Origin of the sequence: Rhodococcus sp. MS13 (genome assembly GCF_013277835.1) — a bacterium.
In the GTDB taxonomy this organism is placed as follows: Bacteria; Actinomycetota; Actinomycetes; order Mycobacteriales; family Mycobacteriaceae; genus Rhodococcus_F; species Rhodococcus_F erythropolis.
In genome coordinates, this window is the sequence record NZ_VBTL01000007.1 from 343,790 (window position 1) to 401,460 (window position 57,671).

Sequence of the window (57,671 nt, forward strand, 5' to 3'; positions counted from 1 at the left end):
TCCCGAGGTATCCCCGAGTCACCTGGTCACCGGCGACGTACATTTCGCCGACAACACCTGGTGGCACCAGGTTCAGTCGCCGATCGAGTACGTAGACGGACAATCCTGGTACTGCTCGCCCGATGATGCTCGCCGACGCGTGCTCGCTGTCGTTGCGGTCGAGTGCGATTCGACTGACGTGCACTGTCGTCTCGGTGATCCCGTACATGTTGACCAGCGTCGGCGCCGTGTCCGCACGACGGTCGTACCACTTGCGCAATTGCCCGAGATCGAGCGCTTCTCCACCGAAGACGACGTAACGCAGTGCAAGGTCGGGGTCCGTGCCGTTCGGTGAGTACGCACGGTCGGCTTCGGCGAGTTGGTAGAAGGCGGTGGGTGTTTGGTTCAGCACCGTCACTCGCTCACGGCGGAGCAGTTCGTGGAACATGTCCGGCGATCTGGTCGTGTAGTAGTCGACGACGACCAGCCGGCCACCGTGCAGCAACGGCCCCCACAGCTCCCAGACGGAGAAGTCGAATGCGTACGAGTGGAACATCGTCCACACGTCCGTGTTGTCGAACCCGAATGTCGGGGAGGTGTTGTCCATCAGAGTCAGAACGTTTCGGTGGCTGACCTGGACACCTTTGGGGCGCCCTGTGGATCCGGAGGTGTAGATGATGTACGCGATCGCGTCGGGCAGAAGTGGTGTCGTCCGGTCCGCGTCGGTGATGCGATGTGGCGCGGAGTGATCGAGGCGTACCGCGATCTCCGGCGATCCGAGTTCGACGATGTCGATGCCGGATTCGATGATCTCCGAAGGTAGGTCGCTTCGGAAGTCTCCGGTCGTGACCAGGCATACCGGCCGCGCGTCGTCGAAGAGGAATCGCATGCGCTCGGCCGGGTAGGTGATGTCGACCGGCAGGTATGCCGCCCCGGTTTTGATGACGGCGACGAGGGCGAGCACGAGATCGGTGGTTCTGGGCATCGCAACGGCAACCACGGATTCCGGACCGATACCGCGGCCGATCAGGAGCCGCGCCAGGCGGTTCGCGCGCCCGTCCAGTTCGGCGTACGTCATGGCGCCGTCGCTGTCGTTGACCGCGGTCGACGACGGATGTGCTGCAACAGCTTCGAAGAATCGGTCCGCGATGTTGTCGGCCGGAGCCGGTTCGGCGTGAGTGTTCCACTCGGTCAGCATCTGTCGACGCTCGCCGGCGCCCACGACGTCGATGTCACCGGTAGGAGTCGACGGGTCTCGGGAGACCGCCTCGAGGAGGGTGAGCAGTCTGCGCGAGAACGACTCGATCAATCCATCGTCGAACAGGTCTGTGGCGTAGATGAATTCGGCGTCGATTCCATCCGTTCCGCCATCCGCGTCGTAACGCTCGGTGACCGAGAGTTGCAGATCGAACTTGGCGACGGGTAGGTCGAACTCGACTCCCGAGACCGACAGACCTGGCAGTTCGAGTTGCGGTAGCGCGTTGTTACGGAACTCGATGAGGATCTGGAACAACGGAGTGTGCGACGTCGAGCGTTCCGGGGCGAGTGCGTCGACCAACCTTTCGAAGGGCAAGTCGGTGTGTTGGAACGCGCCGAGGTCGCCTTCGCGAACCTGGGCGAGTACGTCCTCGAACGACGCGTCGGGCGTGATCTGTGTCCGCAGCACAAGAGTGTTGACGAACATTCCGACCAGGTGATCGAGTTCGGCCTCGCCGCGCCCGGCGACAGGTGTACCGATGGCGATGTCCTCGGTACCGGCCAGGCGTGCCGCAAGTACCGCCAGTGCTGCGTGCACGACCATGAACATGGTGCTGCCGTGCTCGCGGGCCAGATCGGTCAGCGCCCGATGGGTCTGCGGCGATACCGCGAACCGGTGAACAGAGCCGACCATGGACGGCTTTGCCGGACGTGGGAACGACGTCGGCAGGGCGATCGGCTCGCCCAGTCCCGCGAGTCGGTCCTTCCAATAATCGAGCTGACGGGTCAGAGCCGAGTCCGGATCTTCCTCGGAGCCGAGCACTTCGTGCTGCCACACAGCGAAGTCGCCGTACTGCACGGCCAGTTCCGACCAGCTCGGCGCACTGCCGGCGCTGCGGGCCGCATATGCCGCTGCCACGTCCGCTGCCAGGGGGTTCATCGAGAACCCGTCGGCGACGATGTGGTGGACGACGATCACGAGTACGTGCCTGCGCTCGTCCCCGTCGACGCGCAGGACCGCGCAGCGGATCGGAACTTCGGCCGAGGCGTCGAAGCCTGCCGAGGCCAGCTCGAGGATTCGATCGGACACTCTGGCAGCAGTGACGATTTCCGGCTCCAGGATCGGCATGACCTCGTCGCTGGACATCACCTGCTGCACAGGCTGTCCGTCGATCGAGGGGAACTTCGTCCGCAAGCTCTCGTGGCGACCCAATACGTCCGCTACCGCGGCCTGCAATGCGGCGAAGTCCAGATCGCCGTCGAGGCGCACTGCCAGGGGAATGTTGTAGGCCGGCGAGGTCACGTCGAACTGGTTGAGGAACCACATCCGCTTCTGTGCCAATGACACGGGCAGTGGATCCGGGCGAGATCGCCGAGTCAACGGTGGTCGGGGGTTCTCGCCGCGGCCGACACTCTCCGCCAGACGAGACAGCTGCCGAACTGTCGGAGACTCGAACAATCCTCGAACGCCGATGTCGGTGCCGAGAAGTGCGTTGACGCGGGCGATGACGCGGGTCGCGGTCAGTGAGTTTCCGCCGATGTCGAAGAAGTGAGTGTCGACACCGATCGGGGACACTCCGAGCACGTCCTCGAAAACGCCCACCACCAGCCGTTCGAGCTCGGTCGCCGGTGCAGCGAGTGTTTCGGGATCGGTGTCGAAGCGAGGCGCAGGAAGAGCAGCTCGATCGACCTTGCCGACGCCGGTCAGTGGTAGCTCGTCGAGCACGACGACGCTCGCGGGCACCATGTGTGCCGGCAGTAGCTCCCGTGCCGCCGCCCGGATGTCCTCGGCGCTCACCGGGCGTTCGTCGTCGCAGACGACATATGCCGCCAAGGCCTGCTCGTCGAAGGGTCCGCGCACCGCCAATGTGACCGCGTACTCCACACCGGGCAGCTGACCCAACGCCGTGTCGACCTCGCCTAGTTCGATACGGAACCCGCGGATCTTGACCTGGAAGTCGCTGCGTCCGAGGTACTCGATGGTGCGGTCACTGCGCCAGCGCACCACGTCTCCGGTGCGGTACATCCGCTCCCCCGGCTCGCCGTACGGGTTGGCGACAAATCGTTCGCTCGTCAGCGATGAACGCCCGTGATAGCCGCGCGCGAGTCCAACTCCGGCGACATACAGTTCGCCGGGAACTCCGACGGACACCGGTTGAAGTCTGCGATCGAGGACGACCTCGCTGAAGCCGCGGTTCGGCGGCCCGAGATAGACCTTCTCACCGGCTGGGATGGGGTCACTGAGGTTGCAGGAGATGGTGGTTTCGGTGGGTCCGTAGACGTTGACGAACGATCTTCCCGGCGCCCAGGTGCGCACCAGGTCCGCCGAGGGCGCCTCGCCACCGACCGTGATGGTGGTCAGTTCGTCGAGTCCCTCGGGATCCACCGACGTCAGCGCTGCGGGCGTGATGAACGCGTGCGTGACATGTCCCTCTCGGAGAACGTCGGCCAGTTCGGCCCCTCCGTAGACGGTGGTGGGAGCTACGACCAGTTCGCCGCCGACGGCGAAGGCGAGCAGATACTCGAGAACGGAGGCGTCGAAACTCGGCGAGGCGAAATGCAGTGCGCGTGAATTCTCCGTGAGACCGTAGCGATGACGCTGTTCGTCGGCGAAGTTCTCGAGACCGGTGTGCGTGACGACGACACCCTTGGGCCGGCCGGTCGAGCCCGAGGTGTAGATGAGGTAGGCAGTGTTCTCCAGCCGCGGGGTTCCCCGGCGCTCGTCTTCGCGTAGCGGTGACGTGGACACTCCGGAGAGCCGAGTGGCGTTCTCCGGGTCGTCGAGTTCGAGCCACTTCGTTGCGCCACCGCCGGCCGGTGCGTGTGCAGCCGTGGTCATTCCGAGCGATGATGCCGAGTCCTCGAGCATGAACGAGATCCGGTCACTCGGGTAGCGAGGATCGATCGGCACGAAGGCGGCGCCGGTCTTGGTGATCGCCCAGACCGCTGCGACGGATTCGAAGGACCGTTCCACACAGATCGCCACCCGTGAGTCCGGGCCCGCGCCTTCCGAGATGAGCACGCGCGCCCACTGATTCGACGCCTCGTCCAGCTCTCGATAGGTCATCTTTCTGTCACCACAGGACAGTGCGACCCGTTCGGGGAATCTGCTCGCGGTGTCCGAAAAGATGCGATCGAGTGTCCTTACCGAGCGGCCTTGCCGGCCGCGCGCGGGAACCAATTGCTGCACTTGCGAATCCGGCATCAAACGCAGTTTCGCCAGCGGAAGATCCGGTTGTGCGGTGATCAGTTCGAGGGTGCGGAGCAGCCGGTCCGCGATCGCGTCGATGTCGTGATCGCCCAGGACTCCCGGGAAATACTCGAATTTGAGCCGTAGTCGCCCGTCTGCCGCAGAGGCAACGATCGCGAGTGGATAGTGCGCGGCATCCTCGGCGTCGTGGACGTCGAGAACGTGCATTCCGGCGATGTCGGTGCCCGAGGAGAGTCCACCGCGGTCAACGGGATACGACTCGAACACAGTCAGCGTGTCGAACGATGCAGCGGCCCCCACTGCCGAAGTGATGTGCGAAAGCCCCACATGATGGTGATCGGACAACCGCGCCTGTTCCGCTTGGACACGAACGCACAGCGCTGCCAGTGACTCTCGCGGGTCGAGGCGAACTCGGACGGGGACAGTGTTGATGAACAAACCCACCATCGACTCGACGCCGGACACCTGGGGTGGTCGGCCGGAGACGGTTCCACCGAAGACGACGTCGTCGCGGCCGAGGAGTTCGGCGAGCACGATTCCCCAAGCCACCTGGATCAAGGAGGCTGTCGTCAGGCCACGGGAGCGGACGAATCCACGCAGAAGTTCCGTCTCACGTTCTCCGAGGGCTGTGGTGGTCGAGCGTGAGGTCGCGCCGTCCTCGTCGACGGCGTGAGTTCCGGTCAGCAGCGTCGGGTCGTCGAGTCCGCGGAGTGCTTCGCCCCAGGCTTCGATCGACACGCTGTCGTCGCGAGTGCTGATCCAGCTCAGATAGTCCCGGTAGGGGTGCACGCGTGGGATGGCACTGTGATCACTGTCGGTGGCGTAGAGCGTCAGTAGGTCACGGACCAGCAGCGGCATCGACCATCCGTCGAGGAGGATGTGGTGGTTGGTCAGGATCAACCGATACGCGTCGTCTCCGGTTCGCAGAAGCAGGAACCGCAGCAGGGGCGGCGTGGCCATGTCGAAGCCTCGCACCCGATCCGCATGGAGGAGCTCGCGTATCTCGGTTGCCTGTTCGGTGGGGGCCAACGGAGAGATGTCGATCTCGGTCCACGGCACGTCAACGTCGGCGCTGATCACCTGCACCGATCGCCCACCGGTGTCGGTCGTGAACGCAGCGCGCAGGTTCTCATGACGGTCGAGCAACGCCTGTGCGGCGCGGTGCAACCGGGACGCGTCGACGCCGTCGAGTTCGAGTGCGAGTTGGACGGTGTACGCGTCGACTGTGTGTTCGGCGTAGCGGGCGTGGAAGAGCAGTCCGGATTGCAGCGGTGAAAGGGACCAGACGTCGGTCAGTGTCGGGAACTCGCGCTCGAGGTGGTCGATGGACTCCTGGTCCAGTTCGATCAGGTCGATGTCCGACGGTGTGAGTCCCCCGCGTTCGCTGTGTTCGGCGTAGGTGGCCAGAGCGCGCAACGACTGCACCCAGAGTTCGGCGATGGCGCGAGCATCGCGCTCTGCCAGCACGCCGGTGGGATAGGCGATAGTGGCACCGATGTGCGGTGCACCCGAGATTTCGGTGGTGACGACATTGACGTCCAGGACCGAACCCACGGGCATCTCGGACCGAGCTGCCGCTTCCAGATCGACGTCGCGGGCCAGCGCCCAGTCCCCCAGCGACTCTCCTGCCTCGGTGCCGGAAAAACGACCGAGATAGTTGAACGAGATCTGCGGTTGACGGAGATCTTCCAGTTCCGCTCGGCCCACCTCGTCGAGATAACGCAGAACTCCGTACCCGATGCCACTGTCCGGAACTCCCAACAGTTCTTCCTTGACCCGCTTGAGAACCACCGCTGCCTCGGGGCCGCTGCTCATCACGTTCGCGATGTCGATGTCGGCGAGGTCGATTCGCATCGGGAAGACACTGGTGAACCAGCCGACGGTGTGCAGGACGTCCGCACCGGGCACCACGTGAGCCTCGCGTCCGTGACCTTCCATCGAGACGAGCACGTTGTCGGTTCGTATGCCCTGTGCCTGCCTCCACTGCGTCAGTGCCAGCGCGAGAGCAGCAACGAGACCGTCGTTGACGGATCCACCGAAGAGCGCGGGAAGCGTGGTCAGGACTGTGTCGGACAGTTCGACGGGCACGTCGGCGACAACTCGGCCGACCGAATCGAACGTGTCGAGCCGCGGGTCCAGCGGCCGGGTTCCGATCAGGGGGTCGTCACCTTCGAGGATCGAACGCCACCGCGGCAATTCGACTCTTCGATCGGGCGCGATGTCACGGAGCGCATGCGACCAACGACGAACCGACGTGCCCGAATACGACGGCTCCGGCTCCTCGCCGGCGTCGATCCGGTGGAAAGCGGACGCAAGTTCCGGTACGAGCACGCGCCAGGACACACCGTCCACCGCGAGGTGGTGGATCACCAGGAGCAACCGGCCGGTGTTGCGTACGCCGGACAACCAGACGACCCGCACCATCTCGCCCCGGACGGGGTCGAGTTCTCGACGTGCATCACCCAGGGCAGCGACGATCGCCGCGTCGAACACTGCGGAGCCCGGCTCGGCCTCGACCTCGACGACCCGGCAGATGTCCTCGGCTGCAACAGATCCCGGATCGTCGACAACGAGCCCGCGCTCGCCGTCGAGTTCGAGACGCGCGCGAAGGATGTCATGACGATCGAGAACAACTTGAAGCCCTGCGGTCAACTGCTCCACACTGCGAAGCCCGTGCGGCGCATTGAGAAGGGTCGCTTGGGAGAACGAATCGAGCCCCTGCAGATCGGAGCCGAGCCGGTCGAGCCACCACTGTGCCACCGGCAACAACGGCACGTGGCCAACGCCGCCTCCGGGAAGTTCCTCGAGCACCTCGGGTTCGTCGTCCTTGGTCGATGCCAGCAAAACCGCAAGACCGGCGACCGATTTCACCTCGAAGACGTCACGCGGGGTGAACACGAGCCCGGCGTCGCGGGCACGGGCGACGAGCTGAATCGACATGATCGAATCGCCGCCCATCGAGAAGAACGAGTCGTCGACGCCCACCGATTCGACACCGAGGACATCGACGAACAAGGCGGCCAGAGTGCGCTCGGTATCGGATTCGGCAGCCCGCGAGCGCGCTTGGGTTGCTCGCAGGTCGGGAACCGGCAGGGCTCGGCGGTCGAGCTTTCCGTTGGCAGTCATCGGCAGTTCGTCGAGAACGACCACCGCCGCAGGAACCATGTACGGGGCCAGAGCCGAGCCCGCGAACGCGATGACGGCCTCGGGATCCACAGTCTGAGCATCGTTGGCGGGCACGACGTATCCGACGATTCGCGCGGCGCCTCCGTCACGTTCGAGCGTGGTCACCACGGAATGCGCGACCCCGGGGTAACGAGCCAGAACTGCTTCGATCTCGCCGAGTTCGATACGGAATCCACGAATCTTGACCTGGAAATCACCTCGGCCCTGGTACTCGAGTTCGCCGTTCTTGTTCCACCTGGCGAGGTCGCCGGTGCGGTACATCCGTGTACCCGCACTGCCCGCAGGATTGGGCACGAAACGTTCGGCGGTGGTGCCGGCGCGGTTGCGGTAACCGCGGGCGAGTCCGTCGCCACTGACGTACAGCTCCCCCGTCACTCCGACCGGGACGCGGTGCAGGCGATTGTCGAGGACCCACGCAGTGATGCCCGTCGACGGGCGACCGATCGTCACTCGATCGGCCGGGGACATCGGCTCGGTGATGCTGGCGACGACCGTCGATTCGGTCGGTCCGTAGGCATTGATCATGATCCGGTGATCACTGACCCAGGCGGCGACGAGATCGGGCGGGCAGACGTCGCCACCGGTTCCGATGCAAACCAGCTCGTTCAGTTCGCTCGGATCGACCGTGGCCAGAGCGGCCGGGGTGATGAAGGCGTGCGTGACGTGCTGATCGGCGATCAGGCTCGTCAGTTCGGTTCCGCCGATGATGCTCGGTGGAGCGATGACCATCGTGGCCCCGGCACCAACAGCCATCAGGAGTTCGAGAATCGAGGCGTCGAAGCTCGGTGAGCTGAAATGCAGCGTGCGCGAAGTCGATTCCACCCCGAATCGAGTACGTTCCTGTTCGGCGAGTGCCGAAAGCCCACGGTGAGTGACCATGACACCTTTGGGGACGCCGGTGGAACCGGAGGTGTAGATGACATAGGCGGGATTGTCCAGAGACACCGTCCCCGCCAGTTCCGAGGCCTCCAGCCGCTGATCTCCGAACTGTTCGAGGGTTGCCAGTGTCTCGGCCTGATCGAGCAGAACTGCGTCTGCCTCGTCGGGGACGACACCCACATGCTCGGCGGTGGTGAGGACGACGCCCGCTCCCGAGTCGTTGATCATGTGATGTACGCGGTCGACGGGGTACGCCGGGTCGACGGGTACGAATGCGGCGCCGGTCCGAGCAACCGCCCAGATCGCGACCACGGATTCCAGTGAGCGTGGCAATGCCAGGGCGACAACGGATTCCGGACCTGCCCCGCGGCCGATCAACAGTCGTGCAAGCCGATTGGCCCGGCGGTCCAGATCGGAGTACGTCAGATGTCGGTCGCCGAAAATCAGTGCAGTTCTCTGCGGTTCGTCGACGTACTTCCGCTCGAGCAACGTCGAGAAGTGAACCTGGCCGGGAAGTTCCGGTGCAGACACGACGCTCATCGTGTCGGTGTCGACCACGAGATCGATGTCGCCGACCGGCGTGTGCGGTGATTCGGTCACCGCACCAAGGATCCGAACAAGATATCGAGCGAAGCCTTCGACCGTCGACTCGTCGAACAGGGCGCTCGCGTAGGTGAACCCGGCCTCGATTCCCGCCGGCCGGCCGTCGTCGTCGAATGTCTCGGCAAGCGTGAGTTGCAGATCGAAATTCGAAACGGCGGATTCGAGTTCGAGGACCTCGACCTCGAGGTCCGTCAGACGAACTGCTGGTCGACTGGTGTTCTTGAACTCCAGCATCACCTGGAACAACGGTGAATGCGAAGTCGACCGCTCCGGAGCGAGCGCATCGACGACGCGCTCGAAGGGGACGTCTGCGTGAGCGAAGGCGTCGAGGTCGGTGCTGCGAACTCTGGCCAACAGATCGGTGAACGAGGCTGCGGGGTCGACATCGGCGCGCAGCACCAACGTTCCGACGAACATACCGACCATCGGATCCAGGAGGGCATTTCCGCGTCCGGCGATCGGTGAGCCGATCGTGATGTCTTCCATGCCGGACAATCTGGCCACGAGCACCGCGTACGCGGCGTGTGTCGCCATGAACATACTGCTTCGGTGTTCGATCGCGGTTTCGCTCAGACGACGATGAATGCCGGCATCGATGTCGAATCGAACGACGCCGCCCGAGAGATCCTGTACGCGCGGCCGCGGGCGATCTGCGGGGAGCGCGAGAAGCTCGGGCACACTTGCCAGCTGACGTGTCCAGTACTCGAGCTGGCCGGCGAGGGTGCTCTCCGCTTCGTCTATCCGTCCGAGAGCCCTTTCCTGCCAGATCGCGAAGTCCGCGTACTGGACCGGGAGAGGAGACCAGTCGGGTGCCTCACCTCGATGCCGTGCCGAGTACGCGCTCATCACGTCGAACGCCAACGGTGCCATCGAGAATCCGTCGGCGCAGATGTGATGGACGACTACAGCCAGGACGTGATCTTCTGCGTCGACCTCGATCAGTTCCGCCCTGATCGGTGGAGCCTGCGTCACGTCGAAGCCCCTCGAGGTGACGCGTTCGATCTCCCCGAGTACCGCTTCGGTGCTCGCGCCGACAATCGGTAGCGACCCCAACGCTTCACCGGGTTCCACGATTACCTGCGCCGGCACTCCCTCGATCATGGGAAACAGCGTGCGCAGCGATTCGTGGCGATCGAGCACATCGGTGATCGCGCCTTCCAAGGCCGCAACGTCCAACCGGCCTCTCAGCCTGATCGCTATGGCCACGTTGTACGCCGCGGAGGTGACGTCGAATTGATTGACGAACCACATGCGCTTCTGGGCCAGCGACAGCGGAATCGACTGCGGCCGCGGCAACGCCTCGAGCGGAAGAACGGCTGCTCCCCCTCGCGCCGTGGCGCACTCGACCGCCAACTGCGCAACGGTCGGCGCGTCGAACAACTCTCTGATCGACAGGTTCAACGAGAGTGAATCGTTCACGCGCGCCACGGCTCGGGCAGCGACGAGACTGTTTCCGCCGATCTCGAAGAAGTTGTCGTGAACACCGACTGCCCCGGATTCCAGAAGCTCCTCGAAGATCGCCGCCAACTGTGCTTCGAGCGGTGTTCTCGGCGCCAGATACGTCTGCGAGCTGTCGAAGCTGGGCGCGGGCAGAGCTTTCCGATCGAGCTTGCCGGTCGAGCCGAGCGGAAACACGTCGAGGGCGATGACCACTGCGGGAACCATGTAGGCGGGAAGGAGACCTCTCAACTCGGCGCGCATGCCGTCCGTGTCGATCGAGGTGCCGGTCTCGGCGATGACGTAGCCGACCAAGCTGTCACCGACCACGTCGTCGTGATGGACGAGAGCAGCAGCTTGCGTGACACCGGGCAGCCTGAGCAACGCTGCTTCGACCTCGGCGAGTTCGATGCGCTGGCCGCGGATCTTGACCTGGAAATCGCGTCGACCGACGTAGTCGAGCAGCCCGTCGGCGCGCCACCGGACGACATCACCGGTTCGGTACATCCGGGTGCCAGCCGGGCTGTACGGATCGGCCACGAATCTGTCGGCGGTGAGATCGCTGCGCCCGAGGTATCCACGCGCCAGTTGCACTCCCGCCAGGTACAGCTCGCCGTGAACGCCGACCGGAACGGGATGCAGCCGCCCGTCGAGGACATAGAGCTGGGTGTTCCACACAGGCGCACCGATGGGAACGGTGACGGTCATGTCTGGGGTGAATTCGGCGGCGCTCACGTCGACGGCAGCCTCCGTGGGTCCGTACAGGTTGAACAATCCTGCAGAACTCAGACGGGTGAACGCCTCCGCGGTGGTGGGAGCGAGAGCTTCACCGCTGCAGAACACCTGACGCAGGCTTGCGCACTGCCCGGCAGTCGCGACCGCGACGAATTCCGCGAGCATCGACGGAACGAAGTGCGCCGTCGTGACGCCTTTTTCGGCCATCAACGCCGACAGGTACCCGGGATCATGGTGCCCCTCCGGTTCCGCGATCACCAACTGCGCACCAGTCTGCAGGGGCCAGAACAGTTCCCACACCGAGACGTCGAAGGTCACCGGAGTCTTGTGCAGCACCACGTCCGACGCGTGAAGTGGGTACGCGTCTTGCATCCACAGAAGGCGATTGACGATCGAACGGTGTGATACTGCAACGCCTTTCGGCCGACCGGTCGATCCGGACGTGAAGATCACGTATGCACCATTGTCCGGGAGGAGGGGTCGGATCCGATCAGCGTCGGTGATCGGCACCGTCGTGGACACGGGACGATCGAGATCGACGTCGACGATCGGGACTCGCGCGGGAAGTGCGCCGTGGTCCTGGGGCCGGCTCAGCACACAGATCGGTGCGGCGATGTCGAAGACGTACGCGATACGTTCGGCCGGATGGTCGGGGTCCACCGGGACATACGCCGCACCGGCACGGATCACGGCGTGGACCGCGACGAGTAGTTCGGGTGACCGGCGAATCGACACCGCGACGCGCATGTCCGGGCCGACACCGTGGGCGATGAGGGTTCTGGCAAGTTCACTGACCCTCGCGTCGAACTCCGCATACGTCAGTGTCCGCTCGCCGTAGATGAGCGCGGCCCCCTCGGGCGTCCGGGCTGCCTGCTCCGCCACCAGGTCGGAGAGGGTGGTGATCGGTACGGCGTGTTCGGTGGCATTCCAGCGCTCGAGGACCAGTTCCGCCTCGCCCACAGCTGTGAGATCGACGTCGCCGACGATTGATTCGGGGTCGGCCGCTACCGCGTCGAGGAGCATCGTGAAGCGATCAGCGAGGCCCGACATGGTGTCCGAGTCGAAAAGTTGGCTGGCATAGTTCAACTGGCCGTCGAGATGGTCGCCGCGGTCGGTGAGAATGACCTGAAGATCGAACTTCGCTGCACCCGTGGACAGTTCGTCAACAGTGACGTCGAGCTCGGGCAAGGTGACCTCGGCGGGAGCAGCGCCTTGCATCACCAACATGACCTGGAACAGCGGTGCCTGGCGCTCTGCGAGGGATTCGACGAGTACGTCGTACGGCACTTCGGTGTGCTGCAAGGCCGCCACGTCGACGTCCCGGACGCGGGTGAGAACTTCACCGAAGGTGAGTCCCCCGTCGAGAACCGTCCTCAGCACCACCGTGTTGACGAACATTCCGACGACGTCGTCGAGGGCGCGCTCGCTACGCCCGGCCACCGGGGTGCCGATCGTGATGTCGTTCGCTCCACATTCTCGACTGAGCAGGACGGCCAGCGCTGCGTGGATCACCATGAACACGCTGACGTCGCATCGCGCCGCGATCTCGCCGACCCGGCGGTACGTCGCGGAGTCGATCCGGAAATCGAGATCGCCACCGCGCAGCGAGACACCTGCAGGCCGCGGGTGATCCATCGGCAGTTCCGCGAGCTCACCGCGTTCGGCGAGCGTGTGCGACCAGAACCGCAACTGCTCGGCGAGAATCGAATCCGGGTCGGACGCTTCGCCGAGCGCTCCTCGTTGCCATTCGCTGAAATCGCCGTACTGCACTTCGAGCGGCAACCACGCCGGTACACGCCCGCTCGCCCTCGACGCGTAAGCGACCATCACGTCACGAGCCAGCGGCGCCATCGACAGGCCGTCCGCTGCAATGTGGTGAACGACGAGGACCAGCGTGTGCTCGCGTTCGTTCACCTCGAGCAGAGTGGCGCGGATCGGCACCGATTCGCTGACGTCGAATCCCGTTCGTGCCAGTTCGCTCGCCCGCGCTGCGGCCGCTGCGGCAGGCACCGTTTCCACCTCGAGATGATCGAACATCTCGTCCACACCGAGAACGTGCTGGACCGGACCACGGGCGCTCTCGGGGAAAACGGTCCGCAAGACCTCGTGCCGAACGATCACGTCCCGCAGTGCGGTGAACAGTGCGTCGACGTCGAGATCGCCGGTCATCGAAACCGCGATCGGAATGTTGTACGCCGGCGAACTCGGATCGAGTTGATTGGTCAGCCACATACGTTGCTGAGCCAGAGATACCGGTATCCGGTCAGGGCGATCGATACGCGTCAGTGCTGGGGCGCGCGTGTTCCGCGAGTCCGCGAGGTCTGCGCGAGCAGCCAGAGCGGAGACGGTCGGCGCCTCGAAGAGGTCGAGAACGCTCAGCGTCGTCCCGAGTGCTCCGTTGACCCTCGACACGACTCGGGTCGCGATCAGCGAGTCACCGCCGAGGTCGAAGAAACTGTCGTCTGCTCCCGCCCTGGTGATGCCGAGCAGATCGCAGAACACCGCAGAAATTCGCTTCTCGGTCGAGGTCTCGGGGGCACGGTATTCGGCCGTGCCGCCAGCCGAATCGATGTCCGGTAATGCTTTCCTGTCGATCTTTCCGGCGGGAGTCAGTGGAATGGAATCGAGTACGACGATCCGCGACGGAACCATGTGCGCCGCCAACGAGGATCCGGCGTGGGCGATCAATTCGGAGTTGTCGATGTGCGTGCCCTCAGCCGCCGTGACGTACGCCGCCAACAGTGTTTCCCCACTCGGGCCCGAAACTCCGGCGGTGACAGCCTGCGCGACGCTCGGATGGCGGCGCAGTACGTCGTCGATCTCGCCGAGTTCGACGCGGAAACCGCGGATCTTGATCTGGAAGTCGCTCCGTCCGAGGTACTCCAGCTCACCCGCGCCGTTCCACCGCGCGAGGTCACCCGTGCGGTACATGCGCTCTCCCGCAACGCCGTTGGGGTCGGCGACGAATCGTTCGGCCGTGATCGTGGCTCGCGCGTGGTATCCACGCGCCAAACCGATACCGCTCACATAGAGTTCGCCGGCGACACCGATCGGCACCGGTTGAAGCCGCGAATCCAGGAGGACGGCCGCGGCGCCGCGCATCGGCTTTCCGATCGTGACGGGAACATCGCTGCTCAGCGGTCCGGTCAGGGTGGCGACGACGGTGGTTTCGGTCGGTCCGTACGCGTTGAACATCGAGCGTCCGTGTGACCACTGATCTACCAGCGCGGGCGAGCAGGCGTCGCCGCCGGTCACGACCACTCGTAGATCCGGTAGGCCGGCGGGATCAACAGTTGCCAGCGCGGCCGGGGTGACGAAAGCGTGTGTCACCCGGCCGACGCGCATCACCTGGGCCAGTTCGTCGCCGCCGTACACGGTGGGCGGCGCTATCACCATCGTCGCCGCGCCGCCGAAGGCAAGGAGAAGTTCGAGTACCGAAGCGTCGAAGCTCGGCGACGAGAAATGCAGGGTGCGGTCGCCTGGTTCGACTCCGAACCTGATTCGTTCTTCGTCGGCGAAGCTGCTCAGCCCGCGGTGACTGACCACGACGCCTTTGGGGACGCCGGTAGATCCCGAGGTGTAGATCAGGTAAGCCGGGTCGTCGTAGCGAACGCGTGAGCGACGTTCGCCATCGTCGAGCGGTGCGTCCGAGCGGTACGCGTTCGGTTCGTCGGTGCTGAATTCGTCCAGAAGCAGCCAGTCCACCGAATCGGCGAGCCCGGCATGGTGCTCCCCCACGCTGATTCCGACAACAGCTCCCGAATCGGTGAGCATGTGCCGAATACGATCCTCGGGGTAGTGCGGATCGATCGGAAGGAAGGCGCCGCCGGTCTTGGCCACTGCCCACGTCGCGGTCACCGATTCGATCGACCTCGACAGTGCAAGGGCGACGTAGGTACCTGGGCCGACTCCCCTGTTGATCAGTTCGCGGGCGAGTGTGTTCGACTCGGCGTCGAGTTCCCGGTAGCTCACCTCACGATCACCGAAAACGAGCGCCGGGGCATCGGGGTTCACAGCCGCGGCCCGCCGGAGGATATCGGGCAGGGTCAACGGCGCGGACGCGGTCGCTCCCCGTGCCGGCATAAGGAACTCACGCTCGAACTCGTCGAGAAGATCGAGATCTCCGACCGACGTTCGCGGGGCTGCCGCTGCGCCCGCAAGGATCCGCACCAGTCGCGAGAGGAAGGCTTGGACCGTGGATTCGGCGTAGTGCTGCGTGGAGTACGCCACCTCGAGGGCGCCGGTATCCGCGTGGACGTCGATCGCCACATCGAGGCCGGCAATCGTGGTCTCCTGCGAGCCGTCGTTGAGATGGACGTGCAACTCGGGCAGCTCGGGGATACCTGCCGCCGATCGAACCAACAACGTGTCGCGTTCTCGAGCAAGAAAACTCACGAACTCGTCGAACGGCGCCGCCGGATCGACCTCGCAGCGCAGCGGCGAAGTCCCCCACTCGGTCCTCGTTCCGATCAACACGTCACGGCGCTCGGTCGATCTCGACAACAATGCCGCAAATGCCGCGTGGACAACGGCAAAGAGTGAGACATCTTCCGTACGTGCAAGTTCGGCGACCGCGGGATCGAGCGGGAAGCTGAGCCGATTCGTAGTGGTCGGCTCCGATTCTGCGTCGATTCGCTCGAGCCCCAGCGCCGAACCCTCGTCGGAGTCCCCCAGATATCCAGCCCAGAACCTTTCGGTTTCCCTCCGCTGCGCACTGCGTGCCCCGGCCTCGGCGCTTGCCGGATGAATCCGGTTCATCGGCGTACCGGCCGGTGCTGCTGTCAGTTCTGCGACCAACTCGGTGAACGCCCGGTGGTGTTCAACCAGTTCGTCGTGACCGTAGCGATTGGGGTTGCCACGAAAGTCGATCAACGTCTGAGCTGGGTCGCCACTCTGGTACACGTTGACCAGGAGATCCTCGACGGGCCCCGACGTGACGATGTGAAACTCGCCGGTCAGTGATCCCAGTGTTATCTCCTGCCGGAAGAGCATCACATTCATCATCGGACCGGACAGTCGTGCATCGCCGACCGCCAAGCCCGCATCGCGCCTGATGTCTTCGAGACTGCATCGCTGATGACGAAGCGCGCCGAGGAGTTCGAGTTGGACCCGCCCGACCAGATCGTCCACGCTTTCGTCGGGGTCGACGTGGATGTGAAGGGGCGCGACGTTGACCAGCATTCCGCCGGAGCGTTGCAGCGGTGCCGTGGTCCTCGCCGAGACCGGCAGATTTATCAGAACGTCGTCGTAGCCGGTGTTGCGAGACAAATAGCACGCCAGTGCCGAAATCAGCACCGCCGCCGCAGTGGCACCGGAACGCGAATTCCACTCGTCCAAGGCAGCAAGGCTGTTCGCCGACATCGCGGCACTGACGAGTTCGCTACGCGCAGTCGGAGGTCCCTCACGCGTCGCCAACGTAGAACCGTGCTCGACGCCGGACACTCGCTGGGCCCAGTATTCGCGGTCGGCCTCGAACCGACTCGATTCGCGGTACTTCTGATCGAGTTCGGACAGCGTCGTGACGTCGAGCGCCTTGTTTACCGCAGGCTCCCGGCCCTCGACTGCTGCGGTGTAGATCGCGGCAATGCGATTCACTATCGTCATTCCGCTGTATCCGTCGAGAGCAACGTGGTGAATCCTGGTGTACCACAAGTAGTCTCGATCGCCAGTTTGGAGAATTGTCATCTCGACGAGACGATCACGCGTCAAGTCGAGCGTCGTCGCGTAATCGTTGTCCATCCACTCCGACGCAGCCTGCCGAGGGTTCTCACGCTCGCGGAAGTCGAAGTAGTCGATACCCGGATCGATCGTGAAGTCCACGATCTGGCACGGCTCACCATCGGGGTACATCAACCGCAGAAATGGCGACTCGAACTCGTGGGCGGCCTCCACTGCAGCGCGGCTGAGCAGTTGCATGTCCAGGTCGCCGTGGAACTCGATGTACTGCGCAATGAAATACGGCACCGTCGGGTGAAGTTGCTGCGCAAACCACATACTGCGCTGCACCGCTGACAGGGGAAACGCCCCTGCCGGCAGGCTTCGCGATCCGGTCAGCGGATCGATCCTCTTGTCGGTATCCATCACGACCACCCCCACACAGCGTTGTGACGATCAGCACCGGGAACTGTGGCTCGGGGATTGAAGAGAAACATCGCACCGCCTCGATATCGAGTGGAAACCATGTGGCGATCCTGCGAGAGCGCAGCCGAAGGTCATCGACCTCGACGAAGGGTCGCTTCGAAGTCCGAACCTCCCCGAAGGTCCGAACTCAGGATCAGAATTTGTCGTCGTCAGGCGTCAGGCGCACCGCAGTGCTGCGGTGCTCAACGCAAGGCTAGAAACCGGTTGCCCACACCTGCTTCACCGGAAACGTTCGGCTTCACGGGCAAGTTCGGTCAACCGTTCACACAACTGTGCGAGTTCCGAGCTTTCGGCTCCCTCGGCAACAGCAGTCGCCACATCTTCGGCGGCGCAGCGAACCTCGAACATCCGATCCACCAGTTCGACGGCCTCGACGGCGGTCAAGATGACGGCGTCAGCCGGGATCGTCGTGCCCTTGACGGCATTGCGCTGCTCGTACGCGCGCTGGCGACAAGACTGGCTGCAGTACCGGCGACGACGACCCACTCCCGTCACCGCGACCTCGCGGCCGCACCACACACACGGGTTTCCGGAACGCGCAGTCTGCGGTGATCCGACGCGTGTGCTCTCAGCCATGAGTCGACACTGTACTCGAGATTCGGACGCCTTCGATGAACGCGCGCGGTACCCGGTAAGATGGAGAGGTTGCGTCTTCTCGCCACACGGGAACCAATCGGGTGCTCGTGGCGTTGTAGATGAGTGTGAGCGTCTACTCCCCAAGTCAGGGCGCCCACCAGCGGTGACGAACGAAGAGAGGACACCACCATGGCAGATCGCGTACTTCGAGGTAGCCGTCTCGGAGCTGTGAGCTACGAGACCGACCGTGACCATGACCTCGCGCCCCGTCGTATGGCCAAGTACAAGTGCGAGAACGGCGAGATCTTCGACATCCCGTTCGCGGACGAAGCCGAGATCCCCGGCACCTGGTTGTGCCGCAACGGCCTCGAAGGCGCCCTCATGGAGGGAACTGCCCCCGAAGCCAAGAAGGTCAAGCCTCCCCGCACCCACTGGGACATGCTGCTCGAGCGTCGCTCGGTCGAGGAACTCGAAGAGCTCCTCAAAGAGCGTCTCGATTTGCTGAAGGCCAAGCGTCGCGGCGCATGAACTAGCACTTCGATCAAGACCGTCCGGTTCTACACCGGGCGGTCTTTCTCGTTCTACGGGGAGTGATCGTTCACAAGTCGACGTCATACTTCGGCCCTTCTTCGACGTGGCAACTTCAGGATGCTTCGCGGTCCTCAAAGGCACTTCAGGACAACGTCATTCAGCATCCAGGCGCACTCGCGAGCCGACAGTGCGCGGATTCGCGATTCGCGCTGGAGAACCATCGGCACTGCTTCGTGCACCAGTGTGAGCTGTATCCCCCACCCCGCGACACACCAAACTTCGGTACCCCACTCACGCCGATCGTGAACTGGTAGCCCAGTCACTCGGCCGGGTTGCTTGCCAAGTGACGTTGGCAAACAACCCGGCCGACTGGGGTGTGGGTAAATGACTTACGGTGCTGAACGGTACTTCCGCTACTTCGCGGTCACTGAGCGATGCTCTGTGCCGCGGTTCCTTGGCGGAGGCGGGTGATTTCGTTGCGTGATTCGACGACCTGGGAGCTGTCGTCGCCCTTGCTGACAGCAAGGTCGCTGCACAGATCCAGCGCGGCACGAACGATATGTCGTCGTTGGCGACGTTCGGTGCGAGTGGGTGCGGCTTTCGCGTAAGTGCGTTGTTGTCGCCATCCGCCGGCGGCTGTCACCTCGGCGTCGGTCAGGACGCCGGACTCGATTTCCGGGGCGAGAATGTCACGGACGAAGTGGGATTCACGTGGGTGCGCCCAGACGAACGCGATCCACAAGGCAGTGAAAGCGAAGACGATGTCGCCGATCATGATGACGAACACGAGCGAACTGCTGCCGCCGGCGATCGCGAGCATCGAATCCCACACGCCGTGGATCAGGATGGGTGCCACGATCAACGCCAATCCGCGTCCGATCCGCCGGGGCTGGGCCGGGGTGCCGATCAGATAGATCACGCCGGCGCAGAAAAGGGCTGTAAAGAGGGGATGAGAGACGATGTCGGAGTAGGTGCGGGTGGCGATGGAACCGATCAGGCCGTCGGTTTGGTGGGCGCCGAAGCCCTGCGTCGCGCCGGCAATCGAGTACAGAAAGTCTTCGCTGGTCTGGAATCCCAAGCCGATGAAAGCGCCGAGTAGCAGGCCGTCGGTTGCGGTGCGCACCAGTCGCGGTGCAAGCGCGAGGAGGACGACGATGCCGATGCCTTTGGCGGTTTCCTCCACGAACGGTGCAGAGAGGCCCGCATGCCAGTCCTGAGCCCATACCTGCCCGAAAATCTTCGTGTAGAGCGAGCCGACTGCTCCGTTCGCGGGTACTGCGATAGTGAACGTTGCTGCGGTGGCGCCCCAGATGAAGCCGGTGACCACTAGTCCTACGGGTTGGCGTTCGTAGCGGTCGATGTGCCGGAACCACCATGTCCAGACCGCGGCGCTGATGATGCCGACGATGCCGGCAACGAGGAGTGCGCGCCCGAAGTATCCGGCGAAGGGGGCGAACATCTGCCAGCCTTTGACGAGGCCGAATCCGCACATCCACAGGTATATCCAGAACACGACGTTGCGTGGTTGGAAGAAGTGAAATTTCTCGCCCCAGGCCGTCGTATCGAATGCGCGGGAGCGGGTTTCGAGGAGATCGCTGCTCACTTGGTGTCTCCCTCATGTGTGCCGATGGAGGCGATCATGTCGGTGATTTCTCGACTGCGGGCGGCGATCTGATCGGGTGGGCCGACTACCTGTACCCGAATTCCCTCGCCGTCGGCGACGAATGTGGTCACCGATCCGGCGGACCGCGGAGTGTCAAAGCTGACCTGGACGCCGCTCAGACCCCCGTCGGTGCTGATCGGCTGGCGTGTACCGGAGACCGCAAGCACGGAACTGCCGTTCGTCGCAAGACTCACGGCATCTGTTTGGGAGAGGAGCTCGTCGGCAGTTCCACTGAATGTGTCGGCGTCGACGCTCACGGTGACGGTGCCGCCGGTCAACGTCACACGTGGGAGCGAATCGGACGCGCCATGTTGGTCGGTTCGGAAACCACTCTCGACATTCCAGCCCGCAGGTGCGGCGAAGGAGACCGTTTCGGTCACGGCCATTCGGTCTCCGGCGCCGGTTGGATCTTCGGAGGAGACAGCGGAATCGATGGCGGGCACGATCACGGTCCAGAGCATCCACACCCCCAAGATCGCGAGGGCGTGTGGGAAGACGCGTGTGTCGAGTCCGAGGAAGCGGTGATCCGCTGGTGGACGTCGTCCGTGTATGGGCTCGTGCTTGTGTGCAGTACTCGAAATAACGCTCAATTTCCCTCGTTTCCATTGCACGGCAGGTGCACTGACTATCGCAGAAACGGACAAATTCCGTGCATCAGCCGGCACCTGCCGGTCATCGAGACGATCGTGCACCAAGTTCCCGTCGGCGCGAGATCACCGAGAGCTCCTAGTCGACGGTGAACCGTCGCATCGCCAGATGTCCGAACACGCCGACCAGAATCAACGTGACGCCTGCGGTCACGGAAACGGAGTCGGTCACCAACCCCGCGATGCCGGTCACGGCTACGAACACCGGCAAAAAGTCGAACAGCCTGAAAATCGACTGCGGTGGTTCGGTTTCGAGGCCCTGAGCCTGAGCGGCCTTGTTCGGCGCATACTCGGGGTACCACTCGGTGAAGGAGATCGCGAAGAAGGTTCCGAGCAACTGCAGAATCCATCCGGTCCAGAAGTTGTCTCCGTCGTGCAGCAGTGCGTCTCCGAACAAGCCCACTGCGGCCGACCATGTGAAGGCGAGCGCCCACACTGCGGTGATGACGTAGTTGATGCGCAGAAACAGTGGCGTCGTCCAATACTCTTCAGGCGTCGACTCTTTCGCGTACTGCAAAGTGAAAGGATTGCGGAGCAGGATCGATCCGAAGGCAAAGACCACCAGCGCGATGTTGGTCAGTTCGCCTCCCCAGAGTTCGAACCACCGAATCGTGTTCGCCGACGCGAGGAGGCCGATGGCCGCCAGAACGCCGAAGAACACGACGTCGAAGACCTCCAACAGCTTCACCGTGCCGCCGCGCCGGTGACTGGCCGCCAAGATCAGCAGCGACAACCCGAGCGCGGCGGCCGCGGATTCCTCGAACCTTCCCGGCCCGGAGAGCAAGGACAGCAGGATCCACGGTGACAGCCCCGCGAGCGGTGACTGCAGCACCGCGTCGACGACACTGGTCTTGCGAACTGCAGTCTGGGGCTCGGTCTTCTCAGGCTGGGCCTTGTCTGGCTCGGTCTTGTCTGGCTCGGTCACAGGAGGCCGCCTTTACGCAGGAACGGGTGGCACAGCGAGTACCCGCATAGGCGCCCCTCGGAACATCGGCAGCCCGATATCCGTTGCTCGGGTCAGATTGCCGCAGTCTCCTCTGGTGATTGCTCGGCCCGATCTCGGCGCCGGGCTACCAGCGCCATGGCAATCGCACCGACCGCGATGATGCTGAGCACGATCTCCGGCGCCGGACCTACTCGGGTAGCGAGGGTGGAGCTGGTCGAGAGCGGCACCTTCGCCACAAGTGCCGCCGGCACGAACAGGTCGGTCTGCGACGTCACTGCCCCGTCGGGAGCGATGATTGCGCTGACACCACTGGTTGCGGCCACAACGACGGCACGGCCGTGCTCGACTGCCCGCACACGGGACATTGCCAGCTGCTGATACGTCATCTCGGTGTCCCCGAAGGTGGCGTTGTTGGTCGGTACTGCCAGCAGCTGCGCACCATTGCGCACCGATTCCTGGAACGCCCGGTCGAACGCAACCTCGTAACAAGTCGCGACGCCGATCGGTACACCCGCTGCGTGGACAACGCCGTTGCCCTCGCCGGGCACGAAATTGCCCGCACGATCGGCGTACGAGGAGAAGTTCCGGAAGAAGCTTCGGTATGGCAGGTATTCACCGAACGGCTGGATGATCTTCTTGTCGTGCTGTTCCTGAGGACCATTGGCGCCGTCCCACACGATCACTGAATTGGTGGTCGTACGATCGGCATTCACGAGTACGGTGCCGACAAGAATCGGGGCTCCGATCGCTTCGGAGGCTCGGGTGATGTCGGCCGCGGCATCGGCGTTTCGCAGTGGGTCGATGTCAGAGGCATTTTCCGGCCAGATCACGACGTCAGGCTGATCGACGCGGCCCGCGTCCACCTCGGCTGCCAGTTTCACAGTTTCGGTGACGTGGTTGTCGAGGACCTGCTTGCGTTGCGAGTTGAAGTCCAAGCCCAACCGCGGAACGCTGCCCTGGATCGCGGCGACGGTGATCGTTCGGTCGCCGGAATCCATGGTGGCAAGAAACGGCGACACCACGAGAGCAACGATCACGGGCACGATGGCGGCGGCAACGGCTCCGAAGAATCCTCGGTCCCATCGTTTTGCCGCGACAACGACGACGACTGCTGCCAAGCCGGTACCGGTCAGGGCCACCGCGAAGCTGAGCAGCGGCGCACCGCCGATACTCGCGAGTGGGAGGAGCCATCCTTCGGATTGACCGAATGCGAGCCTGCCCCAAGGAAATCCGCCGAAAGGGACGCTGGAACGAAGCCACTCGGTAAGCGTCCAGGTCGCGGCAATCCACAAAGGTGCCCAAGGCAACCTCGCCACCAGTACCGCCAGCAACCCGAACAGTCCGATGAACAACGACTCCACCGCGGCCAACGCGATCCACGGGACCGCGCCCACGAACACACCGATCCACGGAAGCAACGGCACCAGGAATCCGAGACCGGCCAGGTACCCGTAACCGAAGCCGGCACGAAGACGCAATCCGCCTCGACCGAAGTTCGTCAACACGCACGTCAGAAGAGCGATCCCGACTGGCGCCAGAAACCACAGCGGACGAGGTGGGAACCCGGCGAAGATCAAGAATCCGCCTGTGGCTGCGTACAGCGAACGTAGCCATGCCGAACCGGTGAGCACAGCGCTCACGCGGGAGCGATCACTGCTGGGCGCCTCTGCGCCGGCCTCACTCACTCGTCGAGCCGCGCTGGTAGACGACGCGTCCGCGATGCACCGACTTGATGCAGACCGGAATCGGCGCATCTTCCGCCAGCCTGGGCAGAGCGGGTACTCGCGAGCGCGGATCGGTAGACCATCGCTGAACCGAATCGGCCGGTGCACTGACTTCGAGTTCGCCTGCCGCCCACAACACGTAGGAGGCGGGTGCACCCGGATTGAGCGTTCCCGCGGCGCCGTCCCGCACTCCGCCCGCGCGCCAGGCGCCGCGCGTTGCGGCGGAGAAGGCCGCACGCGGTGAGATTCCACTTCCGTCGGTGCGGTGCTGGACAGCGGCGCGCAGCATCGCCCACGGCTCGATGGGGGTGACCGGGGCATCGGAGCTGAATGCGAGCGAGACACCCTTACCGGCAGCAGGTGCAAACGGATTCAACGCTGCTGCGCGGTCGACTCCCAGGCGCGTGGCGTACAGACCGTCGGTACCGCCCCACAGTGCGTCGAACACCGGTTGGACGCTCGCGATGACACCCAAGGCCGCGAAGGTTTCCGCGTCGGCCATCGACATCATTTCCGCGTGCTCGAGGCGGTGACCCAACGCGGCGACCTTGGGGCCACCCAGTTCGTCGGCGACCTTGCGGAACGCGGCCGCTGCCGACGAGACGGCACCGTCGCCGATGGCATGGAAGCCGGCCTGGACACCCGCGAGGGTGCAGGCCCGGATGTGTGCGGCGATCGCGTCGACGTCGAGATAGGCGTTGCCCGTCGAATCAGGTTGGTCTGCATAGGGTTCGAGCAGCCACGCGGTATGCGAACCGAGCGAACCGTCGATGAAGAGATCTCCGCCGAGTCCGTCTGCTCCGGTTTTGTCGAGGAGTGCGCGAGCATCCTCTTCGGTGTCGACGCGCTCACCCCAGTAACCCCGAACCTCCACTCCGTGGTCGTGGGCCAGTAGTTCCTGGAAATCGGTCAGTCCCGAGATGTCCGGTCCGCCGCACTCGTGCACTGCGACGATCCCGCGGGAGGCGCACAGATCGAGCGCCGCGGTACGAGCAGACGCGCGCTGAGATTCGGTCAGCAGGTTCCGAGTCGCATTGCGCGCCAGGTGGTGTGCGTCGAAGGTCAGCGGGCCGTCGGCCGAGTATCCGGCAGTGTCGGCGAGGCCGGAGATCCCGTCGCGCAATGCGCTCGAGCACGCGGCCGAGTGAACGTCGATCCGCGAGAGATACACCTTGCGGCCAGGGGCAGCCGCGTCGAGATCCGCGGTCGAGGGCGGCGTCTGATCTGCCCACTCGGTGTCGTCCCAACCGTGTCCCCAGATGACTGCGTCGGGATGGGCAGTTTCGGGGTTTGCCGCTGCGAATGTTCGTACTCGCGAGAGGCATTCGTCCAGTGAGTTCGCGCCCACGAGATCCAGACCGACGAGATTGAGTCCCAATGCAGTGATGTGGACGTGGGTGTCGACGAACCCGGGAGTGACAAACCCACCGCCCAGGTCTTCGATCTCCGCGGCGGGGTGCAACGCCCGTCCGGCGCGCTCGTCGCCGACCCACACGACGGTGCCGTCGGTGATGGCGATCGAGGTCGCGTCAGGTGCAAATGAACTGTAGATCCGGCCGTTGACCAGCAGACGAGTAGTCACGAGCACCCAGTCTGCCTGTTAGTACTGCGGCCCCCGCGAACGGGTGGGTGTATCCGTGTCCAGAATCTCACCCTCGAGGACCAGTTCCTTGCCGTTGCTTGCTACGTACTCGGTGGTTTCGGGTGTCTCGACGATGATCTCGCCGTCGATCACCTCGCCGTTTCCGCGCATGCGCGCCGCGTAGCCGACGGTTCCGGCGAAGGCGTCACCACCGGCGGCAAATGCTGCTGCGCGCTTGCCTGCCAGGAGCACCGCAAGCGGGCGGAGCGCCCACCGGGTCGGCGGAATCAGAAGCAGAAGGCCCAGAACGGAAGTCACGAGTCCGGGTACGAACATCAACGCGGAGCCCGCCGCGACCAAGGCGCCGTCGGCGACCGCCAGTGACGGCGATCCCTCACCCCTCGTTGCCTTGCGGAATCCGTCCATGACTCGTCGCCACTGCGAACGCATGAGGATCAATCCGACAAGCGAACCGGCGAGAAACAGCAGCACTGTCCAGGCGACACCGATGGCGTTGCCCACGATGACCAATGCGGCGATCTCGACGATCACGTAGAGGAGGAATACGGCGGCGATCATGACGTCCCCTTTCAGACGGTCTATCCGTTCAACGCTCGAGGGGCCGGATTTTCTCCCGACAACGACGCAGAGGTGCAAAACAGGCGAGTGCCGTGAGTCACGCGGGCCTTCTCTCGCGCACGTGCGACTTGCCTGGCGTTAACTAACGCTCCGCTAACGATTCTAAACCTCAAGTTGACGTTGAGACTATGCGCATGGTCAAGTCACTTCGGGCCGCCTTTCCCGGCCTCATGAAATGAAGGAGCCCGACATGAGCCGACTCCCCGGCAAGACACTCGCCCGACGCATTCCCGCTGCCATCGCCGGCACTGCCGCCGTCGTGGCACTCACGGCCGGCAGCACGATGATCAGCGCGGGAACCGCGGCCGCAGAACCGGTAGTACCCGAAGGAATTGCCGCGCTGATCGCGCAGGCCGCAGCCATCTCCCCCGAAGCCTCTGCTACTGTTCAGCAGTTGATCGGCACGGCAGGCGCTGATCAGATCACGACCGCCCTCGATCTCCCGGACATCGGCGTCACCAAGCCGCAGTCGTTCATGTACCCCGCACCGACGGTCGGGTGTGGCGTGGCCGGTGAACCTGTCACCGTCACCCTCAGCTCCGCACAGGCCGGTCCGAACTTCCCGTTGCCGCCGTGGGTCGAGGCCGACCATCTCCGGTTCCAGGCAATCCCGGGTTACGTCGGCATACCCAAGACCTCAGGGTTGAGTGTTGCCTGGATCAACGTCGGCACCTTCAAGGGTGGCATCGTCCCGTTGGACGAGAAGTTGCCCGTACTCGATACGCCGTTGCTCTCGAAGGTCGTCGACACCGGCGACGGCAAGGTGTTTGCCGCTCTCTTCGGCAATGTCGATTACGCAGACGGGAAGACCTGCATCGTGCTGCCAACAGTGGGCGCTTTTGATGCCTGAGCAGAGCGAAACGCTCGCTGCCTGACAGGCGGCTGGCCTACGCGCCCGGAGTCACCAGTCCGGTCTCGTAGGCCAGCACCACCGCCTGCACACGATCACGCAGATCGAGTTTGGTCAGAATGCGTCCGACGTGCGACTTGATCGTCGATTCGGACAGGTACAGCTGCTGTGCGATCTCGATGTTCGACAGTCCCGTGGCCACGTGCCCGAGGACTTCGCGTTCGCGTTCGGTCAGGACGTCGAGAACCACCGGATCGCGTCGCGGCGCCGGACCGTCCACGATGAACCTCGACAGCAGACGACGTGTCACCTTCGGGGAAACAACCGCATCACCGGCCGCCACGCTGCGGATAGCCGACACGAGGTCCTCGGGCGGGGTGTCTTTGAGAAGAAACCCACTCGCTCCGGCACGCAGGGCGCCGAGCGCGTGTTCGTCCAGGTCGAACGTCGTCATGACCAGGACCCTGGATTCGATCCCGGAGGCAAGAATCTGCTCCGTCGCTTTCACACCGTCGACAATCGGCATCCGCACATCCATCAACACGACGTCAGGCTTCAGCGCCACCGCCGCTGCGACCGCCGCGGCTCCGTCACCGGCCTCACCGATCACCGAGATGTCCTCATGTGCTTCGAGCACCATGTTCAGGCCCATCCGCATGAGTTCCTGGTCGTCGACTAGCAGCACGGTGATGGGCACGGCGTAAACCTATCGGGCCTGAGACGTCGGTGCCAATGCGATTGCGGCGAGCCGGTATCAATCGTGGATCTCGAGCGGCAACTCTGCGTACACACGCCAACTGCCGTCGGGGCGTCGTCCCGTCTCGAGCGTCCCGTGCAGTACCGCCACCCGCTCACGCATGCCGACCAGTCCGTTGCCCGAACCGTGAGCGAAGGTCGAGCTCGACGTTCCGTTGTCGACGACCTCGAGCAGTACCGCGGTCTCGGTGCGGCGCACGGTGACTCGGGCCTTCGGGTTCGCGCCGGCGTGGCGGAGGACATTGGTCAGTGATTCCTGAACGAGGCGATGAATGCCAAGGCTGACCGATGGACTGACGTCGTCGAGCTCGCCGGTCAGCTCGAGGCGCACGCCGAGACCGGCGGCACGCATCATCTCGACGACCTTGGCAATGCCGGCCGTTCCGTGTTGCGGCATCAAATCGCTACTGACCTCGGTGCGCAGAAGCGAGACGGTCCGGCGAAGCTCGGCAAGCGCATCACGTCCGGTGCTGGAGATGTTGCCGAGCGCCTTCTTCGCCAACGCCGGATTGGAATCGACGGCATACGAGGCGCCGTCCGCTTGAACGATCATCACGCTGACCGCGTGGGCAACGACGTCGTGGAGTTCGCGGGCGATCCGGGTTCTTTCCGTCGCCACCGCATCCTCGGCGCGGCGGTCTCGTTCGTATTCGGCCACTTCGAGTCTGGCGGCCACTTCCTCGTCGTAGGCACGTCGCGCGCTCAAGAACTCGGCGGTGATCCAGGCCAGCGCATAGAGCAGCGTCGCGATGATGATCGTCAGGATCACGTCTTGGCGGATGACGAGCAACGAGAAAGTCATGTCCAGGGCAAGGAAGCACGCGAATATCGCCCCGGTACGCCGATCGACGTACGCAACGAGTGTGTAGAGCGAAACTCCGAGCGCCAGCAGGCCTGGATGTTCCGCAGCCGGATCCCCGGTCGCCCACATCATCAGGGTCGCGAAGTACGACATCGACAATATGGACGCAGCGGACACACGCGGATATTTGCGACGCCACACGACGGGAAGGCAGATCAGAAATCCGACGACGAGCTGAGGCCACCGCTCCTCACGCGGCGAACTGACGAACGTGACTACCTCGAGCGCGAAGAACACGAGCGCCAGCGCGCTGTCCGCGATCATCGGCTTTCCTCGCAGCCACAGGCTGAACCTCCGCATGTGATCAAGAGTGTCACAGCTGTGAAAGAGTCACCGCCGTGGATATTGCTGATTGGGGACTGCTGATGACGGCAGCAACGGCGGCGGGTTGGGTGGACGCCGTCGTCGGCGGCGGCGGATTGATTCTGTTGCCCGCACTCTTTCTGGTCGCCCCGCAATTGACCCCGCAGGCCGCACTGGCCACCAACAAACTGACGGCATTCACCGGGACGAGTGCTGCGGTGTACACGTTCTCGCGTCGAATCCCGATGCAATGGCGGCAGATGGCGCCGGCAGCCGCCTTGGCAGCGGTGACGTCCGCGTGCGGGGCGGCGGCCGTTTCACTGATCGACAAGAAGTACTTCATTCCGATCGTGATGGTCGTACTCGTCGCTGTCGCCGTCTTCGTGACAATGCGGCCGACGCTGGGCACCACGATCGCCACTCATCGTCCGACGCAGCGCAAGACCGTCCTCGTCTTGCTGCTCTCCGCCGGACTCATCGGGCTTTACGACGGTCTGCTCGGCCCCGGCACCGGCACTTTCCTCATCATCAGCTTCGCCACCTTCCTCGGAACCGAATTCGTTCGAAGCGCAGCCATGGCGAAGGTGATCAATCTCGGTTCCAATTTCGGCGCGCTCGCCTACTTCGCCGTCACCGGGCATGTCTGGTGGAGTTTGGGTTTGGCGATGGCGGTGTGCAACGTTCTCGGCGCGGTCATCGGTTCGCGGATGGCGCTGAGCAAGGGATCCGGATTCGTCCGGATCACGCTGTTGGTGGTCGTGATCGCCATGGTGATTCGCCTCGGATGGCAGCAGTTCGGTTGAGATCGGCGGTCGTCGGCTAGCGTCGTGTGCGTGACCGTCACCCGAGATGTCGATGCAGATTTCCTCGCCCTCCCGCTGCGAGCCGTCGCTGATGCGGCGCTGTCGGCAGCGAGAACAGCCGGCGCCCAGCACGCCGATGTTCGTGTCCACCGCGTGCTCACACAGTCGATCCGCTTGCGCGACGGCGTAGTTCAGGCGGTGTCCGACGGAGACGAGATCGGGGTCGCCGTCCGTGTGATCGTCGACGGCACGTGGGGATTCGCCTCGCACGCCGACGTATCTCCTGACGTCGCGGCTGCGCTGGCACGCCAAGCGGTCGAGGTTGCGAAGGCATTACGCTCGCTCAATCGGGATCCGGTCACCCTCGCCGACGAGCCCGTCTATGCCGACGCGACGTGGGTGTCCCCGTACCTCGAAGATCCCTTCGCGACACCGACGGCCGACAAGGTAGCGCTGCTGGTCGACTACTCCGGACGGCTTCAAGCCGCTGACGGCGTGGATCACGTCACGGCGAGTGTCCTCCAGGTCAAGGAGCAAACTTTCTACGCGGATCTGGCCGGTTCGTCGATCACCCAGCAACGGGTGCGTCTGCACCCCGAGTTCGAGGCGACCGCCGTCGACAAATCGGCCGGCAGCTTCGAATCGATGCGCACCTTGGCGCCGCCGGTAGGTCGCGGATGGGAGTACCTCGGGGCGGAGAGCACATGGAACTGGGGTGAAGAGCTCGCGCAGATCCCGGAGTGGCTGGCCGAGAAGACCAAGGCGCCCACTGTCGAAGCAGGTCCGACCGACCTCGTGATCGATCCGACCAATCTGTGGCTCACGATCCACGAATCCATCGGACACGCCACCGAATACGACCGGGCGATCGGCTACGAAGCGGCCTACGCCGGTACGTCGTTCGCGACGCCGGACAAGCTGGGAACGCTGAAATACGGAACGCCACTCATGCACGTGACCGCCGATCGTAACGAAGAGCACGGCCTGGCCAGCGTCGGATTCGACGACGACGGCGTCGCCTCTCAACGGTGGGATCTGGTGGCAGACGGAACACTGGTCGGGTATCAACTAGACCGCGTGTTCGCGCGGAGGCTGGGGCTGACGCGTTCCAACGGCTGCTCGTACGCCGACTCCGCACATCACGTTCCCATCCAGCGAATGGCCAACGTCTCGCTCTCCCCCGACCCTTCTACGGACACCTCGACCGCAGACCTGATCTCGCGAGTCGAGAACGGCATCTACGTCGTCGGTGACAAGTCCTGGTCGATCGACATGCAGCGCTACAACTTCCAGTTCACCGGTCAGCGGTTCTTCAAGATCCGTGACGGAAAGCTCGACGGTCAGGTGCGTGACGTGGCGTATCAGGCGACGACGACGGATTTCTGGGGCTCGATGGAAGCCGTTGGCGGTGAGTCGACCTGGCGCCTGCAGGGCGCATTCAACTGCGGCAAGGCGCAACCCGGTCAGGTTGCGGCGGTCAGCCACGGCTGCCCGTCCGCTCTGTTCCGCGGAGTCAACATCCTCAATACTCGTTCGGAGGCTCAGCAGTGATCGATCCGCAGCAGGTCGTCGAGCGTGCATTGGCCGCGAGGACGGTAGACGAATCGTTGGTGATCGTGACCGATGCGAGTGAGGCGTCGCTGCGGTGGGCCAACAATTCGATGACCACCAACGGAGTTTCGCTGTCCCGGACGTGGACGGTGATCTCGATCGTGCGCGAGGGTGACATCGCGAAGGTGGGCACTGTCAGTTCCAGCAGTGTCGATCCGGAGCAGATTTCCGCACTCGTACAGGCAAGCGAACAGGCTGCGCGCACAGCCACTCCGGCTGACGACGCGTCCGACCTGATCACGCAGTCGGCGGCAGAGACAGACTGGGACCTGCCGGCCGCCCTGACCGACATCGGTGTCTTTGCGCAGTTGGCTGCCGACCTGTCCACGGCCTTCGACAGTGACGACCAGTTGTTCGGCTTCGCTCACCACCAGTTGCACACCACCTGGCTCGGAACTTCGACGGGCGTGCGACGTAGAACGGCTCAGGCCACCGGCTCCGTGGAGATCAACGGCAAGCGCGGCGACGCCAGCGCCTGGGTCGGATCCGGAACTGTCGATTTCACTGACATTTCAGTGCCGAATCTTTTGTCGCAGTTGACCACTCGGCTCGACTGGGCGGAGAATTCGGTCAGTCTGCCTGCCGGCCGCTACGAGACGATTCTTCCGCCTTCTGCTGTCGCGGACCTGATGATCTATCTGATGTGGACCATGGAGGGTCGCGGCGCCGAAGAGGGCCACACCGCACTTTCCACCACCGGTGGTACCCGGATCGGCGAGAAGCTCGGATTGCCACTGACACTCACCTCCGACCCCGGCGCCGAGGGCTTGCAGTCCGCGCCGTTCGTGATCACGACGTCGTCGAGTGAATCCGTCTCACTGTTCGACAACGGTATGGAGATCGAACCCGTCGACTGGGTCCGAGACGGCGTCGTCAATGCGCTGGCGTACCCGCGCCACGCTGCACGAGAGTTCGGTCGACCTGTCGCAGTTCCCGGCGACAATCTCATCCTGACCGGTGGTGACGACACCTCGATCGAGGACATGATCGCAGGTACCGAGAAGGGTCTACTGCTCACAACCCTCTGGTACATCCGTGAGGTGGATCCGACGACGCTGCTGTTGACCGGACTCACCCGTGACGGGGTGTATTTGATCGAGGACGGCAAGATCGTCGGCGCCGTCAACAACTTCCGTTTCAACGAGAGCCCGCTCGATCTCCTGCGGCGGGTCACCGAGGCTGGACGCACCGAGATCACGCTTCCCCGCGAGTGGAAAGACTGGTTCACCCGCACGGCCATGCCGCCGATGCGGATTCCCGACTTCCACATGTCCTCGGTCAGCCAGGCGCAGTGATGACGAAGGTCGTGATCGCCGGCGGTACCGGCGCTCTCGGCCGCCGAATCAGCGACGATCTCGCCGACCGCGGGTATGACGTCGTGGTCCTGACTCGGTCACCGAAACCCGGCAGGCACAGGCAGGTTCAGTGGGACGGTGTCACGGTAGGCGACTGGGCAGGAGAACTCGACGGCGCCGCGGTGATCAACCTCGCCGGCGAGTTGGTCGATCGCCGACCCACCCCGGCAAACATCGCACTGCTCACCAGTTCCCGAGTCGATCCGACCCGCGCACTGGTCGAAGCGTCGAAACTACTGGCGCACCCTGTTCCGGTGTGGATCCAAGCGAGCACGCTCGCAATCTACGGCGACGCCGGAGAGACCCGACTCGACGAGGCTTCCCCACTCGCTGACGGACCACCTCAGATGACCGACGTCGCAAAGGACTGGGAGGCAGCGGTCGAGGGAGCAAACACGTCACGAGTAGTGATCCTGCGAACCAGCGTCGTGTTGGAGAAGGGCACACCGGCGCTCGAGCGACTCCTGTTGCTCGTACGTCTCGGTCTGGGCGGACGCGTTGCGTCAGGTCGACAATGGACAAGTTGGATTCACATCGACGACTGGCTGTCGATCGTTCGTTGGGCCCTCGAACCCGATTCGGCTGCCTCGGGGGTGGTCATCGCGACTGCCCCGGATCCCGTCCGCAATTCAGAACTGATGGCCGGGCTGCGCAAGCACCTTCACCGGCCACCTGCGCCGCCGACGCCCGCTGTCATGGTCAGATTCGGCGCGTTCCTGCTGCGCAGCGACGCTGCCTTGGGCCTGACGGGTCGTCACGCCGTGTCGAAAGTGCTGACGGACAACGGCTTCCCCTTCACCTATCCGCGGTTCGATTCAGCGTTGGACGATCTGCTCGGCAACTGACGCGGTCAAGCTGCAGTGATGGCAAGTCCGATCGTTCCGGTCTTGCCGCGGCGCAGGAGACTGCCTTTCATGGTGATCCAGCCAAGGATTCCGTAGCGACGCGCGATCGCGTCGCGAGCATGATCGGTGCCCGGCGCGTCGAGGATCTCGGCGACGGCGGCAACCGGTTCACCCTTCGGATTTCCCCGCGCGTCACACGCGGCGACTGTGACCGAGGGGTTTCGCTTGATGCGCTTGACCTTGTAGGAATCGGTGACGGTCCACATCAGGAGCTTGTCGCCGTCCGGCGCGGCCCAGAGCGGCGTCGCCACCGGCGTTCCGTCCTTGCGGAAGGTAGTGAGTAGGACGTACTTGGCCTCGGAGACGCGCTTGAAGTCGGAGTTCACTCCTCGAGGATAGGGGCGGGAACCTCTCACTGGACACCGATGAGCCTCGGCGACTATCCGGCGACCTTCCGCAATCGGCTGAAACATGCCACTTATGCACGTTTTATCCGGTTTCTGCGCGCATTCAACATGCCGTTTCGTCCCCAAACTCCATCTCGAGTTATTCTGAGGCAAATCGTCGAACTGGGGAGTCGAACAAACACATGCAGCGTCGTGACATGCAGCGTCGTGACTTTTTCAAAGCGGCCGGAGTGGGGGCAGCAGTTGCAGCCGCGACACCGCTCATGTCGACCTCGATCAGCCACGCCGCCCCCGCGCCTCTGCGTGCGCTACCGATGGGTGCCGATCACTACCGCGCGCTCGTCCCCGAGTTGTTCGTACCCTCGCCTACTCCCCCGGAACATTCCGAAGCCATCGTCATCGGGTCAGGTTTCGGCGCCAGCGCGACCGCTCTCCGGTTGGCGCAGAGCGGCACCCAGGTCACCATCCTCGAACGCGGACTCCGATGGCCGCATGATCCGCAGCGGGAGATTCACACCTCCGACATGCTGGCCGACGGCCGCGGAGTTTTCCGGCGCACATCGTTCACCAACCTCACCGGACTCCCGGTGGTGTGCGACTACTTCAGCGGCGTCCTCGATGCCACCGACTACGAACACATCTCGGTCTGGCGCGGCGCTGCAGTCGGCGGTGGTTCCATCATCTTCACCGGCGTGATGATCGCGCCCGAGCGCCGATTCTTCGACGCAGTCTTCGGCAACTCCCTCGATTACGACGAGATGGCGTCCACCTGGTACCCCAAGGTGCGCCAGATGCTGCGTCTGAGCCCGTTGCCCGAAGACATTTACCAAACCCCGAATTTCGGCCACTCGCGTCGTTGGGATCAGGACGCTCGTCGTGCCGGATTCGATCCGCAGCGGATCGACGGGATCTGGAACTGGGACGTGGTGCGCTCAGAACTCGACGGCCGAACCCGAGCCTCGGCCACTGTCGGTGACAGCAACATGGGTAACTCCAACGGCGCGAAGTTCGACCTCACGCAGAACTACATTCCCGCCGCCGAAGCCACCGGACGAGCCACCGTCTGTTACGGACATCAGGTGCTCGCGATCAGTCGCGAACGTGATGGACGCTACGTCGTCGACGTCGAATCGACGGATCCGACGGGTGGCGTTCTGGCCCGGAAGACTCTTACCTGTGACCGTCTGTTCCTCGGCGCCGGTTCGATCGGCACCTCCGAACTGCTGGTACGCGCCCAGGCGACGGGCGCGCTGCCGAACCTCAACGAACACGTCGGTAAGGGCTGGGGAACGAACGGCGACGCCGGGATGGTGCGCTCGTTCGGCTTCAGTGACGGCACTGCGCAAGCCGCACCGTCGGCATCACGGATCGTCGACGAGTCGGGAATGCCCCTCTCCCTGGAAAACTGGTACGTCCCCGGCCTACCCGTCAACATCGGCATGCTCGGAACCTTGGGTATGACCCTCGATTCGCAGCGCGCCGACTTCGCCTACGACGGGGGCAACGATCGGGTGGTGCTGAACTGGCCGAAGAACGGCAACGACGCCACCGTCGAGGCCCTGCGCGCCGTCCAGAACAAGATGGCCTTCGCCGGCACCACGCTGCCGTCCGCCCTGCCGTTCGCGAAGGACGTCAATTCCTCGTTCACCGCGCATCCCCTCGGCGGTGCGGTTCTGGGCAAGGCCACTGACGGCTACGGGCGAGTCAAGGGCTACGACGGCCTGTACGTGATGGACGGCGCTGCTATTCCGGGCAGCACCGGCACCGTCAATCCGTCACTGACCATCACTGCTCTGGCGGAGCGGAACATCGCTCAGATCATCAAGTCCGGACGCTGAAACACCTCAGCGCCCGGACCTGCCGGTGATTCTCGAGGTTTACTCCCCCTCGAGTTCGCCTTCGGTTTCGAGGTACACCTGACGCAAGCCGTCGAGTGTCTTCTGCTCGGGGTGCTCCCACATGTTGCGCTCGGCGGCTTCGAGGAGCCGCTCGGCGATTCCGTGTAGTGCCCACGGATTGGATTGCGTCATGAACTTCTGGTTCTGCTCATCCAGAACGTAGGTTTCGGCGAGCTTTTCGTACATCCAGTCCGCGACCACGTTGGTGGTGGCGTCGTACCCGAAGAGGTAGTCGACCGTGGCTGCCATCTCGAAGGCACCCTTGTACCCGTGACGGCGCATCGCGTCGAGCCAGCGGGGATTGACCACGCGCGCCCGGAAGACACGTGCGGTCTCTTCCGAAAGTGTGCGTGTGCGAACCGATTCCGGCCTAGTGCTGTCGCCGATATATGCCTCGGGCGACTTTCCGGTCAGCGCGCGCACGGTGGCAACCATGCCGCCGTGGTACTGGAAGTAGTCGTCCGAATCGGCGATGTCGTGCTCACGTGTGTCGGTGTTCTTGGCCGCCACGTTGATTCGACGGTAAGCACTGCGCATGTCGTCGGCTGCCGGGATTCCGTCGAGCCCACGGCCGTACGCGAAGCCGCCCCAGTTGGTGTACACCTCGGCGAGGTCGTCGTCACCGCGCCAGGTCTTGGAGTCGATGAGTTGCAGCAGTCCGGCGCCGTAGGTTCCGGGCTTCGAACCGAAGATACGGGTGGTCGCACGCCTGGCGTCGCCGTGCTCGGCAAGGTCGGCCTGTGAGTGGGCGCGCACGTAGTTCTGCTCGTCCGTCTCGTCCAGTGCCGCGACCAGCTGAACGGCGTCGTCGAGCAGTGCGAGCACGTGAGGGAACGCATCACGGAAGAATCCGGAGATGCGGACGGTGACGTCGATGCGCGGGCGACCGAGTTCTTCGAGATCGATGACTTCGAGGTTGACGACGCGTCGGCTTGCTTCGTCCCAGACGGGGCGAACACCGAGGAGCGCGAACACTTCGGCGATGTCGTCGCCGGAGGTACGCATGGCGGCGGTTCCCCACACCGACAGACCCACCGAGCGCGGGTATTCGCCGTGATCGGCGAGATACCGAGCGGCGAGCGACTCGGCCATCGCCTGACCGGTCTCCCACGCCAGGCGTGAAGGAACTGCCTTGGGGTCGACGGAGTAGAAGTTACGACCAGTGGGAAGAACGTTGATCAGGCCGCGGAGCGGTGACCCACTCGGACCCGCGGCGATGAATCCGCCGTCGAGCGCGTGCAGGACCTGCTTGATCTCGTTGTCGGTCTGCCGCAGACGCGGAACCACTTCGGTGGCCGCGAACTGCAGGATCTTCACGACGGTCTCGTCGTCGCTGAGTTGTTCTGCCGCAGCGGGGTTCCAATCGGCGTCGTACATGCCGCGAACCAGTGCGTGCGCCTTTTCCTCGACGTCGTCGACACGGCTGCGCGACTCGTCGCCGTCTTCGCTGAGCCCGAGTGCTTCACGCAAACCGGGGACGCTCTGTTCGCCGCCCCACATCTGACGGGCACGCAGCATGGCGAGGACCAGTTCGATTTCGGCATCGCCCTGGGGTGCACGGCCGAGAATGTGCAGACCGTCGCGGATCTGGACGTCCTTGATCTCGCACAGCCAACCGTCGACGTGCAGGAGCATGTCGTCGAACACGTCTTCTTCAGGCCGCTCGGCGAGGCCGAGGTCGTGGTCCATCTTGGCGGCACGCATCAGTGTCCAGATCTGCTGGCGAATAGCCGGGAGCTTGGACGGATCGAGTGCGGAAATGTTGGAGTGCTCGTCGAGCAGTTGCTCGAGGCGGGAGATGTCGCCGTAGCTTTCGGCACGGGCCATCGGCGGGATCAGGTGATCGACGAGCGTCGCGTGAGCACGACGCTTGGCCTGTGTTCCCTCGCCCGGGTCGTTGACCAGGAACGGGTAGATCAGCGGCAGGTCGCCGAGCGCTGCGTCGGTGCCGCAGTTGCTGGACATGCCGAGCGTCTTGCCCGGCAACCATTCGAGGTTGCCGTGCTTGCCGAGGTGCACAACGGCGTCGGCGCCGAATCCGCCGTTGTCCGGGGTGGCAGCGATCCAGCGGTAGGCCGCGAGGTAGTGGTGGCTCGGCGGCAGATCCGGGTCGTGGTAGATCGCGACAGGCTTTTCACCGAATCCCCGTGGCGGCTGGACCATGAGGACGATGTTGTTGAATCGCAGTGCCGCGATGACGATTTCGCCGTCCGGATCCTGCGAGCGATCGACGTACAACTCGCCGGGCGCTGTGCCCCAGTGTTCCTCGACTCCGCTGCGCAACTCTTCGGGCAGGGTGGCGAACCAGTCGCGGTACTTCGCTGCCGAGATGCGGATCGGATTGCCCTCGAGCTGCTCGGCAGTGAGCCAGTCGGGATCCTGTCCGCCGGCCGCGATCAGGGCGTGGATCAGCGCATCGCCGTCCTTGGCTGCCAGGCCGGGAACTGCGTCAGGACCGTCGACCGGACCGAGGTCGTAACCGGCAGAACGCATTTCGGTGAGCAGATCGATTGCGCTCGCCGGAGTGTCGAGGCCGACGGCGTTGCCGATACGGGCGTGCTTGGTCGGGTACGCCGAGAGCATCAGAGCAACGCGACGCTGGGTGGTCGGAATGTGGCGAAGCTTGCCGTGACGGACTGCGATGCCGGCGACACGGGCAGCGCGCTCGACATCGGGGACGTACGTGGACAGCCCGTCGGAGTCGATTTCCTTGAAGGAGAACGGGACGGTGATGATGCGACCGTCGAACTCCGGCACCGCGACCTGCGTCGCGACGTCGAGAGGCGACAGTCCGTCGTCGTTCTCGTCCCAGGTGGCGCGGCTACTGGTCAGGCACAGCCCCTGCAGGATCGGGACGTCGAGTGCAGCGAGTGCGGCGACATCCCAGGCTTCGTCGTCCCCACCGGCGGACGCGGTGGCGGGCTTGGTGCCGCCGGCAGCAAGAACTGTCACGACCATGGCGTCGGCGCGGCGGAGCGTGCTCAGAAGTTCGGCTTCTGCGGTTCGCAGAGATGCGCAGTAGATCGGCAGCGCGGTGCCCCCGGCCTCGGCGACCGCGTCGCACAACGCCTGGATATACCGGGTGTTTCCGGCCAAATGCTGGGCGCGGTAGTACAGCACTGCGATGACCGGACCGCTCGCCGAGTCGAGATCGGGCGCGAAATCAGCGATGCCCCAGGAAGGCAGGTGAGCCGGCGGCTCGAAACCGTGGCCGGTGAGCAGGACGGTGTCGGAGAGGAAGTGGTGCAGCTGTGCCAGATTCTGTGCGCCACCCTCGGCCAGGTAGTTGTGCGCCTCGGCAGCAACACCGGCGGAGACCGTCGAGCACTCCATGAGGTCGGCATCCGGCGCGTGCTCGCCGCCGAGAACGACTACGGGCAGTCCGGAGGCGAGGACCATGTCCAGGCCGTCTTCCCAGCTGCGACGGCTGCCGAGGATACGAACGATCACGAGGTCGACGCCGTCGAGCAAGGGCGGCAAGTCCTCCGAGACCAGCAAGCGTGAGGGGTTGGCCCAGCGATAGGAGACGCCGTCGCCGGCTTCCTGGCTGGCGCGGGCGCTCAGCAGATCGGTGTCGGACGTGGAGAGCAGAAGAATCACGGGTGAAGCCTTCCTGGGGTTTCGCGCCCCGTGGCACAGATCTGTCATCGACGGCGGTTGAGGGTCTGACTTGTGTTTCCGAGCGGAAACACGTCCCGCTCGAGCAACACTCACAGTGGCGCGACCGCACCGGACTTTCACCGGTTTCCTCAACTGCCGTCACTGGTGGTGGTGATGCTACCGGTCCGCAGAAGGCACTCATCACAGGTCGTACCCTGGAGCCATGCCCACGGACCGTTCACAGCCAGACGCGTGCCCGGGTGCACTGCAAGTTCACCACGCCGCCGACGGCGCACTGGCACGCGTGCGCCTACCCGGCGGACTCCTCACCCCGGTCCAATTGCAGACGCTCGCCGACGCAGCGCGCGATCTCGGCAACGGGCAGATGGAACTCACCTCGAGGGGCAACGTCCAACTGCGCTCCGTCTCGGACCCCGAAGCCTTCGCAGCGCGAATCGCTTCGGCCGGTCTGCTGCCGTCCGCGACGCACGAGCGAGTGCGCAACATCCTCGCGTCCCCACTGTCCGGCCGTATCGGGGGCGTAGCCGACATTCGTGAACTGGTCCACCGTCTCGATTCGGCGATCCAAGCGGATCAAGCATTGGCGGATCTGCCAGGGCGAACCCTGTTCACCCTCGACGACGGGCGCGGAGACATCACCGGGCTACGGGGCGATTTCGGACTCCATGCGCGCAGCGCCACCGAGCATTCACTGGTGCTCGCCGGTCACCACACCACTCATCTCGTCCAGGCGGACGACGCCGTCGCATTGCTCCTCGAGGCGGCTCGATCATTCCTCGACGTCCGCGACAAGCACTGGCGCCTGGCCGAGGTTCCGGACGGTATCGAACGCACCCTCGAGCAGCTGGGTCTGAGCGCCGAGTCCACCGGTGCGGCGGACCTCACGCCGGATGCACGGCCCACCATCGGCTGGCTCGAGCAGCGCGACGGGACCGTAGCCCTGGGCGGAGGCTTGCGATTCGGGCTGCTGGACGCTCGGCTGGCCGAGTTCCTGGCCGCCGTCGACAAGCCCGTTGTCGTGACGCCGTGGCGATCGGTGCACATCTTCGACCTCGACGAATGGGCTGCCGAGCAGGTAGTCCGGGTGTTGGCGCCGATGGGGTTGATCTTCGACGAGAACTCACCGTGGCTCGACGTCACCGCCTGCACCGGAAGCCCGGGATGCGAGAAGTCGCTCGCCGATGTGCGCACCGACGCCGTCACCGCGGTAGAGCAGGCAGAACTGCCCGTCGTCGGGCGCCAGCACTGGGCCGGGTGCGACCGCAGCTGCGGACGTCCCCGCGGGGACGTAGCGGATGTGATTGCGACGAGTGACGGTTACCGGGTGAATCCGGCCGATCGGTGATGCCTCTATCGTGTGGCACATGATCGAGTACATCCGTGACGGCGCGGAAATCTATCGCCAGTCCTTTGCCACCATTCGGGCCGAAGCCGACCTGAGCCGTTTCCCGGCGGATGTCTCGCAAGCCGTAGTGCGCATGATTCATGCAAGTGGCCAGGTCGATCTCGTCGACGACGTCGCCTTCACACCCGGTGTCGTCTCGGCTGCGCGCGCAGCTCTGCGCGACGGCGCGCCGATCTTCTGCGACGCCCAGATGGTGGCTGCCGGCATCACGCGCAAGCGTCTGCCCGCCGGCAACGACGTCATCTGCACCCTCGGCGATCCGCGGGTTCCCGTGCTGGCGTCGACCATCGACAACACTCGTTCGGCGGCTGCTCTCGAACTGTGGGGAGCCAAGCTCGAGGGCGCTGTTGTCGCGATCGGAAACGCACCCACCGCACTGTTCCATCTCCTGAACCTCATCGAAGCTGGCGCGCCCCGTCCGGCCGCCATCGTCGGAGGTCCGGTCGGCTTCATCGGCGCTGCCGAGTCGAAGGAAGCCCTCATCGAACACGCCAGCGGGATCGATCATCTCGTGCTCCGCGGCCGACGCGGCGGCAGCGCGATCACCGCGGCCGTCGTCAATGCGATTGCGAGCGAAGTCGAATGAGTGCAGGCAAGCTCTGGGGTGTAGGTATCGGCCCCGGCGATCCCGAATTGGTGACCGTCAAGGCCGCCCGCGTCATCGGCGAGGCCGATGTGGTTGCGTTCCACTCCGCGCGGCATGGCAAGAGCATCTCCCGCGGAGTTGCAGCGCCGCACATGCGCGAAGGACAGATCGAAGAACACCTCGTATACCCCGTGACCACCGAGACCGTTGATCATCCCGGCGGATACCAGGGCGCGATGGACGAGTTCTACGAAGCGGCTGCCGAACGGTTGGCAGTTCACCTCGCGGCCGGTCGAACCGTTGCCCTGCTCGCGGCCGGCGATCCGCTCTTCTACAGCTCCTACATGCACATGCACAAGCGGCTGGCCGATCGCTTCGACGCCGAAGTGATTCCCGGTGTGACCTCGGTCAGCGCGGCATCTGCTGCACTCGGAAAGCCGCTGGTCGAGGGTGAAGAGATCCTGACGATCCTGCCCGGAACATTGCCGCAGGCTGAGCTGACCAGGCGGCTCAAGGAAACCGACGCCGCAGCCATCCTCAAGCTCGGACGTACGTTCCCGCCGGTCCTGCAATCGCTCGAGGATTCCGGCCGCTTGGATGAAGCGCACTACGTCGAGCGCGCGAGCACCACACGTCAACGCGTCGAATCCGCTGCCGAGGTCGACCCGGACGGAGTTCCGTACTTCTCGATCGCCATCGTTCCTAGCCCGTCGAACAACCCTCGACCAGCAACCGAATCCCGCGGCGAGGTGGTCGTGGTCGGACTCGGACCGGGCGACACCGCCTGGACCACACCCGAAGTGGCGCATGAGCTTTCGTTGGCCACCGACCTCGTCGGCTACGGCCCTTATGTCGATCGCGTGCCGACGCGTCCGGGCCAGCGGCGCCATTCCAGCGACAACCGCGTCGAAGCCGAACGCGCCGCGATGGCGTTGGACCTGGCGAAGAACGGCGCCCGTGTAGCTGTCGTCTCGTCGGGAGATCCCGGCGTATTCGCCATGGCTGCAGCAGTTCTCGAAGTTGCCGCCGAAGACCAGTGGCGCGGGGTCCCGGTCCGCATCCTTCCCGGCATGACGGCGGCAAACGCTGTCGCCAGTCGCGTCGGCGCTCCCCTCGGGCACGACTATGCGGTGCTCTCGTTGTCTGATCGCCTCAAGCCGTGGGATGTCGTCGCGCGCCGTATTTCGGCAGTTGCAGCCGCAGACATGGCATTTGCGGTCTACAACCCGGCGTCGAAGTCCCGGACGTGGCAGGTCCAAGCCATGAAGGACCTCGTGCTCGAGCACCGCTCCCCCGAGACTCCCGTCGTCATCGGCCGCGATGTTGCCGGTGCCGAGGAATCAGTTCGCGTCGTGACCCTCGGAGAGCTCAAGCCTTCCGAGATCGACATGCGGACGCTGCTCATCGTCGGTTCGTCGATGACAACCGTCGTCGAAACCGGTTCGGGCCGTCAGGTGTTCACCCCGCGGCGCTACCCGGAGTAACCACCACTCAGCGATAGCATGGCGTCATGCCCGTCAACCGGACCCGGAAAGCAAGATACGCGCGCAAACGGAAACGCCGAATGGATCTGGTGGAGCACGATCTGTCCGTCGAGCAGTGGTCCGCGCTCAAAGCGGCCTGGGGTGGCTGCGCGTACTGCGGCGAGTCGGACGAGTCGCCGCAACGTGACTGCGTGCTGGCGATCTCCCGCGGTGGGCGCTACACACTCGACAACATCGCACCGGCGTGCCGCTCGTGCAATGCAAGCAAATGCAACAGCGAGGTCACTCTCTGGTTGCGGCGCAAGGGGTATGACGAGAAGGCCTTCCTCCTGCGTCACGCGGCGATAGGTATCGAGATGAGGGCGCAGTTCTCGGAGCAGTCGTGACGACCCCGCACGAGTTTCGCCCGATCCTCGACGAGTTGATGGAGTTCGAACCTCTGTTTCACCGAACTCGAGTAGCGATGTCACGAGACGAGTTCGATGCGGTCGTCGACCCGGAGTTCCGGGAGATCGGAGCCTCGGGTGCGCGATACACCCGCGATTACGTGCAATCGGTAGTCGCGAGCCGGCGACTCCGCGGCGAGGTGAACGACGCCGCCGAACTCGGGTGGACGGTTGACCGGCCAGCGCTGAGCAGGATCGCGCCTGACACGTATCTGGTGACGTACCGGCTGGCGCAGGCGCATCGGGTTACCGAGCGATCATCCATCTGGCGGTTCACCGAGAATCGATGGAGCGTGTTGTTTCATCAAGGCACAGTCGTCGAAAGTGGTCTGGAAGCGTGAACAGCTCCCGACTCCGCCTCGGGAGAGAGAATTGCACGGTGTGGGCACTTACACCTTGCGCACTCCGCTGACCCACGGTGATACTAGATGCAGTATCAATATTGCATGGGGAAGAGAGACAAGCTGCTCGCGCAAATGCGGACCGCGCCGCAGAACGTCACCTACGACGAACTGTTCGCACTCTGCATCGATGTCTTCGGTCAGGCCAGGCAGAACGCCGGGTCTCACGCCAAGTTCCAGACGCCGTGGCCGGGACCACGCATCAACATTCAAAAGGGTTCGGGCGGTAAGGCCAAGCAGTACCAGGTAGGGCAAGTTCTGGCAGCAATCGAACGCATGGAAGGAGAATCGCGGTGATCCCCGCAGTGGAGCACTACACATACCGAGTCGAGTGGTACGAACCCGACGGAGAGTTCCTGGGAACCTGCACGGAGTTCCCTGGCCTGTCGTGGCTCGCGGATACTCAAGCAGCCGCCCTCGACGGCATCCGTACAGCGGTGGCCGAGACGCTCGCGGACATGGCAGAGACAGGTGAGCGGATCCCCGAACCGCTGAGCGAGCGCGGATATTCGGGCAAGTTCCAGGTCCGGATCACCCCGACTTTGCACCGCAAGCTGGCACGCGCCGCCGCCGAGGAAGGGGTTTCCCTCAACGCGTTGATCTCCGAACGTCTCGCGTCCGCGTGATCGACGGGGTACCGAGGGAAGGTCGATCTCGCACTAAGCCCAAGCGCTGGAGCGTGTTGTTCCAATCAAGTCACCGCGGTTGAAAGGGATTTGTAAGCGTGAACGAATCGATCCACAACCCCACCATTCCGCTTTGGGTGGACATCACCTTCACCGTCTTCGTTCTTGCCTGGATCTTCATCACGATTAGCGCGCTCGTGGCGATCGTGCGCACCGACTTCGACCGCTCGGGCGGCAAATTCTGGTGGTCGGCACTGGTGATCGCGGTGCCTGTACTCGGTGCGCTCGTCTGGTTGCTGTTCGGTCGACCCCCGCGTGACTCCAGGTCCCGAACCTGATCTACACCGACGGCCCGGCAGTAGTCTGAGTACGGTCCGGTGCTGTCACTCTGCGCGTATCAGGGGAGAACAACGAGATGAGACCACTTCGATACTCGATCAACGTCACCCTCGACGGCTGCTGCCATCACGAGGCGGGGCTCCCACCCGACGAGGAGTCGATGCGCTACTGGACCGCTCAGATGGAACGCGCCGATGCTTTGCTGTTCGGCCGGGTGACCTACGAGATGATGGAGTCGGCGTGGCGGAAGCCTGCAACGGGCGCGTGGCCTGACTGGATGGACGAGTGGGAGATCCCGTTCGCCGAGGCAATGGACCGGGCGAAGAAGTACGTCGTGTCGAACACGCTGAGCGGGGTCGATTGGAATGCCGAACTCGTGCAAGGCGACTTGGGGCCAGCAGTTCAGCGACTCAAGGAGCAGCCCGGCGAAGGCCTGTGGGTTGGCGGCGTGACACTCCCCCTGGCATTGGCAGACCTGGGACTGATCGACGAGTACGAGTTCGTTGTGCAACCGGTCCTCGCCGGACACGGACCGACGTTGCTTGCCGGTCTGCGCGAGCGCATCCAACTCGAACTCGTCGATCGCCACGAGTTCCAGTCGGGTGCAGTCGCCGTGCGATATCGGCCCACTCAAATACTGGCTTGACGCGGCTGGCCAATGCGAACATTCGTCTCCCGCCACCGGAATCAAGTGGTGAGTCGTCGCGGCGTTGACCTTGGTCGTGTCGGGAGGTTCGTGGTTGACGAACACCATCGCATTCACCGCGACTGCGTTTGTCCAGGTCAGCATCGAACCGGTTCAAGCATCTGACGATGAGCCGATATTTCATCAGCAACGTGACATCCCCCGATGACGTACCCGCACCTTTCGAATGCCTCGCGCAGGACCTTGGCGGTCATCCCTCCGACTACGAGGCGGATCTGATGATTGCCGCATCGGAGACACAAGGGGCGAGATCAAAGCATCGGACTGCATCACGTCCAAGGTCGTTCTTCCGGCGCACCGTAGGGACCGGATCCCCGGGTCAGGTATCAGAACGGTTCAAATACCTGCAGGTAGGCGACGTGCGACCCGGCTAAAGTCCTCGTGCACGATGACGCTCTTCGCCCATACGGCCGGCACTTAGCTTCAATCGACGCAAAGCCCATAACGCGGCGACAACCACCCGGGACATGTCATCGCCTCAGTTCGAACGCAAGAAGAGTCACCACCGGGGTTGTTCGGTGTTCGGTGTTCGGTATTGACCGAACACCGAACATGCTGAGACGAGACACATGTGAACACCGAAGCTTTCACGATAGAAGCTTTCGTGATCGACGGCTTCGCCGAATTGCGCATCGACGCCCAATCGCCCATCTGCGAACCCGACACCGGCGTCGACCGTGTTCTGGAAACGGACGGCGTTGCCGTCCCGATCCATGAAATATCGCTCCCTGGTCATCGACCAGGTTGCCGAACGACTACTCACCGAAAACCGGTCTCCGGACACGACATTGTTCGTCGTATCGGACCGCGTGATCGAAACCACGCGCGGTCCTCGTCCAGCGACGCTGCGGCTATCTCGACCTTCGCGGACGACTCGCCCTACGTACAGGCAGCATGGTCATAGACACCGAAGTCAAGGCGCTCCAGAAATGCCGTGAACGGTCGGAAGCACTCAGTGGCAAGGCCGGCCTCAAAGTCGCAGCTTGAGTACTCAAGCATCTCGAACGAACTATCGCGGTGCGTGAGCTCGCGCGGGAGTTGGGTCCTGGTGATCGTCTGCAAGCTTCACCGCGCGCGTGGGCCAACGACACCGCCAGCGACATGACCATCGCGGGAATCCGGGCCCACTGCGATTGCGCTAGGGGTGTGAATCCGTTCCTCGTCGCCAGCGCGAAGACTTTGCAGCTCAGAGGCTTAGGTGTGGGCGCAACAGATTGCCAGAGGTGTAGTACAGAGAGTCTTGAGTGGTCAACGGGCTACTCGATCGCCGGGTATCCACATCCGTGGCGGGCCGGATCTTTCAATCCAACGCATCACGTCGGCATACGCTGCTCGGCGTACGCTCCGATTGCCTCCGCGAGCCATTCAGGAAGGGCCGGTTCAATCGTCTCCACGAAACCTCGCTGGAGTGGATCGTCCACATACATCTTGCCTAGTGACCGATATGCCGACGTCGAAGGCGTCCAAAATTGGCTCACCGCAGCATAGTGTTCGGCGACGACATCAAGGACTTCTTCGGAGGTGGCTGCGGCTCCTGTAGCCATGAGATCCGCAAATTTCTGCAGTAGACGAGATTGCTGAGCGCTCATGTGCGCTACGTCGGCATCGGTCATCGCCGTGGGAGGGAGAGATCCCGCTATCTCCGACACGGCCTTGCCGAATCTGTCGTCGAGCCGGGTTGTGAACGCGGAGAACTCTCGCTCATGCCTTTCCTCGTCGTAAGGTGACGCATTCTCGAGCGACACGACGTGTTCTTCGAGGGTGGAGATGAGTTGATCGAGACGATCTCTCTCCATCGTGAGGGCATCGATATGGATACGAAGCGACTCGGCTTCGCCGTCACCTCCAACCGTCACGTCGCGAATCTCGTCCAGCCCTAATCCACTGCGTCGTAAAGCAATAATTCGATACAAGCGTGGCAGGTGCGCTTCGTCATACCAGCGATAACCATTGCCGGACACCGTGGTCGGAGTGAACAATCCGAACTGATCCCAATGCCTGAGCGTTCGCGCGGAAACTCCCACTCGCCGAGACACCTGTCCTATCGACAGTTCCACCACAGAATCCTCTCACCTGCTCACGACTTGACCTTCACATTGTGTCAACTTCTACCGTTCCAGACATGGGAACAACTATCACGAACGTGCGTGTCTTCGACGGCCTGGATCTCATCGCTGCAACAGCGGTCCGGCTCGAACTGGGAACGATTGTCGAACTCGGCGATCTGGTCATCGCTCGCGCCCACGATGACCTGATCGACGGACGCGGAGGCACTCTGGTTCCGGGTCTCATCGACTCACACGTCCATCTGCTCCCCGGTGCTCCTGCACAAGCACTGTCGTTCGGTGTGACCACGGTCCTGGACATGTTCAGTAAGCCGCCACTCGTTCAGCGCGCCATCAGCGAAGGCCACGAGCGGGGGAACGCGACGGTATTCAGTTCGAGTATCGGTGCCACCGCACCCGGTGGGCATCCGTCGATGATGTACGCACCGTTCCCGTATGTCAGCAGCGCTCAGGAGGCGGCGGATTTCGTCAGTGCCCGGCGCAACGAAGGCGCAACCTACCTCAAACTGTTCTACGAGAGCGGCCAAGGGGTCGGGATGACGCTGCCATCACTCGAACTTCCGACCATCCGCGCACTCGTCGACGCGGCACATGCGGAAAACATGCTCGCAGTTGCGCACGTGCAACAGGCTGTCGACGCGGTCGAGGTCGTCGACTGCGGAGTCGATGTTCTGGCTCACGCACCGAAGAATGAGATGACGCACGCCCAGATCGCCGCGATCGTCGAGGCCAAGGCGGCGGTCATCGCCACCCTCTCCATCCAAGACGGGTTTCCGTCCCCCGGCGAACCGGCGCCGTTGCTCACCCAAGCGGCTCTGGTCGATGCACTCAGTCCGGCGTGGATCGACGTACTCGAAGCTCAATCGAAACGGTGGATGCCACCGCAGATGCCTTCATTCGAGATCGCAGCACAGAATGTCGGGGCTCTGCACCGAGCGGGTTGCACAATCCTCGCGGGAACGGACGCACCGAACCCCGGCACGGTTCACGGCGCTTCGCTGCATAGGGAGCTACAGCATCTGGTGGCCGCGGGATTCTCGCCTGTTGCTGCGCTACGTGCTGCGACCGCGGGTCCGGCGGAGGTCTTCGCACTCGTCGGCCGCGGGCGGATCATTCCTGGCGCCATCGCCGACCTGGTGCTGGTCGATGGAAGACCTGACGAGGTCATCAGCGATTCACAAAAGGTCGTCGGAGTGTGGAAACGAGGAGAACGGCAAGATCTCACCCGCTACGACGGTTCCGCGACCGAACGTGCGGGGATCTCCTTTCATCATGAGCAAACTCAACGAGTCATCGACGCGGTCATCGCGATGTATCCGCAATTTGCAAAAGAACTGCGAGGGCAATCGTTCGCCCGCACAAAACAACCCGAGAAGGACACTCACTGATGCGATCGCCTGAACCTGTGCATCGCGACGACGACGGCGAACTCATCGGACTGCTGAAAGGGAACGCGACTGGATTGTTCGAGCCGTGCACGCTCTTCGGCTATCCCCTCACTGAAGCGACAACACACGAAACCGCCACTGAATACCTCACCAACCACGGGTTGAGCTACCTGGCTCAAAACTGGGAATTTCGTGACGGAGATCGATGGCTGACGGCGCAGATCATCGAGGCCAACCTCAGCGCCGTGACCGTCCGTCTCATCGACTACGGCAGCCCGGACACATACGGCAGCCAACGAACATTGCATCCACCCTCCATCGAACACATTCGACTCCGCCGTTGACTGCATGTCATCGCGCCCCTGTGTTATCTCGGTGTCCTTCGAGACGCAAAATCGTTCAGGACATACCAAATTTCTTTTCGGAATAGAACTCTCGGACCCTGCAGATGGGCACTGTTTTCGTACGATCTGGATCTGTGCCATCGCCTGTCACGTCAATCTGTGGTTCAAGGAGAGACGAGAGCAATCTCTCCAGCGGATCCGAGCAGCGGGCGACCGAGATATCGCCGCCGACGACTTCGATCTGGTCGCCGAATTGCTAACTGACGCAACAGATCATCAACGCTGACCACAAACGGGCTATGTCGGACGCGGGAACCGGCCCGGGTGACATTAGTGAAAAACTCCCGTAAGTACGGTGTCGACGTGTTCGACGATCTGCTCACCGACTGGGCCTGTGTCCCCCCGTTGTGAGCGCGTCGCGGAGTCCGGGCGGTCACGCCATAATGGTCGACTTCGTATCGACGTCCGACACAGGCCGGACGCCGATACGTGTTCACGTCAGCTCACAGGAGCGCCACCGCTCCCGCCGAGGTGGCGGGCGAAGAACCGAGCCGAACTGTCGCGCTCGTAGTCGGGCACCGGATAGTGCCTGCCCGAGTAGGCGTGCAGCGTCTTCTCCTTCGAGCCGAAGGCATCGAACAATGCCACCCCTGACGTGCGGTCGTAATCCTTGTCGTCCCAAGGGATCCGGTACTCGACCGGGACCGTGAGCTTTCGTGCCGCTTCGATGAGGGAGTCGTCCACAAAAACTCCCCCGAAGCTCATGGCAGCGATCCTGGATTCGACCGGGGCCAACATCAGCCCGGTCACGACCCCTAGCGACACGCCGCCGAAGCCGATCGGAGCGTCGGCGTTGACGTCGGGCAGCGTTTGCAGAGCGTCGATGGTCGCCTGCCATTCCGGCACTGCACGCTCCGCCAACGATCGGTTGTACTCGACGACGATCGGGGCGACCGGCTCGTGGGCCGCCCTAGCCTGGTGGATCGCCTCGACCCACTGTTCGTCCTGTGTGTTCCGCGGCCGGTCGCCGTGTCCGGGTGCGTCGATCGCGGCGACTGTGAACCCGTGGGAGCTCACACTGTGGAGTGCGCTGGCAACCAGTCCTGGTGCCTTCTTGTGCATGCCGCCGGAGTGCCCGGACAGCAGAAGGGGTGATTCGACAGATCCGGACGCGGGTGACCAGAGCACACCGGTGATGTCGTCCAGATTGAAATGGCGTTCGACGACACCGTTCAACGTCGTCTCGGAAGTGAATTCGATGGTCGGAGAATTGGATTGCATGGTGTTACCTTTCGGGATTGCCTACTCGAGGCGCTCCCGGCGACACCTACGTCAATCGCCGATCCGTGAACACGAGTGGGAGCACCCACATGGTTACAGCGTTCATGGGTCTCACCTCCTGGCGTGTTGTCACGGTCTCGCACAAGCTATCAACCCGAACCGAAGCTCGTCCAATCATTTTTCCAGCGCGCCCGACAGCGGTCAGACCCGCGATTGGTCGACGCTCTCGCGGACGGCACGGATGTAGCGGCGCGTCACAAACGCCTGAACTCGACGTCCGATCGGAGCGCCGAGACGCACCCACCACGTTCCAGGCTTGGAGAATGCGACGATCTCGATACGAACCGCTTGGCTGGTCTCGTCGAACTGGACGACGAACAATTCCTCCCCGCATTCGGGGTGGCCTGCGCGGGTTCCGTACGCGAAGCCCTTGCGATTGGGGTCGTCGACGACATAGACGATCCGAACCGGGATAGTCACCGGACTGAGTCCGAAAGTCGCATCCTGACCTGCCACCGCGGTCGGGGCTGCCGTACGGACGGTCAGACCGGCTCCGCGGTGCATTCCCCATTCCAGGACGGTACGAGCTGCGACCTCGAAATCTTCACGTCCGGATCCGACGGTCGCGATCTCGTGAACGTGGTGATAGCCAGCGGGGAGAACGCCTGACGTTGCGCCCACCTCGAGGTACGTCAGTCCGCCCGGGCCGGACGCCATCACTGCTCGCGTCGGTGGCTGAGGATGTTGATCACGTGACCGTCGGGGTCGGTGGCGAAGAACCTGCGCACACCCCACGGCTCCTCGGTGACGGGATAGACGATGGCGTCGCCGCGCTGCACCGCGGCCTCGTACGCCGCATCGAGATCGTCCACCTCGACGGAGACGTCCGGCACGACGGGCGCATGCGCGTCGTGCGTCATGACGCTGATCTGCAAGGACGGATCCGTCGGCGAAGCCAACGTCACGATCCACCCGTGATCCATGACAACTTCGAGGCCCAGCACTTCGGTGTAGAAGCGCTGCGCGGCCTCGAGCGAACTACTCGACAGATCCGAAACTATCCGCGTGACGGCCATGTCCCGCAGGCTACGCCGCCGCCGGAGTCCACCGCGACTTGACGAGGCGCTCGATGTCACCGGAAAGTTCGTCGCTGACGATTCCCGGAAGCAGGATCTGCCACATCTCGTCGACACGATCCGGAAGGTCCGAGCGTCGGGTGAGAACGTTCGAAACCAGCTGTACCCCGGTGAATGCCGAGGGCATGAACCTGCCGAACGATTCTGCGCTGACCGATTTTCGGATTTCACCTTCCGCCTGAGCTCTGGCGGTGAGATCCGTGATTGCCGAGATCCATTCGGCGTACGGTTCCACCGGCCCCTCGTACGTGCTCAGTTCCAGCGTCAGGCGAATGCCCGCGCGAACGATCGGCTCGTCGACAATCTGACGTGCCATTTCGTGCGTGAGCATGATCATCTGTTCCAACGGGTCCTTGCCCGTCGCGGAAATCGCCTGCACCGATTCGATCGAGAGCCGATGCTGTTCGGCAATGATGAATTGCGCGAGCTCGTCCTTCGACGCGAAATGGAAGTACAACGCGCCCTTGGTAGTACCGGCCCCCGAGACTATGTCGGCCATGCTGGTGCTGCCGTAACCAGTCTTCTCGAACTGCGCGGCCGCGCCGGCAACGATTTGCTGCCGAGTCAGCTCGGCGCGTGCTTGCTTGACCACTGAATCCCTCTCGTCCTCCAAAGGCCCCCGCCCAGCAAACCCCACGGTTCGCGCCACACTCCAGCTATACCCAAAAACTTCACAATTGCCCCACATTACCAGCGCTCCTTCCATTGCTTCAATTACGAATGCAACAAAGGCGCTGGTCAGACGTCCGATTTAGAGGGAATCTCCTCTCCCCAACGTGCTTTCGTCAACCCGCGCACGGTCCACCAACTCTCCGACGAGGAGCGTCAACTCCATCATCTGGTCCGTGATTTCCTCACGCAACTGCGTTGCATCTGCCTCGGAAATCGCGCCGGACTTGGTATCGAAAGACATCAACAACTCGATATTGGTGCGAAGTGCAGTCAACGGAGCCAGAAGGTCCTGGCCCGCTTCGGTGATCAGACTTCTCTGGCGCGCCCGCGATTCCGACAACGTCCCGAGCATCCGATTGAAACTGACTGTCAACGACGCCAACTCGTCGTCGCCGGTCACCGGAATCGGCGCAAGATCATCCGTTTCGGCAACCCGCCGCGTTGCCGCAGTGAGTCGCGCAATTGGCCGTAATCCTGTGCGTGCCACAGCATCTCCGGCCGCGTAAGCGAGTGCGATACCGGCCGCCCCGAGTGCCGCCAACACCACTGCGAGTCGCTTGAGGACCGAACGGGTCGGCCCCAAGGATTGCGCGACAACCAAAGTTTGGCCCGCAACCGAGGGCTCGACAAGAATTCGATACGCATCGACGGTTGCGATCGTCTGCGACGAATTGCCGTCTGCGATCGACCTGATGGCGTCTGCGCTGGTGCTGAACGGCGGCAGACCGGGAGTCGCCGTCACCAAGGCGCCGTCGGCAGTGAGAAGCCCCACCGCCTGGATGACCGCTGTATCCGCGCCGGCCGTCAATCCCAGAACCGGTGTGACACCGCCGAAATTGACGGTGTCGGTGATCGCGTCACTCGTGCGCTCGAGCTGTCGATCGACGTTGCCTTGCAAATACGCGTTGAACACGATGTACACCGCCGACGCCGACACGATCACCGCGATCGCCACCAGGCCTGCAGTCAGCAATTTCACGCGCGCATGGAGCGTCCGCACGTGAATTCCCGATGGTTTTCGACGGCTCATTCCGGGAACCGACACTCTCATGCGCGGTCCCGCAGTGCGGCGTCGAAAGATCCCAACATCCCTCCAGTATGGTCACGGAACCTTAGACGAACCTGAAGCGAACGCGATGTCGGCCTCACAGCGCCGTTCCACTACCGAAAGCCGTGAGCCAGTCCACCGCCCCGGCTTCGGTGTCGAATGCCGGAGCGGTCGCCGGGATCGGTGGTCGTTCGACGACGATCACCGGGATCGACAATTGCCTGGCGGCGGCGATCTTTGCGTACGTCTGCTCGCCGCCACTGTTCTTGGTGATCACGACGTCGATGGCGTGAGTTCTCATCAGATCGACTTCCGCTTCGACATCGAATGGGCCACGTGCGAGCAGCAATTGCGAATGAGGCGGCAATGTCCCTGAAGGCGGATCGATGGAACGCACGAGAAACGAGACGTTCTTCACGCGGTCGAACGCCGAAACACCTTGCCTCCCGATCGTCAGAAAAGCGCGTGAGCCGACCGTCGGCACCAATTCTGCGGCGTGATCGAGACCGCGTACGGGAAGCCAAGTGTCGCCGAGTTGCTCGCGCCACGGGGGGCGTCGGTACATGGCGTACGGAACGGAATTCGCGAGGCACGCGTCGAATGCATTTTTGGTGATGCGAGCGGCAAACGGATGCGTGGCGTCCAGCACAGCACGAATATCGTTGTTCGACAACCACTCCGAGAGGCCTTCGGCTCCCCCGAACCCACCGATGCGTACTTCCCCCTCCGGCCATCGAGGATCACGAACCCGGCCGGCCAGCGATGTGACAACTTCGAGGTCGGCTGAATCGGCCAACCGAGAAGCGATCACTCGACCTTCACCCGTGCCGCCGAGCAACAGCACGCGACGACGAGTACCCGTCGGGGTCAGTGTGTGCTTCTCTCACGCGCCGCCGAGTAGAGATAGCTGTCCGGGAATCCTTCAGCAGTCAACACTCGGCCCACGATCACAACGGCCGTCTTCGTGATGCCGGCTGCATGAACAAGTTCGACGATCGTCTTCAAAGTGCCTCGAACAACGATCTCCTCGGGCCGCGAGGCGAAGGCGACGACCGCCACCGGGCAGTCCTCGCCGTAATTGTCGGCCAACTCGGATGCGATCTGTTCGATGCGATGAGCGCCGAGGTGAACCACCATCGTTGCGCCGCTGCGGCCCAGGGACCGCAGATCCTCGCCCTCCGGCATTGCCGTCGACAAGGTGGAGACTCGGGTCAGAACAATGGTCTGCGAGACGCCTGGGACGGTCAGCTCACGCCTCAGCGCTGCGGCGGCCGCGGTAAATGCAGGAACACCGGGAATCATGTCGAAATCGACACCCGCGGCGTCCAGGCGACGAGCCTGCTCGGCTACCGCGCTGAAGATCGACGGATCACCGGAATGCAGACGCGCGACGTCCAGCCCGGCCGAATGCGCTTCGACAAGGATCGCGGTGATCTCGTCCAGGCTCAGGCGAGCAGTGTCCACGACCTGCGCCCCGACCGGGCACCACTCGAGCAACTCCGCTGGGACAAGGCTGCCGGCGTACAAGCACACAGGGCTCGCAGCGATGATGCGTTGCGCGCGGACAGTGATCAGATCTGCCGCACCGGGACCCGCACCGATGAAATGAACGGTCATTGTGTGGATTCCTCCGGCGTATCTGTGCCTGCGCCTGCAGACGGCTGACTTTTTGTGACGGACCATTGGACCACCGGAAGTTGCGGTCGCCAAACGTTGAACGCGCCCAAAGGCTCGGCGCGCTGCACCTGAAAGCGTCGCAGCGTCCCACCATGGCGACTCATCCAGCCGAGCAGCAACGATTCGGACTCGGCAGTCACGGCGTTGGCAACCAGACGCCCGCCCACGCTCAACTGCTCCCAGCACGCTTCGAGCATTCCCGGTTGCGTGACGCCGCCGCCGACGAACACCGCATCGGGACGCCGAACCTCTTCCGCAAACGCCTCGGGCGCGGTCGCTTTCACTGCCAACGCAGGCACGCCGAGATTGATTGCATTGGCACCGATCTGCGATACCCGGCTCGCCACCTTCTCGAATGCTGTTGCAGTGCAACGCGGGTGGGTTCTCATCCACTCGATGGCGACGGTTCCCGACCCTCCGCCGACGTCCCAGAGGTGTTCTCCCGGCGCCGGTGCGAGTGCACACAACGTCAATGCGCGGATCTCCTGCTTGGTCATCTGACCGTCGCCGACAAAGGCAGCATCCGGTAGACCCGGGATTCGAGTCAGCCGCAACGGATGATCGACCGAGATGCACTCGACGGCCAGAACGTTCAACGCGTCCACGTCCTCGTCCGCGTGATCCCACTCGTCCGCCACCGTGACGGTCCGCGATTCCTCGGCCCCGCCCAGCTGGGCCAGTACAGTCAGAGTCGATCGTCCGAAGCCCGCGCCGGACAACAGACGTGCCACCTCCCCCGGTGTCGAGCGCCCGTTGCTCAGAACCAACAGGCGCGCGCCATCGACCACTGCCGCCAAGACGGTCGCCGAGTCTCGGTTCACCAGGCTCACGACGTCGACCTCGGACGATGCCCATCCCATTCGCGCGCTCGCCAACGCCACCGACGACGGGTGGGAGATCACTCGCACGTTGTCCGCGCCGAGCAGCCGGACCAACGTGACGCCGAGGCCGTGGAACATCGGGTCACCGCTGGCGAGAACACATACTTTGCGGTCCGCGTTCTCGGCGAACATCGACGGCAACGCCGGAATCATCGGAGACGGCCAGGTGAGCCGGGTGGGCGCACGCCGTGCCCCGAGATGTGCCGCCGGGACCAAGTCCAACTGGCGCGGCGATCCCATCAGGACCTCCGCACCGAGGATTGCGCCCTTTGCGCTCTCGGACAGCCCGTCCCAGCCGTCGGCGCCGATGCCGACGATCACCACCGGGTGTGCGGTCATCGCGGCATCCGGCGCCAGATCGTCTGAGGCAGAAGCCGCATGACGAAGAACACCGGCTGCAGAATTCGCGGAACCCACACCCGAGTCGCCCCGGAGTTCAGTCCCCGTACGACGGCGTCGGCGACCTGCGACGGAGTGCTCGACATCGGGGCAGGCGACATTCCCTCGGTCATCTTCCCGATGACGAACCCTGGCCGTACCAACATCAACTGCACGCCCGAACCGTGCAGCGCGTCGCCCAGACCGCTGGCAAAACCTTCCAAGCCGGCCTTTGCGCTCCCGTAGACGTAGTTGGCGCGGCGAACCCGAACGCCGGCGACGGACGAGAACACCACGATCTTTCCGGTTCCCTGTCGGCGCGTGATCTCCGCGAGGTGCGTGAGGATGCTGATCTGCGCCACGTAGTCGGTGTGCACCACCGCGACCGCATGCGCCGCGTCGGTTTCGGCACGCGCCTGATCGCCGAGAATTCCGAAGGCCAGTACTGCAACCGAAATCCGACCGTGCTCGGCGACTACGGCGTCCAGGAGGTCTCCGTGCGTGTCGACGGCGTCGGCGTCGAACTCGACGGTGGAGACGCCGACCGCTCCGGCGTTCCTGAGCATCTGCTCCTGCTCCGACAGCTCGCCGCTGCGTCTGGCAGCCAGAACGATGTTGCGGCCCGGCGCGAGCCTGACCGCGATCTCGAGGCCGATCTCACTTCGTCCGCCGAGGAGCAGTACCGTCTCGATGTCATTCACGTTCGCACCCGCAGTCACCGCTCCAGTGTCCTGGATTACCGTCGTGGCATGACGCTCACCCCCTCCACCACGCCATCGGCACAGCAGACTCTCACCGAAGACGGGCTGAAGTTCGTCGGTGAATACCACCTCGCGACACTCACGACGTTGCGTCCGAACGGCACCCCACACGTCGTGGCCGTCGGGTTCACCTGGGACCAGGAAGCCGGAAAGGCGCGCGTGATCACCAGCGGTGGTTCACAGAAGGCGATAAACGCAGCGCGTGGCGGATACGCCGCAGTCAGTTCGGTCGACGGTGGTCGCTGGCTCACGCTCGAAGGGCCGGCACGCGTGCTCGCCGACGAGGACTCCGTGGCCGACGCCGTTCGGCGCTATGCCGAGCGGTACCGCCAGCCACGGGTCAACCCAGCGCGCGTGGTCATCGAAATCGACGTCACCCGCATCCTCGGGTCCGCGGCGTTCAAGGAAAGCTGATCAGCCGAGGACAGTCAGGCCGTGCGGACGGTTGTTGAACGACTCGCAACCGTCCGCGGTCACGACGACGATGTCCTCGATACGGGCACCCCAACTGCCGCGGAAGTAGATTCCCGGTTCGATGCTGAAGGCCATACCTTCGACGAGTTCGATGGTGTTGCCCTCGACGATGTACGGCTCCTCGTGCACGGACAGCCCGATACCGTGACCGGTGCGGTGAACGAAGACCTCCGCAAGACCTTGTGCGGCAAGCACTTCGCGGGCGGCAACGTCGACGGATTCTGCGGATACTCCTGGCCGCACCGAATCGACGGCAGCCTGCTGTGCCGCTTCGAGTACCGCGAACTGCGCTGATACCTCGGCGGACGGCTGCCCCATGCTGTACGTGCGGGTGGAATCCGAGTTGTAGCCGGGCTCGACCGGTCCGCCGATGTCGATCACCACGATATCGCCGCTCTCGATCACCCGGTCCGAAACCTCGTGATGCGGATCGGCGCCGTGCGGGCCTGATCCGACGATCACAAACGCGGCCTCGGTGTGCCCCTCTTCGAGAATCGCCTCCGAAATTGCCTCGCCCACTTCGGCTTCCGTATGGCCGACGATCAAGAACTCGGCCATGCGGGCGTGAACACGGTCGATCGCCGC

General features: G+C 63.7%; 43 protein-coding genes and 1 riboswitch (2 of these 44 running past the window's edge). Of the genes, 19 read left to right on the plus strand and 24 right to left on the minus strand.

Translation table 11 applies throughout. The features are described 5' to 3' along the window. On the minus strand, nt 1-17,308 hold the 5' portion of the coding sequence (locus FEZ59_RS15730; protein ID WP_172932862.1) for a non-ribosomal peptide synthase/polyketide synthase. Its footprint begins 9,269 nt before the window's first position; 17,308 of the gene's 26,577 nt are visible here — the first part of the coding sequence; its start codon is at nt 17,306-17,308; its stop codon lies beyond the left edge, outside the window. A 279-nt stretch (nt 17,309-17,587) separates the two neighbouring features. Then, nucleotides 17,588-17,944 (minus strand): hypothetical protein, encoded by a 357-nt coding sequence (locus FEZ59_RS15735; RefSeq protein ID WP_020907776.1) that lies wholly within the window; start codon nt 17,942-17,944, stop codon nt 17,588-17,590. 189 nt (nt 17,945-18,133) lie between these two features. On the opposite strand from FEZ59_RS15735, the gene FEZ59_RS15740 reads away from it, so the two are divergent. Then, nucleotides 18,134-18,472: an RNA polymerase-binding protein RbpA gene (locus FEZ59_RS15740; RefSeq protein ID WP_019748472.1), complete on the plus strand. Its 339-nt coding sequence runs from the start codon at nt 18,134-18,136 to the stop codon at nt 18,470-18,472. 427 nt (nt 18,473-18,899) lie between these two features. Here FEZ59_RS15740 and FEZ59_RS15745 read toward each other — a convergent pair whose 3' ends face one another. The 6 genes from FEZ59_RS15745 to FEZ59_RS15770 all read right to left on the minus strand — a co-directional run bounded on the left by FEZ59_RS15745 (nt 18,900) and on the right by FEZ59_RS15770 (nt 25,616). Beyond that, nucleotides 18,900-20,078 carry a PrsW family glutamic-type intramembrane protease gene (locus FEZ59_RS15745; RefSeq protein ID WP_172932863.1) on the minus strand — a complete coding sequence of 393 codons (1,179 nt, stop codon included), beginning with the start codon at nt 20,076-20,078 and terminating at the stop codon, nt 18,900-18,902. Further along, entirely contained in the window at nt 20,075-20,728 is a 654-nt protein-coding gene (locus FEZ59_RS15750) for a hypothetical protein (RefSeq protein ID WP_228118220.1), read from the minus strand. The genes FEZ59_RS15745 and FEZ59_RS15750 overlap by 4 nt, the downstream gene beginning before the upstream one ends. Nucleotides 20,729-20,864: 136 nt before the next feature. Further along, nucleotides 20,865-21,710, minus strand: a complete 846-nt coding sequence (locus FEZ59_RS15755) for a hypothetical protein (RefSeq protein WP_019748476.1) — start codon at nt 21,708-21,710, stop codon at nt 20,865-20,867. A 92-nt stretch (nt 21,711-21,802) separates the two neighbouring features. Continuing rightward, entirely contained in the window at nt 21,803-23,371 is a 1,569-nt protein-coding gene (gene lnt / locus FEZ59_RS15760; RefSeq protein WP_172932893.1) for an apolipoprotein N-acyltransferase, read from the minus strand. A gap of 37 nt (nt 23,372-23,408) precedes the next feature. Then, nucleotides 23,409-25,043 carry an amidohydrolase family protein gene (locus FEZ59_RS15765; RefSeq protein ID WP_172932864.1) on the minus strand — a complete coding sequence of 545 codons (1,635 nt, stop codon included), beginning with the start codon at nt 25,041-25,043 and terminating at the stop codon, nt 23,409-23,411. Between the two features lie 12 nt (nt 25,044-25,055). Further along, complete coding sequence (locus FEZ59_RS15770) at nt 25,056-25,616, minus strand: FxsA family protein (RefSeq protein WP_003944915.1); 561 nt, start codon at nt 25,614-25,616, stop codon at nt 25,056-25,058. Nucleotides 25,617-25,866: 250 nt separating this feature from the next. Between FEZ59_RS15770 and FEZ59_RS15775 the strand changes: the two genes are divergently transcribed. Continuing rightward, entirely contained in the window at nt 25,867-26,526 is a 660-nt protein-coding gene (locus FEZ59_RS15775; RefSeq protein WP_172932865.1) for a hypothetical protein, read from the plus strand. A gap of 37 nt (nt 26,527-26,563) precedes the next feature. On the opposite strand, the gene FEZ59_RS15780 is transcribed toward FEZ59_RS15775, so the two are convergent. Both FEZ59_RS15780 and FEZ59_RS15785 read right to left on the minus strand, forming a co-directional pair. Beyond that, the gene (locus tag FEZ59_RS15780) at nt 26,564-27,223 is read right to left on the minus strand and encodes a response regulator transcription factor (RefSeq protein WP_003945024.1); all 660 of its coding nucleotides are present in this window, start codon (nt 27,221-27,223) and stop codon (nt 26,564-26,566) included. A 57-nt stretch (nt 27,224-27,280) separates the two neighbouring features. Next, nucleotides 27,281-28,408, minus strand: coding sequence for a sensor histidine kinase (locus FEZ59_RS15785; protein ID WP_020969643.1), 1,128 nt, complete (start codon nt 28,406-28,408; stop codon nt 27,281-27,283). Nucleotides 28,409-28,482: 74 nt separating this feature from the next. On the opposite strand from FEZ59_RS15785, the gene FEZ59_RS15790 reads away from it, so the two are divergent. From FEZ59_RS15790 to FEZ59_RS15805, 4 genes are read left to right on the plus strand one after another with little or no spacing between them, the layout of a single operon-like run. Further along, nucleotides 28,483-29,250, plus strand: coding sequence for a TSUP family transporter (locus FEZ59_RS15790; RefSeq protein ID WP_080910376.1), 768 nt, complete (start codon nt 28,483-28,485; stop codon nt 29,248-29,250). Between the two features lie 30 nt (nt 29,251-29,280). Then, nucleotides 29,281-30,801, plus strand: coding sequence for a metallopeptidase TldD-related protein (locus FEZ59_RS15795; protein WP_172932866.1), 1,521 nt, complete (start codon nt 29,281-29,283; stop codon nt 30,799-30,801). Further along, a complete protein-coding gene (locus FEZ59_RS15800; RefSeq protein WP_060938575.1) occupies nt 30,798-32,156 on the plus strand; it encodes a metallopeptidase TldD-related protein in 1,359 nt (452 codons plus the stop codon). Before FEZ59_RS15795 ends, FEZ59_RS15800 begins: the two co-directional genes overlap by 4 nt. Then, nucleotides 32,156-33,061 carry a TIGR01777 family oxidoreductase gene (locus FEZ59_RS15805; protein ID WP_020969646.1) on the plus strand — a complete coding sequence of 302 codons (906 nt, stop codon included), beginning with the start codon at nt 32,156-32,158 and terminating at the stop codon, nt 33,059-33,061. Before FEZ59_RS15800 ends, FEZ59_RS15805 begins: the two co-directional genes overlap by 1 nt. A gap of 5 nt (nt 33,062-33,066) precedes the next feature. Here the strand turns inward: FEZ59_RS15805 and FEZ59_RS15810 are convergent, their stop codons facing one another. Further along, nucleotides 33,067-33,447, minus strand: coding sequence for a PPOX class F420-dependent oxidoreductase (locus FEZ59_RS15810; protein WP_029255376.1), 381 nt, complete (start codon nt 33,445-33,447; stop codon nt 33,067-33,069). A gap of 203 nt (nt 33,448-33,650) precedes the next feature. Here FEZ59_RS15810 and FEZ59_RS15815 point away from each other — a divergent pair, with 203 nt between their 5' ends. Next, nucleotides 33,651-35,306: a GMC oxidoreductase gene (locus tag FEZ59_RS15815; RefSeq protein WP_020907786.1), complete on the plus strand. Its 1,656-nt coding sequence runs from the start codon at nt 33,651-33,653 to the stop codon at nt 35,304-35,306. Nucleotides 35,307-35,345: 39 nt separating this feature from the next. On the opposite strand, the gene cobN is transcribed toward FEZ59_RS15815, so the two are convergent. After that, complete coding sequence (gene cobN, locus FEZ59_RS15820) at nt 35,346-38,966, minus strand: cobaltochelatase subunit CobN (RefSeq protein WP_134999292.1); 3,621 nt, start codon at nt 38,964-38,966, stop codon at nt 35,346-35,348. 63 nt (nt 38,967-39,029) lie between these two features. Then, nucleotides 39,030-39,115: riboswitch (cobalamin riboswitch) on the minus strand. Between the two features lie 74 nt (nt 39,116-39,189). On the opposite strand from cobN, the gene cobG reads away from it, so the two are divergent. The 9 genes from cobG (at nt 39,190) to FEZ59_RS15865 (ending at nt 44,920) form a co-directional block, all read left to right on the plus strand. Further along, nucleotides 39,190-40,332 (plus strand): precorrin-3B synthase, encoded by a 1,143-nt coding sequence (gene cobG / locus FEZ59_RS15825; protein WP_172932867.1) that lies wholly within the window; start codon nt 39,190-39,192, stop codon nt 40,330-40,332. Between the two features lie 19 nt (nt 40,333-40,351). Next, the gene (locus FEZ59_RS15830) at nt 40,352-40,978 is read left to right on the plus strand and encodes a precorrin-8X methylmutase (protein ID WP_007729839.1); all 627 of its coding nucleotides are present in this window, start codon (nt 40,352-40,354) and stop codon (nt 40,976-40,978) included. Beyond that, nucleotides 40,975-42,462, plus strand: coding sequence for a precorrin-3B C(17)-methyltransferase (cobJ, locus tag FEZ59_RS15835; RefSeq protein ID WP_172932868.1), 1,488 nt, complete (start codon nt 40,975-40,977; stop codon nt 42,460-42,462). The genes FEZ59_RS15830 and cobJ overlap by 4 nt, the downstream gene beginning before the upstream one ends. An 80-nt stretch (nt 42,463-42,542) precedes the next feature. Then, nucleotides 42,543-42,848: an HNH endonuclease signature motif containing protein gene (locus tag FEZ59_RS15840; protein ID WP_242459821.1), complete on the plus strand. Its 306-nt coding sequence runs from the start codon at nt 42,543-42,545 to the stop codon at nt 42,846-42,848. Then, nucleotides 42,845-43,249 carry a DUF4440 domain-containing protein gene (locus tag FEZ59_RS15845; protein WP_172932869.1) on the plus strand — a complete coding sequence of 135 codons (405 nt, stop codon included), beginning with the start codon at nt 42,845-42,847 and terminating at the stop codon, nt 43,247-43,249. The genes FEZ59_RS15840 and FEZ59_RS15845 overlap by 4 nt, the downstream gene beginning before the upstream one ends. Nucleotides 43,250-43,354: 105 nt before the next feature. Then, complete coding sequence (locus FEZ59_RS15850) at nt 43,355-43,606, plus strand: hypothetical protein (RefSeq protein WP_172932870.1); 252 nt, start codon at nt 43,355-43,357, stop codon at nt 43,604-43,606. Next, a complete protein-coding gene (locus tag FEZ59_RS15855) occupies nt 43,603-43,935 on the plus strand; it encodes a toxin-antitoxin system HicB family antitoxin (protein WP_223257807.1) in 333 nt (110 codons plus the stop codon). The genes FEZ59_RS15850 and FEZ59_RS15855 overlap by 4 nt, the downstream gene beginning before the upstream one ends. Nucleotides 43,936-44,033: 98 nt before the next feature. After that, complete coding sequence (locus FEZ59_RS30410) at nt 44,034-44,273, plus strand: PLDc N-terminal domain-containing protein (protein WP_020907792.1); 240 nt, start codon at nt 44,034-44,036, stop codon at nt 44,271-44,273. Between the two features lie 77 nt (nt 44,274-44,350). Continuing rightward, nucleotides 44,351-44,920, plus strand: coding sequence for a dihydrofolate reductase family protein (locus FEZ59_RS15865; RefSeq protein ID WP_134999296.1), 570 nt, complete (start codon nt 44,351-44,353; stop codon nt 44,918-44,920). A gap of 559 nt (nt 44,921-45,479) precedes the next feature. Here FEZ59_RS15865 and FEZ59_RS15870 read toward each other — a convergent pair. Both FEZ59_RS15870 and FEZ59_RS15875 read right to left on the minus strand, forming a co-directional pair. After that, nucleotides 45,480-45,743: a hypothetical protein gene (locus FEZ59_RS15870; protein WP_141137666.1), complete on the minus strand. Its 264-nt coding sequence runs from the start codon at nt 45,741-45,743 to the stop codon at nt 45,480-45,482. Between the two features lie 550 nt (nt 45,744-46,293). Next, entirely contained in the window at nt 46,294-47,037 is a 744-nt protein-coding gene (locus tag FEZ59_RS15875; RefSeq protein WP_172932871.1) for a MerR family transcriptional regulator, read from the minus strand. 65 nt (nt 47,038-47,102) lie between these two features. Between FEZ59_RS15875 and FEZ59_RS15880 the strand changes: the two genes are divergently transcribed. Beyond that, complete coding sequence (locus FEZ59_RS15880; RefSeq protein ID WP_172932872.1) at nt 47,103-48,434, plus strand: amidohydrolase family protein; 1,332 nt, start codon at nt 47,103-47,105, stop codon at nt 48,432-48,434. Further along, nucleotides 48,434-48,778: a hypothetical protein gene (locus FEZ59_RS15885; protein ID WP_172932873.1), complete on the plus strand. Its 345-nt coding sequence runs from the start codon at nt 48,434-48,436 to the stop codon at nt 48,776-48,778. The genes FEZ59_RS15880 and FEZ59_RS15885 overlap by 1 nt, the downstream gene beginning before the upstream one ends. A 498-nt stretch (nt 48,779-49,276) precedes the next feature. Here FEZ59_RS15885 and FEZ59_RS15890 read toward each other — a convergent pair whose 3' ends face one another. The 9 genes from FEZ59_RS15890 to FEZ59_RS15930 all read right to left on the minus strand — a co-directional run bounded on the left by FEZ59_RS15890 (nt 49,277) and on the right by FEZ59_RS15930 (nt 56,570). Beyond that, nucleotides 49,277-50,059, minus strand: a complete 783-nt coding sequence (locus FEZ59_RS15890) for an alpha/beta hydrolase (protein ID WP_134999299.1) — start codon at nt 50,057-50,059, stop codon at nt 49,277-49,279. Between the two features lie 201 nt (nt 50,060-50,260). Beyond that, the gene (locus FEZ59_RS15895; protein WP_134999300.1) at nt 50,261-50,776 is read right to left on the minus strand and encodes a DUF1990 domain-containing protein; all 516 of its coding nucleotides are present in this window, start codon (nt 50,774-50,776) and stop codon (nt 50,261-50,263) included. Next, the gene (locus FEZ59_RS15900; RefSeq protein ID WP_172932874.1) at nt 50,776-51,135 is read right to left on the minus strand and encodes a VOC family protein; all 360 of its coding nucleotides are present in this window, start codon (nt 51,133-51,135) and stop codon (nt 50,776-50,778) included. Before FEZ59_RS15900 ends, FEZ59_RS15895 begins: the two co-directional genes overlap by 1 nt. 10 nt (nt 51,136-51,145) lie before the next feature. Further along, nucleotides 51,146-51,787, minus strand: a complete 642-nt coding sequence (locus tag FEZ59_RS15905) for a ScbR family autoregulator-binding transcription factor (RefSeq protein ID WP_019748499.1) — start codon at nt 51,785-51,787, stop codon at nt 51,146-51,148. Between the two features lie 159 nt (nt 51,788-51,946). Further along, nucleotides 51,947-52,846 carry a HAMP domain-containing protein gene (locus FEZ59_RS15910; RefSeq protein ID WP_225320034.1) on the minus strand — a complete coding sequence of 300 codons (900 nt, stop codon included), beginning with the start codon at nt 52,844-52,846 and terminating at the stop codon, nt 51,947-51,949. 166 nt (nt 52,847-53,012) lie between these two features. Then, nucleotides 53,013-53,759, minus strand: coding sequence for a cobalt-precorrin-6A reductase (locus FEZ59_RS15915; protein ID WP_172932875.1), 747 nt, complete (start codon nt 53,757-53,759; stop codon nt 53,013-53,015). 23 nt (nt 53,760-53,782) lie between these two features. After that, nucleotides 53,783-54,532: a precorrin-4 C(11)-methyltransferase gene (cobM, locus tag FEZ59_RS15920; protein WP_019748502.1), complete on the minus strand. Its 750-nt coding sequence runs from the start codon at nt 54,530-54,532 to the stop codon at nt 53,783-53,785. Next, nucleotides 54,529-55,812 (minus strand): precorrin-6y C5,15-methyltransferase (decarboxylating) subunit CbiE, encoded by a 1,284-nt coding sequence (cbiE, locus tag FEZ59_RS15925; protein ID WP_134999303.1) that lies wholly within the window; start codon nt 55,810-55,812, stop codon nt 54,529-54,531. Before cbiE ends, cobM begins: the two co-directional genes overlap by 4 nt. After that, nucleotides 55,809-56,570 carry an SDR family NAD(P)-dependent oxidoreductase gene (locus FEZ59_RS15930; RefSeq protein ID WP_069146593.1) on the minus strand — a complete coding sequence of 254 codons (762 nt, stop codon included), beginning with the start codon at nt 56,568-56,570 and terminating at the stop codon, nt 55,809-55,811. Before FEZ59_RS15930 ends, cbiE begins: the two co-directional genes overlap by 4 nt. 30 nt (nt 56,571-56,600) lie before the next feature. Between FEZ59_RS15930 and FEZ59_RS15935 the strand changes: the two genes are divergently transcribed. After that, nucleotides 56,601-57,026 carry a PPOX class F420-dependent oxidoreductase gene (locus FEZ59_RS15935; protein WP_019748505.1) on the plus strand — a complete coding sequence of 142 codons (426 nt, stop codon included), beginning with the start codon at nt 56,601-56,603 and terminating at the stop codon, nt 57,024-57,026. Here the strand turns inward: FEZ59_RS15935 and FEZ59_RS15940 are convergent, their stop codons facing one another. Continuing rightward, nucleotides 57,027-57,671, minus strand: partial view of a Xaa-Pro peptidase family protein gene (locus FEZ59_RS15940; RefSeq protein WP_172932876.1) — the 3' portion only. It continues 492 nt past the right edge of the window; only the last 645 of its 1,137 coding nucleotides appear in the window; its start codon lies beyond the right edge, outside the window — the gene reads right to left on this strand; the stop codon is at nt 57,027-57,029.

Excerpts from the sequence above, each read along its gene's own strand:
- FEZ59_RS15865 (WP_134999296.1), top strand. The coding sequence starts at position 44,351 with ATGAGACCACTTCGATACTCGATCAACGTCACCCTCGACGGCTGCTGC.
- FEZ59_RS15880 (WP_172932872.1), top strand. The coding sequence starts at position 47,103 with ATGGGAACAACTATCACGAACGTGCGTGTCTTCGACGGCCTGGATCTC.
- FEZ59_RS15775 (WP_172932865.1), top strand. The coding sequence starts at position 25,867 with ATGAGCCGACTCCCCGGCAAGACACTCGCCCGACGCATTCCCGCTGCC.
- FEZ59_RS15770 (WP_003944915.1), bottom strand. The coding sequence starts at position 25,616 with ATGATCGCCGCCGTATTCCTCCTCTACGTGATCGTCGAGATCGCCGCA.
- FEZ59_RS15850 (WP_172932870.1), top strand. The coding sequence starts at position 43,355 with ATGGGGAAGAGAGACAAGCTGCTCGCGCAAATGCGGACCGCGCCGCAG.
- FEZ59_RS15935 (WP_019748505.1), top strand. The coding sequence starts at position 56,601 with ATGACGCTCACCCCCTCCACCACGCCATCGGCACAGCAGACTCTCACC.
- FEZ59_RS15890 (WP_134999299.1), bottom strand. The coding sequence starts at position 50,059 with ATGCAATCCAATTCTCCGACCATCGAATTCACTTCCGAGACGACGTTG.
- FEZ59_RS15805 (WP_020969646.1), top strand. The coding sequence starts at position 32,156 with ATGACGAAGGTCGTGATCGCCGGCGGTACCGGCGCTCTCGGCCGCCGA.
- cobM (WP_019748502.1), bottom strand. The coding sequence starts at position 54,532 with ATGACCGTTCATTTCATCGGTGCGGGTCCCGGTGCGGCAGATCTGATC.
- FEZ59_RS15815 (WP_020907786.1), top strand. The coding sequence starts at position 33,651 with ATGCAGCGTCGTGACATGCAGCGTCGTGACTTTTTCAAAGCGGCCGGA.
- cobG (WP_172932867.1), top strand. The coding sequence starts at position 39,190 with ATGCCCACGGACCGTTCACAGCCAGACGCGTGCCCGGGTGCACTGCAA.
- FEZ59_RS15830 (WP_007729839.1), top strand. The coding sequence starts at position 40,352 with ATGATCGAGTACATCCGTGACGGCGCGGAAATCTATCGCCAGTCCTTT.
- FEZ59_RS15885 (WP_172932873.1), top strand. The coding sequence starts at position 48,434 with ATGCGATCGCCTGAACCTGTGCATCGCGACGACGACGGCGAACTCATC.
- FEZ59_RS15840 (WP_242459821.1), top strand. The coding sequence starts at position 42,543 with ATGGATCTGGTGGAGCACGATCTGTCCGTCGAGCAGTGGTCCGCGCTC.
- cobJ (WP_172932868.1), top strand. The coding sequence starts at position 40,975 with ATGAGTGCAGGCAAGCTCTGGGGTGTAGGTATCGGCCCCGGCGATCCC.
- FEZ59_RS15740 (WP_019748472.1), top strand. The coding sequence starts at position 18,134 with ATGGCAGATCGCGTACTTCGAGGTAGCCGTCTCGGAGCTGTGAGCTAC.
- FEZ59_RS15735 (WP_020907776.1), bottom strand. The coding sequence starts at position 17,944 with ATGGCTGAGAGCACACGCGTCGGATCACCGCAGACTGCGCGTTCCGGA.
- FEZ59_RS15900 (WP_172932874.1), bottom strand. The coding sequence starts at position 51,135 with ATGGCCGTCACGCGGATAGTTTCGGATCTGTCGAGTAGTTCGCTCGAG.
- FEZ59_RS15785 (WP_020969643.1), bottom strand. The coding sequence starts at position 28,408 with ATGATCGCGGACAGCGCGCTGGCGCTCGTGTTCTTCGCGCTCGAGGTA.
- cbiE (WP_134999303.1), bottom strand. The coding sequence starts at position 55,812 with ATGACCGCACACCCGGTGGTGATCGTCGGCATCGGCGCCGACGGCTGG.
- FEZ59_RS15895 (WP_134999300.1), bottom strand. The coding sequence starts at position 50,776 with ATGGCGTCCGGCCCGGGCGGACTGACGTACCTCGAGGTGGGCGCAACG.